This window comes from Chloracidobacterium validum (assembly GCF_018304825.1).
GTDB classification, from domain to species: Bacteria; Acidobacteriota; Blastocatellia; order Chloracidobacteriales; family Chloracidobacteriaceae; genus Chloracidobacterium; species Chloracidobacterium validum.
In genome coordinates, this window is sequence record NZ_CP072648.1 from 1,429,846 (window position 1) to 1,487,516 (window position 57,671).

43 protein-coding genes and 2 pseudogenes (2 of these 45 only partly in view) are annotated in these 57,671 nt (G+C 59.2%); 20 read left to right on the forward strand and 25 right to left on the reverse strand.

Going from position 1 to position 57,671, the window contains the following annotated elements; all coding sequences use genetic code 11:
* Together J8C06_RS05965 and galU are read right to left on the reverse strand one after the other, a co-directional pair.
* Window positions 1–1,506, reverse strand: partial view of a S9 family peptidase gene (locus J8C06_RS05965; protein ID WP_211427817.1) — the 5' portion only. Its footprint begins 645 nt before the window's first position; the window shows 1,506 of its 2,151 coding nt (coding positions 1–1,506); the start codon lies at window positions 1,504–1,506; its stop codon lies off the left edge, out of view.
* Between the two features lie 90 nt (window positions 1,507–1,596).
* A complete protein-coding gene (gene galU, locus J8C06_RS05970; protein ID WP_211427818.1) occupies window positions 1,597–2,460 on the reverse strand; it encodes a UTP--glucose-1-phosphate uridylyltransferase GalU in 864 nt (287 codons plus the stop codon).
* A gap of 337 nt (window positions 2,461–2,797) precedes the next feature.
* On the opposite strand from galU, the gene J8C06_RS05975 reads away from it, so the two are divergent.
* The 5 genes and pseudogenes from J8C06_RS05975 (at window position 2,798) to J8C06_RS05990 (ending at window position 5,055) form a co-directional block, all read left to right on the forward strand.
* The gene (locus J8C06_RS05975; RefSeq protein ID WP_211427819.1) at window positions 2,798–2,995 is read left to right on the forward strand and encodes a twin-arginine translocase TatA/TatE family subunit; all 198 of its coding nucleotides are present in this window, start codon (window positions 2,798–2,800) and stop codon (window positions 2,993–2,995) included.
* A gap of 132 nt (window positions 2,996–3,127) precedes the next feature.
* Window positions 3,128–3,775 carry a Crp/Fnr family transcriptional regulator gene (locus tag J8C06_RS05980; RefSeq protein ID WP_211427820.1) on the forward strand — a complete coding sequence of 216 codons (648 nt, stop codon included), beginning with the start codon at window positions 3,128–3,130 and terminating at the stop codon, window positions 3,773–3,775.
* A gap of 52 nt (window positions 3,776–3,827) precedes the next feature.
* Window positions 3,828–3,980 carry a hypothetical protein gene (locus J8C06_RS05985; RefSeq protein WP_211427821.1) on the forward strand — a complete coding sequence of 51 codons (153 nt, stop codon included), beginning with the start codon at window positions 3,828–3,830 and terminating at the stop codon, window positions 3,978–3,980.
* A gap of 20 nt (window positions 3,981–4,000) precedes the next feature.
* Window positions 4,001–4,279 (forward strand): annotated as a pseudogene (locus J8C06_RS15410) (DUF6978 family protein); the annotation flags it as partial.
* The gene (locus J8C06_RS05990; RefSeq protein WP_211427822.1) at window positions 4,276–5,055 is read left to right on the forward strand and encodes a DUF1828 domain-containing protein; all 780 of its coding nucleotides are present in this window, start codon (window positions 4,276–4,278) and stop codon (window positions 5,053–5,055) included. The pseudogene J8C06_RS15410 and the gene J8C06_RS05990, both read left to right, overlap by 4 nt.
* A gap of 166 nt (window positions 5,056–5,221) precedes the next feature.
* Here J8C06_RS05990 and J8C06_RS05995 read toward each other — a convergent pair whose 3' ends face one another.
* Together J8C06_RS05995 and J8C06_RS06000 are read right to left on the reverse strand one after the other, a co-directional pair.
* Window positions 5,222–6,598 (reverse strand): serine/threonine protein kinase, encoded by a 1,377-nt coding sequence (locus J8C06_RS05995; RefSeq protein WP_211427823.1) that lies wholly within the window; start codon window positions 6,596–6,598, stop codon window positions 5,222–5,224.
* A 150-nt stretch (window positions 6,599–6,748) separates the two neighbouring features.
* Window positions 6,749–7,660 (reverse strand): beta-1,6-N-acetylglucosaminyltransferase, encoded by a 912-nt coding sequence (locus J8C06_RS06000; RefSeq protein ID WP_211427824.1) that lies wholly within the window; start codon window positions 7,658–7,660, stop codon window positions 6,749–6,751.
* A gap of 368 nt (window positions 7,661–8,028) precedes the next feature.
* Between J8C06_RS06000 and J8C06_RS06005 the strand changes: the two genes are divergently transcribed.
* From J8C06_RS06005 to lysS, 3 genes are all read left to right on the forward strand, one after another.
* A complete protein-coding gene (locus tag J8C06_RS06005; protein ID WP_211427825.1) occupies window positions 8,029–11,823 on the forward strand; it encodes a TonB-dependent receptor in 3,795 nt (1,264 codons plus the stop codon).
* A 145-nt stretch (window positions 11,824–11,968) separates the two neighbouring features.
* Complete coding sequence (locus J8C06_RS06010) at window positions 11,969–12,694, forward strand: RNA polymerase sigma factor (RefSeq protein ID WP_211427826.1); 726 nt, start codon at window positions 11,969–11,971, stop codon at window positions 12,692–12,694.
* A gap of 63 nt (window positions 12,695–12,757) precedes the next feature.
* Entirely contained in the window at window positions 12,758–14,302 is a 1,545-nt protein-coding gene (lysS, locus tag J8C06_RS06015) for a lysine--tRNA ligase (protein WP_211427827.1), read from the forward strand.
* Between the two features lie 13 nt (window positions 14,303–14,315).
* Here lysS and J8C06_RS15290 read toward each other — a convergent pair.
* The 3 genes and pseudogenes from J8C06_RS15290 to J8C06_RS06030 form a co-directional block, all read right to left on the reverse strand.
* A pseudogene (locus tag J8C06_RS15290) lies at window positions 14,316–14,975 on the reverse strand (CerR family C-terminal domain-containing protein); the annotation flags it as partial.
* Between the two features lie 69 nt (window positions 14,976–15,044).
* Entirely contained in the window at window positions 15,045–16,346 is a 1,302-nt protein-coding gene (locus tag J8C06_RS06025) for an MFS transporter (protein ID WP_211427828.1), read from the reverse strand.
* Between the two features lie 10 nt (window positions 16,347–16,356).
* The gene (locus tag J8C06_RS06030; protein ID WP_211427829.1) at window positions 16,357–18,237 is read right to left on the reverse strand and encodes a TolC family protein; all 1,881 of its coding nucleotides are present in this window, start codon (window positions 18,235–18,237) and stop codon (window positions 16,357–16,359) included.
* A 341-nt stretch (window positions 18,238–18,578) separates the two neighbouring features.
* Between J8C06_RS06030 and J8C06_RS06035 the strand changes: the two genes are divergently transcribed.
* The 3 genes from J8C06_RS06035 to J8C06_RS06045 all read left to right on the forward strand — a co-directional run bounded on the left by J8C06_RS06035 (window position 18,579) and on the right by J8C06_RS06045 (window position 21,790).
* Entirely contained in the window at window positions 18,579–19,085 is a 507-nt protein-coding gene (locus J8C06_RS06035) for an NfeD family protein (RefSeq protein ID WP_211427830.1), read from the forward strand.
* A 67-nt stretch (window positions 19,086–19,152) separates the two neighbouring features.
* Entirely contained in the window at window positions 19,153–20,202 is a 1,050-nt protein-coding gene (locus tag J8C06_RS06040) for an SPFH domain-containing protein (protein ID WP_211427831.1), read from the forward strand.
* A gap of 28 nt (window positions 20,203–20,230) precedes the next feature.
* Window positions 20,231–21,790 (forward strand): amidase, encoded by a 1,560-nt coding sequence (locus J8C06_RS06045; RefSeq protein WP_211427832.1) that lies wholly within the window; start codon window positions 20,231–20,233, stop codon window positions 21,788–21,790.
* Window positions 21,791–21,920: 130 nt separating this feature from the next.
* Here the strand turns inward: J8C06_RS06045 and J8C06_RS06050 are convergent, their stop codons facing one another.
* A complete protein-coding gene (locus J8C06_RS06050) occupies window positions 21,921–24,896 on the reverse strand; it encodes a TonB-dependent receptor (protein WP_211427833.1) in 2,976 nt (991 codons plus the stop codon).
* Window positions 24,897–24,950: 54 nt separating this feature from the next.
* Here J8C06_RS06050 and J8C06_RS06055 point away from each other — a divergent pair, with 54 nt between their 5' ends.
* The 4 genes from J8C06_RS06055 to J8C06_RS06070 all read left to right on the forward strand — a co-directional run bounded on the left by J8C06_RS06055 (window position 24,951) and on the right by J8C06_RS06070 (window position 29,985).
* A complete protein-coding gene (locus J8C06_RS06055; protein WP_211427834.1) occupies window positions 24,951–25,997 on the forward strand; it encodes a hypothetical protein in 1,047 nt (348 codons plus the stop codon).
* A 37-nt stretch (window positions 25,998–26,034) separates the two neighbouring features.
* A complete protein-coding gene (locus tag J8C06_RS06060) occupies window positions 26,035–26,556 on the forward strand; it encodes a hypothetical protein (RefSeq protein ID WP_211427835.1) in 522 nt (173 codons plus the stop codon).
* 269 nt (window positions 26,557–26,825) lie between these two features.
* Window positions 26,826–27,740 (forward strand): Uma2 family endonuclease, encoded by a 915-nt coding sequence (locus tag J8C06_RS06065; protein ID WP_211427836.1) that lies wholly within the window; start codon window positions 26,826–26,828, stop codon window positions 27,738–27,740.
* Window positions 27,741–28,074: 334 nt separating this feature from the next.
* Window positions 28,075–29,985, forward strand: coding sequence for a WD40 repeat domain-containing serine/threonine protein kinase (locus J8C06_RS06070; RefSeq protein ID WP_211427837.1), 1,911 nt, complete (start codon window positions 28,075–28,077; stop codon window positions 29,983–29,985).
* Between the two features lie 82 nt (window positions 29,986–30,067).
* Here J8C06_RS06070 and J8C06_RS06075 read toward each other — a convergent pair whose 3' ends face one another.
* Window positions 30,068–32,176 (reverse strand): molybdopterin-containing oxidoreductase family protein, encoded by a 2,109-nt coding sequence (locus J8C06_RS06075; RefSeq protein WP_211427838.1) that lies wholly within the window; start codon window positions 32,174–32,176, stop codon window positions 30,068–30,070.
* 126 nt (window positions 32,177–32,302) lie between these two features.
* On the opposite strand from J8C06_RS06075, the gene J8C06_RS06080 reads away from it, so the two are divergent.
* Window positions 32,303–32,986: a tetratricopeptide repeat protein gene (locus J8C06_RS06080; RefSeq protein ID WP_211427839.1), complete on the forward strand. Its 684-nt coding sequence runs from the start codon at window positions 32,303–32,305 to the stop codon at window positions 32,984–32,986.
* 2 nt (window positions 32,987–32,988) lie between these two features.
* Here J8C06_RS06080 and J8C06_RS06085 read toward each other — a convergent pair whose 3' ends face one another.
* From J8C06_RS06085 to J8C06_RS06105, 5 genes are all read right to left on the reverse strand, one after another.
* Window positions 32,989–34,512: a response regulator gene (locus tag J8C06_RS06085; protein WP_211427840.1), complete on the reverse strand. Its 1,524-nt coding sequence runs from the start codon at window positions 34,510–34,512 to the stop codon at window positions 32,989–32,991.
* A gap of 157 nt (window positions 34,513–34,669) precedes the next feature.
* Window positions 34,670–36,184, reverse strand: coding sequence for a DUF4388 domain-containing protein (locus J8C06_RS06090; RefSeq protein ID WP_211427841.1), 1,515 nt, complete (start codon window positions 36,182–36,184; stop codon window positions 34,670–34,672).
* A gap of 76 nt (window positions 36,185–36,260) precedes the next feature.
* Window positions 36,261–37,976 carry an SUMF1/EgtB/PvdO family nonheme iron enzyme gene (locus tag J8C06_RS06095; RefSeq protein WP_211427842.1) on the reverse strand — a complete coding sequence of 572 codons (1,716 nt, stop codon included), beginning with the start codon at window positions 37,974–37,976 and terminating at the stop codon, window positions 36,261–36,263.
* Window positions 37,977–38,167: 191 nt separating this feature from the next.
* Window positions 38,168–39,271 (reverse strand): peptidyl-prolyl cis-trans isomerase, encoded by a 1,104-nt coding sequence (locus tag J8C06_RS06100; protein ID WP_211427843.1) that lies wholly within the window; start codon window positions 39,269–39,271, stop codon window positions 38,168–38,170.
* A gap of 73 nt (window positions 39,272–39,344) precedes the next feature.
* On the reverse strand, window positions 39,345–40,925 hold the full coding sequence (locus J8C06_RS06105) for an O-antigen ligase family protein (protein WP_211427844.1): 1,581 nt from the start codon (window positions 40,923–40,925) through the stop codon (window positions 39,345–39,347).
* 118 nt (window positions 40,926–41,043) lie between these two features.
* Between J8C06_RS06105 and J8C06_RS06110 the strand changes: the two genes are divergently transcribed.
* Window positions 41,044–42,354 carry a DUF58 domain-containing protein gene (locus J8C06_RS06110; RefSeq protein ID WP_211427845.1) on the forward strand — a complete coding sequence of 437 codons (1,311 nt, stop codon included), beginning with the start codon at window positions 41,044–41,046 and terminating at the stop codon, window positions 42,352–42,354.
* Between the two features lie 36 nt (window positions 42,355–42,390).
* Here the strand turns inward: J8C06_RS06110 and J8C06_RS06115 are convergent, their stop codons facing one another.
* The 10 genes from J8C06_RS06115 to rseP all read right to left on the reverse strand — a co-directional run bounded on the left by J8C06_RS06115 (window position 42,391) and on the right by rseP (window position 50,263).
* Window positions 42,391–43,089, reverse strand: coding sequence for a LolA family protein (locus J8C06_RS06115; protein WP_211427846.1), 699 nt, complete (start codon window positions 43,087–43,089; stop codon window positions 42,391–42,393).
* Between the two features lie 43 nt (window positions 43,090–43,132).
* Window positions 43,133–43,492 carry a hypothetical protein gene (locus J8C06_RS06120; RefSeq protein ID WP_211427847.1) on the reverse strand — a complete coding sequence of 120 codons (360 nt, stop codon included), beginning with the start codon at window positions 43,490–43,492 and terminating at the stop codon, window positions 43,133–43,135.
* Window positions 43,489–44,235 carry an ABC transporter ATP-binding protein gene (locus tag J8C06_RS06125; protein WP_455423681.1) on the reverse strand — a complete coding sequence of 249 codons (747 nt, stop codon included), beginning with the start codon at window positions 44,233–44,235 and terminating at the stop codon, window positions 43,489–43,491. Before J8C06_RS06125 ends, J8C06_RS06120 begins: the two co-directional genes overlap by 4 nt.
* Window positions 44,222–45,184 (reverse strand): hypothetical protein, encoded by a 963-nt coding sequence (locus tag J8C06_RS06130; RefSeq protein ID WP_211427848.1) that lies wholly within the window; start codon window positions 45,182–45,184, stop codon window positions 44,222–44,224. The genes J8C06_RS06125 and J8C06_RS06130 overlap by 14 nt, the downstream gene beginning before the upstream one ends.
* Window positions 45,185–45,220: 36 nt before the next feature.
* The gene (locus J8C06_RS06135; protein ID WP_211427849.1) at window positions 45,221–45,712 is read right to left on the reverse strand and encodes a Jag family protein; all 492 of its coding nucleotides are present in this window, start codon (window positions 45,710–45,712) and stop codon (window positions 45,221–45,223) included.
* Window positions 45,713–45,789: 77 nt separating this feature from the next.
* Window positions 45,790–47,670 (reverse strand): membrane protein insertase YidC, encoded by a 1,881-nt coding sequence (yidC, locus tag J8C06_RS06140; RefSeq protein WP_211427850.1) that lies wholly within the window; start codon window positions 47,668–47,670, stop codon window positions 45,790–45,792.
* On the reverse strand, window positions 47,667–47,960 hold the full coding sequence (gene yidD / locus J8C06_RS06145; protein WP_455423682.1) for a membrane protein insertion efficiency factor YidD: 294 nt from the start codon (window positions 47,958–47,960) through the stop codon (window positions 47,667–47,669). The genes yidC and yidD overlap by 4 nt, the downstream gene beginning before the upstream one ends.
* Window positions 47,960–48,418: a ribonuclease P protein component gene (gene rnpA / locus J8C06_RS06150; protein WP_211427851.1), complete on the reverse strand. Its 459-nt coding sequence runs from the start codon at window positions 48,416–48,418 to the stop codon at window positions 47,960–47,962. The genes yidD and rnpA overlap by 1 nt, the downstream gene beginning before the upstream one ends.
* A gap of 9 nt (window positions 48,419–48,427) precedes the next feature.
* A complete protein-coding gene (gene rpmH, locus J8C06_RS06155; protein ID WP_014099211.1) occupies window positions 48,428–48,577 on the reverse strand; it encodes a 50S ribosomal protein L34 in 150 nt (49 codons plus the stop codon).
* A gap of 201 nt (window positions 48,578–48,778) precedes the next feature.
* Entirely contained in the window at window positions 48,779–50,263 is a 1,485-nt protein-coding gene (rseP, locus tag J8C06_RS06160) for an RIP metalloprotease RseP (RefSeq protein ID WP_211427852.1), read from the reverse strand.
* 247 nt (window positions 50,264–50,510) lie between these two features.
* On the opposite strand from rseP, the gene J8C06_RS06165 reads away from it, so the two are divergent.
* Together J8C06_RS06165 and J8C06_RS06170 are read left to right on the forward strand one after the other, a co-directional pair.
* Window positions 50,511–51,128, forward strand: coding sequence for a TlpA family protein disulfide reductase (locus J8C06_RS06165; RefSeq protein ID WP_211427853.1), 618 nt, complete (start codon window positions 50,511–50,513; stop codon window positions 51,126–51,128).
* A 76-nt stretch (window positions 51,129–51,204) separates the two neighbouring features.
* On the forward strand, window positions 51,205–52,818 hold the full coding sequence (locus J8C06_RS06170; protein WP_211427854.1) for an ABC1 kinase family protein: 1,614 nt from the start codon (window positions 51,205–51,207) through the stop codon (window positions 52,816–52,818).
* Window positions 52,819–52,920: 102 nt separating this feature from the next.
* On the opposite strand, the gene hrpB is transcribed toward J8C06_RS06170, so the two are convergent.
* Window positions 52,921–55,419, reverse strand: a complete 2,499-nt coding sequence (hrpB, locus tag J8C06_RS06175; protein ID WP_211427855.1) for an ATP-dependent helicase HrpB — start codon at window positions 55,417–55,419, stop codon at window positions 52,921–52,923.
* A gap of 117 nt (window positions 55,420–55,536) precedes the next feature.
* Between hrpB and J8C06_RS06180 the strand changes: the two genes are divergently transcribed.
* A protein-coding gene (locus tag J8C06_RS06180) for a S46 family peptidase (RefSeq protein ID WP_211427856.1) crosses the window boundary here: on the forward strand, window positions 55,537–57,671 show its 5' portion. It continues 70 nt past the right edge of the window; 2,135 of the gene's 2,205 nt are visible here — the first part of the coding sequence; it begins with the start codon at window positions 55,537–55,539; its stop codon lies off the right edge, out of view.

Below are 57,671 nucleotides of genomic sequence, written 5' to 3' on the forward strand. Positions count from 1 at the left end.
GGTGTGCGGACCACCGTGGATGAACGTAAACACCGGGTACCGGCGCGTCGGATCAAAGTTTGGCGGCAGCACCAGCATGTTGTGAATGCGTTTGCCGGCCCGACTGGTAAACCAAACATGCTGGAGCGGCTGCCAGTCAATCTGCTCGGCCGCCGTAGTGTTGAACGTGGTGAGTAGCGTATGGCGGCCGGCCGGCAGGTCAATGCGCACGATTTCGGCCGGGTTGACCGCGCTTTCCCAGTTGGCAAAGAGCAGTGGCGCAGACGCACGCGGCGGTATGGCCAAGTTGACGTAACAACCCAGCTTGACCTCAAAAGCCAACTTAGCTTCACCACCCCGGGCCGGCATGGAGAAAAGCTTTTCGTGACCGGCTTCCTCGGCTGTGACGTAGATGGTTTGGCTATCCGGGGTTATGCCAAAGGACTCAACTGACCGATCAAAGGTTGGAGCGACCAGGGCCTCGGCGGACAGCGTACCGTCTTTCCAGTCAAAACGCGCGAGGCGGTCGAGATGATAGACCTTCCCATCCGTCGTTGGGGTACGGAGCGCATACAGTGTTTGTCCACTGGGCGCAAACGTTGGGCGCGCGTAGCTGTGCCCGGTGTTCGTCAATCGCTGAGGCTCTCCCCCTGACACCCGAACAAGGTACAAATGCGTTTCTACCGGAGCGTAAGCCGCCGCATTGCGCTCGGTGGTGGCAGTGAAGAGCACGCCGGTTCCATCGGGCGTCCAAACGGCATCAAGTGTGTCGGCGGCGTTGGTTCCTCGCCCGCCAAACCCAGGTTCAGTAACGAGCTTCGTACCGGCCAGGAGATCGCGCGCCGGTTCAGCGCCTGCCAAGGGCTGCACAAACAAGTGCGTTTGCGTATCATCGAGCCAGTGATCCCAGCGCCGGATGGGGTAGCCGTCATACGTCCGCGCCTTGTACTTTCGGGCTTTGCGTTCGGCGGCAATCCGCTGGTTGTCGGCGTCATTCCTGGCGCCCGGAAAGACGACACTCGAAAACAGCAATGTGTTGCCATCGGGACTGAAGCGTGGGGCCATCGCTCCCGTGGACAGCGACGTTACCCGCTGGGCTTCGCCGCCCTCTACCACGTCAAGCACGTACACCTGACTGATTTCGTCGCCTTCGCGCTTCGTGACAAAGGCAATGCGACGACTATCAGGACTCCAAGTCACATCGCTCTCAGCCGCTTTCGTGGAGGTCAACCGCCGCGGTGGGGCGCTGCCGTCCCCGCGAACCAGCCACAAATCACTTGCCTGGTCCTTGGGGTCATAGGCCGGCTCAACGAGGGAAAACACAACGAATTTGCCGTCCGGACTGGGCGCCGGAGCGCCGACCCGCTTCATCAGCCACACATCTTCATGCGTGATAGGGCGCTTGGCTTTGGTAGAAGTTTGAGCCGATGTCCCGACCGAGGCAATGGTCGTCACCAACAGCAGGGATAAACAGCGCCCAAGCACTGTCAGCGCAAGCTTCTTTTTCAGGATGGTTTGTTTTGGCATGGTTTCACGAAGAGGGAGCACATCCGCACGCTACCAGAGCGCGGCAGGTGGATGAACGCTGTGTTTTTGGGTGTCGAGTCCTTGGCAGTCTCATAAAACCAGTGACTTGAGATAAGCCCGGAATTCAGGCCCGAGGTCCGGGCGCTGAAGCGCGAACTCCACGGTCGCCATGAGGAAGCCAAGCTTGTCACCGGCGTCGTGGCGGATGCCAGAAAACTCATGGGCGTACATGGCTTGCTCCCGCAAGAGCGCGCGCATGGCATCGGTAAGCTGAATTTCGCCGCCAGCGCCCTTCGGTGTCTTTTCAAGCAGGTCGAAAATTTCGGGCATCAGAATGTAACGACCGATGATGGCCAAATTGGAAGGGGCTTCGGCAAAAGGCGGTTTCTCTACCATGTCGCGGATTTTATAGACGCGGTCCTCAATCGGGTCCACCGCCAGCACGCCGAAGCGGGAAATCGCCTCGCCCTCGACGCGGGCCGTGCCGATGACGGAGCGCCCATAACGTTCATAAATATCAATCATCTGGCGTAGGCAGGGAACCTTTGAATCCACGATGTCGTCGCCCAAAATGACGGCAAACGGCTCATCGCCGACGAGTTCGCGCGCAACCAGCACCGCATGCCCCAGTCCGAGCGCCTGTTTTTGCCGCACATAGGAAACGTTGATCTTTGAGATTTCTTGAACCTGCTCAAGTAAATCAAGCTTCCCTTTTTCACGCAGTAACTGTTCTAGCTCAAACGAGATGTCGAAATGATCCTCGATGGCGTTCTTGCCGCGCCCGGTCACGATAATGACCTGCTCGATGCCGCTCAGGATGGCTTCCTCAACGCCGTACTGAATGAGTGGCTTATCCACCAGGGGTAGCATTTCCTTGGGCTGGGCCTTGGTAGCGGGCAAAAAACGGGTACCCAGTCCGGCAGCAGGAAAGATGGCTTTACGGATTTTTCTCATAACGATGTGGTTCCCATCGAGATAGCGAGCCAAGCGCGCGGCACTCCGGCCCTTAGCGATACAACATAAGCGCTAACCGACGATACGCCAACCCCCCTAGGTGGGGCGAGTGAAATAGTACGAGTGAAATGGTAAGGGCCGCTAACCGCGAAGGCATCTTCCAGTAACGCCGAACGTTGGCATCGCCTGCCACCCGGCGACAACCGGAAAACATCTGAACATGCCACAGACTTGGGTTGGTTGAATTGACAGTGCGGCAACGCACTCTTAGTATGCAACTACTTTAGCTGGCGCTTCCAATGGGGTGAGCGCCGGCCGCATAGGAGTTGGCCACGTTATGAATCTTGGTATGTGGGAAATCCTCCTTATTGGGCTTGTCGTGGTACTGCTCTTTGGGACAAAAAAGATTCCAGAACTCTTCAGTGGACTTGGCACTGGCATTCGCAACTTCAAGAAAGCTATCAACGAAGACCCCGAAGAAGCCAAGCGCAAAGAATTGGCAGCGCTACCCACCAAGGAAAAAGAGTCCGTTTGACTTTCCCCCTCCCTTGGTGGTTGTCTAGTCGTCCCCATATTTTGTTCCTTGCTGTTCAGCACGTTCACTGGCTAGCGCTGACTATCCAGTGGGGCGGCGTCCATGCTTTACAAACACCTAGGTGGTTTAGCCATGAGCACCATTGACCCGATTGCCGAGTTCATCCAAGGCCAGCTCAACGAAGTTCGTGTCGTCAGTGGCGAGCGAGAATACAACCGTAACGAAACGATCTACCATCTCGACGACCCGGCTGACCACATCTTCTATATTCTCTCCGGGAGCGTCAAAATCACGCGCGTCTCAGACGACGGCAAAGAAAAGATCATCAGCATTCACCGCGCCGGGGAGATTTTCGGTGAGCTGTGTTTCTGTGAAGTGGATGATCGCCGCAGCGATCAGGCGGTGGCGATGGAGGCGACCCGCGTGCTGGCCATTCGCGTGCATGACTTTCTGGCGATGCTGCGCGAAAACCCGAAAGCGCTCCTGGACATGCTTTCGTTATTTTGCAAGCGACTGTCTGAAGCGCAGCAGCAAATCGAAACCCTGGCTTTTGACAATACGACGCGCCGCCTGGCGCGTGTGCTTCTCAAATCCAGCAGTGACTCAGGACTTGACCGCCTGCGCCTAACCCACGAAGAACTGGCGCAAATGGTCGGAACTTCCCGCGAAATCATCACCACCATCATGAACCAGTTCCGCGAGGATGGGTTGATTGATTACCGGCGCAGCGAAGTCAGCCCACACGTTGATAAGCTGCGGCAGTTTCTGGTCACCGTCTAGGGGCAATGGTGTCCAGAAAGATTCAGGATGCGTTGTTTGGGAGCCGGCCTCAATGCTGACTCAACAGGAGTTTGAGAGCATCTTAGCTGATGCGAGCAAGCGCATTGACGGCAATATCACTTGGCGTGAAGACCCGGAGCATTCGCCGGCGCGTGAGTTTCGCGTAGAGCTACGCTCGATGCCGGATGGCCGGTCTTCGTCGTAGGGCGCTTCAACCGCAATGCGGGCACTTTGACATACGCCCTCATCCACCGCGGTGCTGGACGCATCTATGGACTAGACCTCGGCGCCGATCACCATAACCCGACCTGTCAGAGGGTGGGAGAGAAGCACAAACATCGCTGGACAGAAGCGTTCCGTGACAAGGAAGCGTACGTGCCAGCGGACATCAGCGAACCCTGGCACAAGCTAGTTCAAGTCTGGCGGCAGTTCTGCGCAGAAGCCAAAATCACACATGCGGATGCACTGTTTGAGCCGAACATTCAAGATGAGCTGCCGCTATGAATGCCCAAGAGCTGTGTGCTGCCCTGCAGGCCGATTGGTCGTCGCTATTTGAATGTAGCCCAGCCCCGAAAGAGGGTGTGCTGCGGGTGCGTACGCCATTCATGTACCCGGACGGTGGAGTAATCGACGTCTTTGTGCTGCCGCGTGACGGCGGCTTCGAGGTGACCGACTTCGGCGAGGCGCTGGGGTGGCTGCGTATGCAATCGGTCAGAGGCCATCTCTCTGCGAAGCAATACCGCCTGGTGCAGGACATTTGCCTGACGCTGGGCGTGGAGTTTTTCCATGGTCAGATTATGCTGCGCTGCGAAAAAAACACGGTGTCGCAGGCGGTGGTGCGCGTCGGGCAGTCCGCGCTGCGGCTCGCTGACCTCTGGTTCACACTTCGGAGGCGCGCCGTGGAAACCGTCTCGGATGAGGTGGGTGACTGGCTGCAGGAGAAGGTTATTCCGTTTGAGCGCGAAGTTCGCCACGTGGGTCGATCTGGTCGTTCGTGGACCGTTGACTATCAGACGCGCACGGCACAGAGAACCTGCCTAGTGTTTGTGCTCAGTACCGGCTCGCGCGCGGCGGCGCGACGAGTGACCGAACACGTTGTCACCGGGCTGTACGACTTGAGCCACCTGCGCGTCGTACAGCCCGCGCTTTCGTTCGCTTCACTCTTCGACGATACCGAGGACGTTTGGCAGGAAGAGGACTTCCGGCTGGTCGAAGGACTGTCAACGATCGTGCACTGGTCACGGCCGGACGAGTTCGAGAACGTTCTCAAAGCCGCGTGACGTTCAGATACTCCCGCCTGAGAGCGTGCCTGAAAACTCCTAAACGGTGCGCCTTGCTTGTCCCCACCACTGAACACGCCAAGTCACGACCTGGAATGGGTACGGCAAGCGACCAAGTGAAGAAGGCAGGCGTTCACATCTGTTCTAGCGCCCTAGTTTCGGGCCGTTAGAGTCCACCATCCACGGTTTCCCGTGGAACCCATCCTTCACTGATTGAAGCTGATTTGCGCTGCACCCACTTCTGGGGGCGCACCCGGTAAAACTGCCCACGGATTTCAAGAACATCGGCTTCCGTACCGGCTGAAAGTTCTCCAATCCAATCGCGGGCGGTGGGATTTTCAAGCGGGGCCGCTTGGACCTTGGTTGGCGTGACGATCTTGACGTGGAAAAGCGGGCGCGCCGGTGATGCCGCCGCTGGGCGTGGACGCTGCTGCCCGCGGACGGACTCCCGCGCAAACCGATAGAGCGCGACCAAGCTGCCAATAAACAACACAAGGCAGCCCAGAACGACGCCGACCCCAATCAGTCGCGTTGTCACGGGCGACGGCAGATCAGACCTGAGCAATCCTTCGGAACTAACGGATTTCAGCGCTGCGTCAGCGTGTCCGTGGTCCGTCGTGGGTAGGGAGACCGTCGCGTTAGGTTCGCCGGTTTTTGAATCCCCAGATACCAACAGCGCCACGGGCGAGACCACTGCGGCCGCGCGCTCCACATCAGCCCAAAACGCGGCAACACTTGGATAGCGGTCGGTCACGAAACTTGCTGTTGCCTGGTTCAACACCTTGAGAAGTGCGCCGGCGCTTGGATGCTCCGCCATCCGCGGTGGTAAGGCCGTAATCGGTTGGCCAACCAGCTCCAGTGGTGGCCGACCGGCTAACACGGCATAAAGCGTCTTGGCTAGAGCGTACCCATCCGTTGCGGCTGAAGGCGGCGCGCACTGCCCAGGCTGACATTCAGGCGGTTGGTAAAGATGTGGCTGGCTGTAACCATTCCACTGGCCGGCGGCAGGGTCCTCATCACTTGTCGCCGAACCAAAATCGGCCAGCTTGAGGGTTTGGCGATCGGCTGTCAGCAACAAGTTGGCCGGTTCGACATCCCGATGAATGACGCCAAGGCTGTGGCAATGGGTCAAGGCGACCACAGCTTGCCGAAACAGATGCAGGGCGTCGGTCAAGGACAGCCCCCCTAGTGATGTGCTGAATGAAGCCAGATCCCCACCGGCCAGGTATTCAAGCACGTGATAGTCAAACTGGACGCCGGCCACGTCGCGGGCCGCACCGCCCGCCAAGTACGGCACAATGTGCGGGTGGCGCAGATAGTCGAGCCAAATTCCCTCTTGGCGGAAGCGTACGGTGCGCCCATGTTGCCCCTCGGCGGACAACGGCGCGCGCAGCCCAGGGAAACTGGCGGCCTTGATCACGACGGGCTGCTCGCTGGCTTGATCCAGCGCCAGGAAAATTTCCGCCTGCCTCCCAACGCCGAGGCGCTGCCGAATCAGGTAGCGCCCGGCCAGCACCGTATTTTCAAGTTGAAGGGATGTCACGCGCTGCCACTGCTCCACAACCCACCGGTTTCGCTCGCGGCAACATTACCGTATCTGGCGCTCGTGCCAGAAGGAAGGGACGCCCGGAAAGCAATCACCATCAACACCAGTTGCGCTCTTGGTCAAGAGTCCCATGCGCTAAACGCTTACTCATCCACGGTTGAGGACTTCGGCACCTAAGCGACGGCGGAGCGGCTCACTCCGCTCAGGGTGAAACTTGCGCGCCCACAATGCATCCGATGTCGTCAGTTGCTCCCAATGTTCCTCGGTCAGAATGCGCGGATGCCAGTCAGTCACGCCATTCCAGTCAATATAGTGCCAGTTGCGATGCTGTCCGACGAGATGGTTCGCGTTGCCAAGTATGCTCTGAAAGAGAGTCTCGACTGGGCAGGGCGACTGGGTGCCAGCTTGCGAGTAAGCTTCCAGGTAAAACCGTGTCACCGGATGCTGTGGAATATCCGCATCGAGGATGTGGGCAACGGCCTGCGGTCCAAGCAAAAACCAGTCTGAACCGTGAAAAAGCCGGAAGTGTTTCCCAAAGGGAATGACTGACCGTGGGCGACGAACCCTAATGGGACGCCAGTAAAAGCGCCCACGTCGCGACACGAAAGGGACATGACCAATCGTGCGCTTGGCAACGGCTTCCTCAACGTATCGGTCAAGTTCCAACCCCGTGGACTGAAAGTCCACCTCACGCATGTCAACGTAGAAATCCGCCGTGAGCTTAGAAAGTTGGGCGACAATTTCACCGGCCGACTTAATGGGATAGCAACTCGGCGACAGGGTGGCATACCACCGGGGAGGACGCGGCAAGCGGAACAAACATTCTAGCCCACGTACGATGGCAAACACTTTGCTGATATGTGACCAGTAAGTACGTCCGACGGGTGGTATCAGTCGCACGCCATAGCGCTTGACCAAGGCAGTATCCACGGCTGACTGGTAGGTGTCGTGGTGGAGCGCAATGTCAACCTCGCCCAGCTCACGCAGACGGGGAAGGAGTTTTGCCAGTAGCCGCCAGTCTTGGGACCTATGCGAAAGAATGACAAAGCCAATAGACATGACACAAAGAACTTTATCTGAAGCTATATAGCCTGGCTCATCCACAACCGTTCTAGTCGGCGTCAATACCGCAAGCCCATCATCCTGAGCAAGCGACTTTCGTGATCGAGCCAGACAAGAGACGGCAATGCAGCTCAACGGAGCACTGAACTGCGGTAAGTCGCCCGTCCCCAACGACTCACCCAATCCGTGCCTGCCAGAAGTCGGCATAGTCTTTTTAGTTTCCACAGCGTGAAACGTGTGTTACAACACGGAGCATCACCAAAGCTTGGATAACGCACCAGCCCGTCCAGACTGGCTTCGCCCCGGTCTTTCGTGGTTGGTGTCTCAAAACAACGTCACACCCCAGAGAGAGGAGTGATCTAGGCATGTCGAAACAACCTGACTACGCTTGTGCCTGGACGCGATGGGCAGTCCTGCTCTTGGTCTTGCTGGTGGGCAGCTTCACCCCGACGATGGCGCAATCGGGAGCAACGGGCATTGCCGGCACCATTCGGGACGAGCAAGGGCGCGTCATTGCCGGCGCGACCGTCACCTTGACGGACGCCGACCGGGGCACATCCCGCACACAGTCCACCGACAACAACGGCACGTACAGTTTCAGCAACCTGACCACCGGCCGCTATAACCTGACCATCGAGGCCAACGGCTTCAAAAAGAAAGTGATCGAAAACATCCAGGGTCTCGTTGACAAGACCACGGATGTTTCGGTCGCGCTCGAAGTCGGTGGTACGGACGAAATCGTGACGGTTTCGGCCAGCTCGCTCGACGCGGTCATCAACACCCAAAACGCCAGCTTGGGCAACAACTTCGTCGAGCAACAGATCAAACAGTTGCCGCTCGAGGGACGTAACGTCGCCGCGCTGTTGAGCCTGCAACCCGGCGTCACGGCCGATGGCTATGTTGCCGGCGGACGCAGCGACCAAGCCAACATCACCCTTGATGGGGTAGATGTCAATGATCAGGTCAACGGCTTCGCCTTCACACCGGTCTTGCGCGTCACCCCTGATTCGGTGAGCGAATTCCGGGTCACGACGGTCAATGCCGACGCCAACCAGGGGCGCTCTTCTGGGGCGCAAATCTCACTGGTCACGAAAAGCGGCACGAATGAGTTTCACGGCACGCTGTTTCACTTCCACCGCAATAGCATCACGGCGGCCAACGATTTCTTCAATAACCTGGCCGGTACGCGACGGCCACAACTGATTCGGAATCAGTTCGGTGGCGCCATTGGCGGGCCCATCGTCAAAGATCGGCTGTTTTTCTTTTTCACCTACGAAGGACTCCGGGAAGCCAAGGGTACGCCGGTGACCCGCCTCGTGCCACGGCCCACGATGGGACAGGGGACGCTTCGGTTTATCAACCCCGGTGGGGGGATCACAACCCTGACCCGTCCACAGTTGGAGGCAATTTTCCCGGCCGTTGGTCTCAACCCGGTCACGCTCCAGCTCATGGCGCAGGCCGCACAGCGCTACCCGGTCAACAATGACCAGGTTGGCGATGGTCTCAACACGGGTGGCTTTACCTTCAACGCGCCGCTGCCGGTCCGCCAAAACACCAGCATTGCGCGCTTTGACTGGAATGTGGATCGCCAAAGCCGGCATGTCCTTTCAGCGCGTCTCAACTATCAGTTTGACAACAGCGCGCGCGCTGCCCAGCAGTTTCCAGACACGCCCACCCCAACCGCCTGGGAGCACCCAACCGGGATGGCGGTCAGCCACACCTGGACCATCTCCAACAATAAAATCAATGTGTTCCGATTTGGCATCACGCGCAATGCGTTTACCCTGGGTGGCGACTCTAACCAAAACTCGCTCAACCTACGCGACGTGTTCCAGCCATTTGCATTTTCACGGTCACTCTCGCGGGTGTCGCCCGTGTATAACTTCGTCAATGACTTCACACTCATCAAAGGCAGCCACTCGTTCCAATTTGGCGGCAACGTGCGCCTGATTCGGAACAAGGTGGACAACTCAGCCCGCTCCTTCGATGCGGTCATTGCCAACTTCTCGTTTTACCAGCAAAGCGGGGCCGTTCTCTCCAACCCCATTATTGCCGCCGGCTTTCCCATCAGCACCGGCTTTCGCAGCCCGGTTCAGGTGGCGATGTCGGCACTTATCGGACGGGCATCGCAGTACTCAGCCAACTTCAACTTCACCCGCGATGGCTCGCTGCTCAACAGTGGCGTTCCCATTCGGCGCGACGTCGCCACCGAAGAATACGAAGGCTACATTCAGGATACGTGGCGGATTCGTCCCAATCTGACCTTCACTTATGGTATCCGCTACAGCGTCAGTCGTCCGGTCTATGAGCAAAACGGACTGCAAGCGCGGACGACCGTTCCCCTGGGCGAGTACTTTCAGGGACGGTTGCGCGGCATGGAAACCGGTGTGCCGTTCAATGACCGCATCGTGGTGGACCTGGCCGGGCCGGCAAACGGTAAGCCGGGTAACTACGAAATTGACTGGAACAACTGGCAACCCCGCTTTGCCATTGCTTGGTCGCCCAGCGCCGAAGGTGGCTTCTGGAAGCGGTTGCTTGGGAATGAGGGTGACACCATCCTGCGTGGTGGCTACGGGCTGATCAACGATTACTACGGAACGCAAATTGCTTTCCAGTTCGACAACAACAACACGCTTGGCTTTTCGTCACAGTCGTTGACGCCAGCCAACTCTTTCAACGTCACCACTCGCCCCGGCCCGTTAATCACCGGTGTCGGTCAACAGGTGCGCGGGCTTCCGCTCATCACGATTCCGGGGCAACTGACCTTCCCCCGCCAGCAGCCGTCGTCATTTGGGCGCATTCAAGCGATTGAGCAATCCCTCGATGCAACGGTCCGCGCGCCTTACAACCATGTCTTCAACGCGACGATTGGGCGCAAGCTGCCGGCCGGACTGTACGTTGAAGCCTCCTACGTCGGACGGATTGGACGCAACCTGCTGGCTACCCGCGATGTGGCGGCACTCAACAACCTGCGCGATCCGCAGTCAGGACAAGACTGGTACACCGTCGCCGGCATCCTCGCCGACCTGCGCGACCGGAATGCGCCGTTGTCGGCAGTGCCCAACCTAGCTTACTTCACCAATCTTTTCCCTGGGGTTGACCTGATCGGCGCGCTCGGCGATTTCTTCGTGGGCGATGAGGATGCTTTCCGGGGGCTGACCCCAACCCAGGCGGTCTATGCTTCAATTGCGCGGATTCCGGTTCCGGGCATTGGCGTCATTGACGGCATTGCTGGGAGCGACTGGACCACGCTCCAGTTGGCCTTTGACTACGCCAACTTCTTCTTCCGCACGGACGGGCGTCCCGGCACGCCAATTTTCTTCCAGCCCCAATACGGAACGCTCGCCGCTTGGGGCAGCATTGCCACATCGGACTACCACGGCTTTACGCTTTCGGTGCGGCAACGCTACAAAGACCAACTGACTTGGGACTTCAACTACACGCTGTCGAAATCGCTCGACACGGCATCGGGACTCCAGCGCTTCGGGCAGTTTGGCAGCGCGCTGATCCTCAACCCGATCCGGCCCCAGGATAACCGTTCCTTCTCGGATTTCGACACGCGGCATATCATCAACGTCAACTCGATTTGGGACATTCCGGTTGGGCGTGGGCGTGCCTTTGCCTCCGACATCCCCCGCTGGGCGGATGCGTTTATCGGCGGCTGGCAGTTGACGACCATTTTCCGGTGGAACTCCGGTCTGCCGGTGGATGCCCCGTTTGACGGGCGGCGCTGGGCGACCAACTGGAACGTGCAAAGCAACGGCGTCCCGGTGCGTCCGATTTCATCATCACCAACGCGCAACGGAGCCGGTGGACGCCCCAACTTGTTCCGTGACCCAGCCGCAGCCTCGCAGACCTTCCGTAATCCACGCGCTGGCGAAACCGGTGGGCGGAATATCCTGCGCGATCCAGGCTTCGTGTCGCTCGACTTTGGGTTGGGCAAGTACTTCCGCATGCCGTGGAGTGAAAAGCAAACCTTGCTTTTCCGGTGGGAGGTTTTCAACGCCACCAACACGGCTAGGCTGACCGGAGCGCAGACTGTCAACTACCAGCTTCCGCAGGACTCGACCACCAGCACACCAGGGCCGAACTTCGGACGCTTTACGCTCACCCAAGGACCGCCCCGGATTATGCAGTTTGCCCTGCGTTACACGTTCTAAACCAAAGCAAACAAAGCTTGAAGCCAGGCGATGGGCCCTCTGCCCATCGCCTTTTTTTGGCAACCCGGATTTTGACTTGCTCACCTAAAAAGCGTAACTTCGCAGGGACAATACCCCCTGACCAGGTGCTTCGCATAGTTTTCCGATGGCTTCGTCAGATACCACCCCAGCCCTACCATCGAGCGCCTTGCCGAGCGCGGCGGTGGATACGCCTGATGCTCTGAAAGACTTGCCGGCTGAGCAGCACGCCGCCATCGCCGAGCTAGAGGAAATTTCCCAGTCACCGGGCGATACCTCACGGGACCGCGCGGCGGACATCGAGCTGGTGGACCGCTGCCGCGCCGGTGAAGCGGCGGCTTGGGAGCACCTCGTCCGCCAATACTCCCGACGGGTGTATCACCTGGCCTACAAGTTTGTCGGACGCCACGAGCAGGCCGAAGACCTGACGCAGGAAGTTTTTCTCAAGATTTACCGTTCACTCGACCAGTACAACCCGGACGTCGGCGACCTCCCCAACTGGCTGCTCCGGCTGGCGCGCAATTTGATTATTGATGACTATCGTCGCCGGCAACGCCAGCCGGTGGACGGCAGCGAAGATATCGAAGTCCATGTCCACCACTTGCGTAGCAGCACGGACCATCCCCACCGCCATATCGAGCGCAAGGAGCAATCCCTGCAAATCATGCAGGCCATCGAGAAACTTTCCCCTGACCTGCGCCAGTGCGTCATCATGCGCGACATCGAAGAAATGACCTACCAGGAAATCGTCGAAAAGCTTCAGATTCCCGAAGGCACGGTCAAGTCCCGGATCAATCGCGGACGCATCGAGTTGGCACGTATCCTGCGCCGAATGAAAGTCATCGGAACGTGATGTGTTACGGGAAGCCCGACGCTTATTGAGTTCAGTCACGTTGAGTTCAGTCACGCAACCGCCATGGAAGACAACGAATATACCCAACAACGCCGCCGGCACTTGGCTGAAATCCAAAAGCTCGGATTGCCGCTCTACCCGGCCGGCTATGCGCGAACCCACACGATTGACGCCATCGTGTCCGCCTATGGCGACCTTTCGACCGAGGCGCTGGAAGCTGCGAGTCAGGCAGTGCGCGTCGCCGGACGCATCCAGGCCATCAATCTCATGGGCAAAGCCGCCTTTCTTCGCTTCACGGACGGCACGGCAACCCTCCAGGCCTACCTGCGGAAAAATGAACTCCCCGAAGACCAGTGGACGCTCTTCAAGCTGCTCGACCTGGGGGACTTCATTGGCGTCGAAGGCAAGCTCTTTCGGACGCGCACTGGCGAACTCTCCGTCCACACCACCACGCTCACCTTTCTGACCAAAGCCATCCTACCGCCCCCGGATAAGCATTCCGGGCTTCAGGACATCGAGTTACGTTACCGGCGGCGCTATGCCGACTTGATCGCCAACCGCGATGTGCGCCTGGTCTTCGTCAAGCGGGCCAAGATCATCCAGGCGATTCGGCGTTTCTTTGACGCGCGGGGCTACCTCGAAGTCGAAACGCCTATGTTGCACCCGATTGCCTCCGGCGCGACGGCGCGACCATTTGTGACGCACCATAACGCGCTCGACATGCCCCTTTATGCGCGAATCGCGCCGGAGCTGTACCTGAAACGGCTGATTGTGGGCGGTTTTGAAAAGGTTTACGAAATCAACCGCAACTTTCGCAATGAGGGGCTTTCGACGCGCCATAACCCGGAATTCACCATGCTGGAATTCTATGAAGCCTATGCCACATACGAAGACCTCATGACGCTCACCGAAGACCTCATCACGAACGTCGTGGCCCAAACCTGCGAGACCGAGACGATTCCATACGGAGAAGCCACGATTTCGTTTGCGCGTCCGTGGCGGCGGCTGACGATGCAGGAGGCCATCGCCACTTACTGGCCGACCGATGACAAACCGCAGCCGACCGACCTTGCCGACCTTGACGGCGTAACGCGCGCACTCCAGCGTCTCAGCCTACCGATCCCACCAAACGCCGGTTACGGCAAGTGCCTTGGTGAGCTGTTTGAGCAGGTTGCCGAGCCGCACTTGATTCAACCAACGTTCATCACCCGCTTCCCAACCGAACTCAGCCCGCTCGCGCGCCATGCCGACGATGACCCAAACTTCGTGGACCGCTTTGAACTCTTCATTGGTGGGATGGAGTGCGCCAATGCCTTTTCAGAACTCAACGACCCAGACGAACAGCGGCGGCGCTTCGAGCAACAACTGGCGGAACGGGCCAAAGGTGACGTCGAAGCCATGCCACTCGACGAAGACTTCATCCGGGCGCTGTCCTACGGGATGCCACCAACAGCCGGCGAAGGAATCGGCATTGACCGGCTCGTCATGCTGCTGACGAATCAGCGTTCGATTCGGGATGTGATTCTATTTCCGCATCTGCGGCCGGAGGGTTCGGCGGCGCCAGCGCCCGCAGCGAAAACGCCGCAATGTGACGCGCAACCCGCTTGACGAACCGGGGTGTCAAGCTGTTCTCCCGCGCCAGTTGCAAGGTAATCGGACGGCAAAAGTGCATGTGCAGGCACTGCCCAACGATGCTGAAGGCGTGGAGTGCGACATCGGTTTCCTGTTTCAAGTCGGGCCGCGCGAGCCGGATAAGCGCCTTGAGAATCTCAAACCGGGGTTCAATGAACTCCCGCACGACGATGTCGAGCGCCCCGGTCGGATGCAGCATTTCATGCGACATCAGCGCCGGAGAGTAGTCCGTTTCCCCTTGCCGCCCATAGAGATGCGTGACAAATGCCGTAATGAACTGGGCAATCCCCTGCCGGGCGGCTTCGGGTGTGCCGCTGCGCTGTGCTGCGCGCAGAATCCGCGCGAAGTGTGGCGTGATGTCTTTTGCGCGCCGCATCGCATGGCGCAGCGTTTCGAGGTAAAGCTCTTCCTTACTGCGGAAGTGATAGTTGACGGCAGCGATGTTGACGCCGGCTTCTGCCGCCAGGTCGCGGATGCTTGTGCACGTAAAGCCACGTTCGGCAAAAAGCCGTTCAGCCACGATGAGCAGGCGCGTCTTGGCGTCCGCGTCACCATCTACTGCCCGCCGCCGGCGCGGCGATCCGTTCGATTCGTTTGGCGATACCACCGCTGGGGACGGTCCGGTTTCAAGCGAGGTCGGAGAAGTCATGGGCTACTTGGCTGAGGCCTCCACGTGTTAGAGCGATCCGCTCATTCAAGCTGGTTCAAACAAGCTGGTTCAAACTTGCGCCGGCAACGGTTCATCCTGGTGGGCAACGCTGGGCGTACCATTGCCGACTTGCCAAGTCAACAAACCATGGCGGACGGCCATGGCCGCGCCGCCCAGCACCAAGCAGCAACCGTTGAAAAACAGCGCCTGTGACGCGCCAAACCGGTCGCCAATCCAGCCGACGCCGATTGCAGCGATAGGCTGCAAGCCAAAACCTACCATGAGCAGGATGCTCAACAGCCGGCCGCGCATCTGTGGAGGTGCAAGCATCTGCGTCAGCCCGTTGGCGGTGGTGAAAATAAATGGGACGGTCAAGCCCGTTGCCACGATGCAGGCCATCGCCGTCGGAAGCGTACGACTGAACGAGTTGCAAAGAATCATGGCGCCGGCCCATATCGAGCACCCAACCAGCGCCCACCCCACACGCGGCAGCGCCCGACTAAGGTGGGTTACCAGCACCGAACCAATGAGGGCGCCGATTCCAGAAGCGCCAAGGAGCCAGCCCAAGGTCCGGGAGTCGCCACCCAAAACAACCGTCGCCAGTGCCGGATAGATGGTCAAATTCGACAGCACAAAAAACGATGCCAAGGTTGTGAACGCCAGCAAATCGAGGAGGCGCGGCTGTGCCAACAGGTAGCGAACAGCCTCATCAAAGCCACCTGGTCGGTCATCCGCGCTGACCACGCGCTCGCTCGTGACAACGCGAATGGCCAAAAGGCTGGCTATTACGGCAAGAAAGCTAACGCCGTTGACCCAAAAGGCCTCTGCAATGCCGATGTGGGCAATGGCCCAGCCGGCCAGCGCCGGCCCGACGGTGCGCCCAAGCTGTACGATGATGCCGTTGAGGGCCAGGGCCTTGCGTATCTCGGCCATCCCAACCAAGTCACCGATGAAAGCCTGCTGCGCGGGCATCTCGACCGCCGCCACCACGCCAAGCAGCAATGACAGTCCATAAACGTGCCAAAGTTGAATCAATCCAGTTTGCACCAGTAAGGCCAGCGCAAAGGCCAGCCCCATAGCCGCAACCTGCGCGACGATGAGGAGTTTCCGGCGGTCGAAACGGTCAGCCGCAGCCCCGGCCCAAGGCGCGAGTAAAACGAGCGGGACAGCCCCCAGAAGCGCCACAATCCCCTGCGCCCGCATCGAGTGGCTCAACTCCCATACAACCCAGGACTGGGCAGTAATCTGCATCCAGGTACCAAGGAGCGACACCGCCTGACCACTGAAATAAAGCCGAAACGCACGCCCCCGGAGTGGCGACCAATCCGCCGCCCACTGACGCATGAAAGAATGGCGAAGCAACGCTTTCATACACCAAGTCTCATGGATTTGGCTCAACACTTGGCTGAACATCAGCCGGATGCGCGCCATCCGACGCCTTGACCGTCAAGCTGTTGGCGTCGAGCGTCGTGGACATGGCCCGCTGGAGCGCCACGACGGCTTTGTTGTAGTCGGTCAGCGCGCGAATTTCACGGCCGCGCGCGCCCGACAGCGCATTTTGGCGATCGAGAACCAAAAAGTTGGTGGACTCGCCCACCTGATAGCGGCGCATCTCGCTGGCGTATTGCGCTTCGGCCGCGACCCGTGAGGCGCGCGCCGACTGCACCCGCCGCAGCGCTGTTTGTACGGACTGAAGCGCATTCCGCACTTCGCTCTCGATTTGCGTCTCAAACCGCTGGCGCTGAGCATCAATCAACCGATTCTGAGCCAGGGACCGACCGAGCGCGCCCTGGACCGCTCGGTTGTTGAGCGTAAAGCTCATATTGACGCCAACGCGCACGCCGTAGAAGTTTTTCGTAAAAAGGTTGCTGAGGTTTGTCCCAAATCCGCCGATAAACACCCCTGGCGTCTGGTTGACAGGCGGTGGGATGACGAGCGGGCCGAGGCCAGCATTGGCCGAAAGCAGGTTGAGGCGGTCGAGGACGGCCGTGTTGAAGCCTCCAGCAAATGGATTGGTGGTGATGGGCAGCGGCGTCCCGGCCAAGCCTTGCAAGCTGTATGAGCCGACGAAATCCAACTGCGGACGAAGCTGGTCACGGAAAAATTGGACGTCAATTTCGTTGGAAGCCTTTTGAATGTCGAACTGCTCCATTTCCGGGCGTTTGGTCAAAGCGGCGCGCACGGCTTCTTCGAGTGAGATGTTGACCGGTTCAAGATTGACTTGCTCGGTTGGGATAATTGCTTCCTGCCACAGTGCTGACTGGCGCTGATCAACCATTAGTGACTTGAGTGCGTTTTCCACCCGCGTCAAGTTCTCCAGTGACAAGAGAAACTCTTCCTGGCGCTGTTCAAGCTGGGCTTCGACTGAGACGATGTCCACGGGCGCGGCCGTGCCGGCTTCGACGAAACGGCGGTTTTGTTCGAGCTGGATGCGCGCCAGCGCCACCGCTTCGGCCCGGATTTCGACCTCACGCCGGGCAAAGACCAAATCCCAGTAAGCCGACTGAACCTGCGCCACAATGTCAATGACGCGCTGCCGAAACTGCGAATCCGACAGCGTCAGGCGCTTTTTCGCCAGCTCGATCTGGCGCCGCGACTCATCCGTCCGAAGGTTGCGAAATAGTGGCTGCGTGAACGTAAACGTCACTTGGGAGGTAAAGAGCGGGTTCACGCCGGCAAAGATATTGGTGGTGTCCTGGCGCGCCAGGGTGACTTCCGCACCAACGCGACCGCCAGTCATCAACGGCTTCGTGAAGGCAAAGGCATTCTGCGCGGTGCGCAGCTCGACCGCGCCATTTTCATCCGCGCCGGCAAAGGGATTGACCGCTGGATTGCGGAGCGCCGCGTACGAAAACTGATTGGTCAACGTGATGTCGTAAAAACCCTTGGTGCGTGTCACATCAAAGGCCGCCTGCTGGACGGCAATCCGCTGAATTTCAACTTCTGGATTGGCGCGCAAGGCCATCAAGATGGCATCGCGCAAGGCCAGCGGACGGCTCAATCCGGGTGTCACGCCGACTCGTGGTTCGAGCGCTGCCTGGCGGCGGGCTTGCTCGGTGAGGTCTTGCTCCGGCGGCGCGGGCGATTGGTTCACGTCCGTCTCCACCGGACGAACGATTCCGGCGACCAGACGCTGGGTCACTGGGGTGGTCTCTGGCGGGCCAGCTTCCGGGGAACGTTCCTGTGCCGATACGGCTGTTTGCGCCAGTCCGACGGCAACCAGCGCGATCCAGGCCCATGTGCTGTGACGATGCATGTTCATAAACTCACCATTTCAATCGTTTGATTGAAACACTTGTTTGAGACATTTTCTATGCTTCCTGGTTGCTCCCGTCAAGTGTGATTCCCCACTCGACCGGCAACGGTCGTTGGCGGCGAGCACAGCCTCTCAACCAAGCGCAGCCTCTCAACCAAGCACAGCCTCTCAACCGAGCGCCCACTGGCGTGTTACGTCCGAAACAGTCGCTCTCTCAACGCAGGCGTGTTCTATGTTACCCTTTGGTTTACTTGCCTAAACGTTTACTGATTGAGACTGCATTCCAGCCACGTCTCAAAACTTTCCACGCGACCCAGACGTACTTGTGAGCAAAGGAGAGCAGCATCATGCAGGATATCGCCGAGTATCTATGGATGGCCTGGCTCATCCTGGCGGCCGTGTTTGCCGTGGCCGAAATCTCGACGGTGAGCTTCATTGCGCTGTGGTTTGGGATTGGCGCCGGGGCAGCCGCTTTGGTTGCGGCCCTTGGTTTCAGCCTTCCCATCCAACTGCTTACATTTGTTGGGGCTTCAACCGCCCTGACGCTGAGCACGCGACGCATTTTCCTGCGCTGGCTCAACCAATCCACCGCGCCCGTCTCCCCACCTGACGAAGTAGGTCTGATTGGGAAACGAGGCTTGGTGGTGACGGGAAGTAGGGGTTCGCGGAGCGCAGCCGAGGTTGAACTCGACGGCACAGTATGGACGGCGCTTCCGGTAACCGGAGATCAGCTCACGCTGGGCGAAGAGTGTGAGGTCGTCCGCATCGAGGGCAACCAGCTTCACGTGCGACCGGTTCAGCAAACACCAGATTGGAAAGCCCTCAAGCAAACCAATGAGAGACAAGTCAGTTAGCGGAAACCAGTTGGAAGTAGCGTACCCGTTGTTAGCCAAACTTGGCGGGATAACTTAGGAGGTTGTCATGGAAGGCTTTCTGTTGCTTTTTGGTATCTTCATCACCATTGTGGTTTTGATTTTTCTGGCAAGTGCCGTTCGGATCGTACCGCAGATGCAGGTTTTGGTCCTGGAGCGACTTGGTAAGTATGCGGGGATTCTCGGCAGCGGCCCACACCTTATCGTGCCATTCATTGACGCGCCGCGAAGTGTCACCTGGACAGGCTTTCCATTTGGCATGAAGTACATTGACCTCCGCGAGCAATACACCGACCTTCCAATGCAACCAGTCATTACCAAGGACAACGTCACGGTTGGGGTAGATTCCGTCATCTACTGGCAGATTACCGATCCCTATAAAGCGGTGTACGAAGTCTCTGATCTGTCGGGTGGCATCATCCAGTTGACCATCACGGCCATGCGGAGCGTGATGGGTGAAATGGACCTAGATGAAACACTCTCGTCGCGTGATGTCATCAACAGCAAGCTGCGGATGGTTATGGATGGCGCGACCAACAAATGGGGTGTCAAGGTCACGCGCGTCGAAGTTCGTAACATCAACCCGCCGGAAGATGTACGGGTCACGATGGAAAAGCAGATGACGGCCGAACGCAACCGCCGCGCCCTCGTGCTTCAGGCCGAAGGCGAAAAGCAGGCCGCGATCACCCGCGCCGAAGGTGAGCGCGAAGCGGCCATTGCCCGCGCCGAAGGCGAACGCCAGATGCAAATTCTGCGCGCCGATGGCGCGGCCCAGGCTCGGCTTCGGGCGGCTGATGCCGAAGCTAAATCCATTCAAATGATTGCCCAGTCGCTCGCCGGCGCCGGCAACCCAGCCCATTACTTGATTATGGGGCGCTACATCGAGTCCCTGCGTGACATGGCCCAGAGCCAAAACAGCAAAGTCGTGTTCATGCCGGTCGAAGCGTCCAACGTGCTGTCATCGGTTGGCATGTTCAAGGAAATGTTCACGGACAACACAGCGAATGCCACCCCTCCGAACCAGCTTCCGCCGCAGGCGCCTGCCCCGGCGCGGACAGCGATCCCAACGTCGCCACCCCCGCAGTACGTACAACGCTAACCAAAACCTATCGGGAGGTTACGCGCCGATGGCTGACCGGCTCCCCGCTCCTGAGAATCCATTGGTGCAGATGAGCGCTGGCGACCTCGTCCGACGACTCGCGTTGGGCGAGGTCACGGCCCAGGCGGTTGTCGAGGCACACATCGAACGGATTGAGGCCGTCAACCCACAGCTCAACGCGGTTGTGGTGACTTGCTTCGAGGAAGCCCGGCAAGCCGCTGCCGAAGCTGACGCCCGGCGGGCACGGGGAGACGCCATTGGGCGACTGCACGGCTTGCCGATCACCATCAAGGAATCCTTTGATGTCGCCAACACACCCACGACCCTGGGACTCGTGCAACGCGCATGCAGCCGGGCAGCTCAGGACGCGCCGCTGGTTACCCGCCTGCGCCAGGCCGGGGCAATCATTCTGGGCAAAACCAACCTGCCACAAATCGCCATGGCGAACGAGTGTGAAAACCCCCTCTATGGACGGACAACCCATCCTCTGGATGCTCGGCGCACGCCTGGCGGAAGCAGTGGTGGCGAAGCTGCCATCATTGCCGCTTTTGGTTCACCGCTTGGTTTGGGCAGTGACATCGGCGGGAGCCTGCGGCTCCCGGCACACGCCTGCGGCATTGCTTCGCTCAAGCCAACGGCTAACCGCTTGACCATGCAGGGTCATGCGGAGGTGTTTCCAGGCATGGAAGCCATTGTGTGCCAACCGGGCCCAATGGCGCGCCGGGTTGCCGATTTGGGGCTGGCAATGCAGGTTTTGACCGCAGCCGAGACGCCGATACCGCCCGATCCAAGCGTACCGCCGGTGCCGTGGGTCGAACCGGAGCACGCGCCGATCGGTCAGGGATTGCGCGTCGCTTACTACCTCGACAACGGGTTGTTTTCGCCGTCGCCGGCCATCCGGCGGGCCGTGCGGGAAGCGGCCGATGCGCTCGAACGGCGTGGCGCGGACGTCATCCCCTGGACGCCACCCGATGTAACGGAAGCCTTCGGATTGTTCATCGGCATCCTCTTTGCCGACAATCTGCGCTATGCGCGTGACCTGCTTTATGCGGAGCCAATCTGGACTCCGCTCTGGCCGTTCCTTGTTTTGAGCGGACTGCCCAATGTCGTCCGTGACTGGCTGGCGCGATTGGCCGATGTGACCGGACAGCGCGCCACAGCCCGGCTTTTACGCGCGGCCCGGTCGCGCACGGCCGGCGGTTACTGGCAGCTTGTCGAGGCCCAGAAGCGCTACCGGGAGCGTTTTCTCGCCCGGCTCGATGAGCAGCGGTGCGATGTCATTCTCTGCCCCGCGGACGGACTACCGGCGCTTACCCACGGCGCGAGCACCTATACGGCCGAGGCGGCCAGCTACACGGCGCTGTACAACGTGCTGGGGATGCCGGCTGGGGTGGTGCCGTGGACGGTGGTTAGACCCGGCGAGGAAAGTGACCGCCCGGATGTGCTCGACCTTGCGCGACGAACGGCCAGAGAGGTCGAACGCGAGAGTGCCGGCCTACCGGTTGGTGTCCAGGTTGTGGCGCGTCCCTGGCGTGAAGACCTAGTGCTGCGCGTCATGCAGGCGCTTGAAGACGGTCGTGCCGGCTAAGGCGCGCGTCTGACCGGGCTTGCGCGGCCGGGGCCAATTCACTCACCATGCCCAGTGCCTTGAAGCCAGTGCGGTGGAGGTGAGGGACTCCACCGCGCGGCATCCATCTTCCTTGAGTAAACAATGACGTTTAGAACGTAAAACGCACGCCGAGTTGCACCTGCCGCGGGCCGCCAAATCGCGCGGTTGAAGGCGCGCTGAATGGCAAGAACCCGGCCGGGTTGAGTGCCGCCGTCGAAAGCGTGCCATTGGCAAGTGGACGGGGGCCTTCGACGACGGCAATGGCGTCAACGTCGTAGTTTTTGTTGGTATTGCGCGTCACGTTGAAAAACTCGGCCAGGAAGTCGAGACGTTTGGTTTCACCAAAACGAAAACCTTTCACCACGCGCAGGTCGAGATTGAAGAAGTTTGGCTGGCGAAAACTATTCCGCCCCACAACCACCCCGTTGATGATAGCCCGGTCGTTGTCGTTGCCGTCATTGTTGACATCGTCGCCAATAATGGCCGTGTAGGGTAAACCAGACCGCGCCACGATAATCGCGCTTACGATGAAACCGTAGGGTAAGTCCACCAACCCACTGAGGTTGAAGTTGTGGCGGATGTCCTGCTTGGACAGCCCGCGTTCCAACTTGAGGTTGAAAGGATTGATGGCGAACTCTTGATTGAAATTGCGCTCGTTTGAGTCATCGTCCATGGTCCGGGAAAAGGTGTAGTTGGCTGTGAGCTGAAAGCGGTTGGCGTAGCGCCGGGTGACGGTCAGCGTTCCACCGTTGTAGCTCGAATGCGCGGATGACTCGTTGATGAGAATGGGTCCGTAGTTGCGTCCGTTCAACACCTGAATCGGACGGAAGGCGGTATTGAAAAAGACATAGCCGGAGTTGCCCACGACGATGTGGCCGGGGCTGCCCGGAGCTGGTAAGTTCCGGTTGACGCGGCGCTGCAAATCCCAGGTCGAGTTGCGGATGAAGCCGACTGTCACGGCCCAGTTCTTCGACAGTTGGCGCTCAATCGTCAGCGAAGCCTGGAAGGAACGCGGATTTTGGAAGTCCCGCGCAAAGCCGTAGATGCGCTGCGGAAAGTCAATCGGCGCAAAGCCGGCCGGGAGCGTGGGCAAGGCGCGTGGAAACGATGGGAAGATAGCTGCCAACAAGGCGTTGCGCCGCGCTCCAGATGGAATGTTGTTGGTATCAATGGCCAGGTTCACAATGCCGTTTTCCGTATTGACGCGCTGAAAAAGCGTTGCCGGGGTACGCGCAGTGAAGAGTCCGGCCGAAGCGCGCACCACAGTCTTCTTGTCGCCGTTCACATTCCACGCTAGCCCCAGGCGTGGCTGCCACTGCTCCAAGTCATTGGGAATCTCTTGCGTTTCGGGTATATCTGGGTTGGGCGAAATCGGTTGCGGATTGAACTGCCCTTCCCAGCGGAGACCCAAGGTGATGGTCAGCGTCGGTAGCACTCGAATCTTGTCAGTGATAAAGGCCGAAATCTCTTGCTGGACGCCACGAAAGGTGGCCGGTTCCTGCGGTGTTCCCGGCAGAAAGCCGCGATAACGATTGATGGTGTTCACCCCCGTCAGCGCGCGGGTGTAGTTGAGCAAGGCGCTCCCGCCTGTGAAGCCATACCGACCCTGGATCGCGGCGGCTCGTTGCTGCTGGACACGGTTGAAGTTCAAATCAAAACCGAAGCGCAACTGGTGACGCCCACCCGTAAAGCTGACGTTGTCGGAGAGCTGGAAACGGCGCGTACGGAAGGTGCGTGGACGACCGTTGTCGCCGCCCACTGTGCCAACGCCAGAAATGTCAATCTGTGAGTCAAGTGAGTTCGGCACCTCATCGCGGTCGTCCCCGGCAATCTGCCCGCGCAGCTCATTCACGAAGCGATCCGTCACGACCGTCACTAAGCTGGTCTTGAAGCCATGGCTGCGGTTTTGGCGGGAATAGTTGACTGATTCTGCCGCCGTTTGACGCGCATTTTCAAAGTTGAAGTTATCGCCGCGCAGCCGGGTGTAATTGTACTGCGTGTTGAGGGTATTGCGACCGTTGAGAATATAATCGCCGCGCACAAACAACGCCGTCGGATTATTCGTGCCGCGCTTTTCGCCTTCGAGGTCGCGCAAGACCTGGGGCAGGGTTTGTCCGGTCGGAACGTTGAAGCTCACGACAAACGGGACGCGCAGAAAGTTTTGTTCGATAGCGGCAAAGAAAAAGACCCGGTCACGCTTGATGGGGCCGCCGATGCTTCCGCCAAACTGGTTTTGAAGATTGTCCAGATCGCGCCCAAAGGCATCCGGTGACGTGAGAAAGCGATTGCGATTGAAGTAAAAGGCCTCCCCGTGAAACTCATTGGTGCCACTCTTGGTGACGACATTGAGAAAGCCGGCATTGGTGCGTCCGATCTCAGCACTGGCGCCGGCGCGGACAACTTGAAACTCACGGACGGCCGATTGTGGAAAGAAGAAAACGGCTTCATTGCCGCCGCGCTGATTGCCCTGGAGTGGGTCGTTGAAGTCAGCGCCATCGACCGCCACGTTGGAGTTGATCGAGCGTTGACCGGCCACGACCAGCCCACTTCGATCCTGCTCTTGCATCACACCGGGCTGGAGTTGGAAAAATTCAGCAAAGTTACGTCCACGCACCGGCAGTTCCCGAATCGCCCGTTCGCTGATATTGAGACCGGACGCCGACTCTTGAACGTCCACAATGCCTTGGTCGGCCGTAACTTCAATCACTTCGTTGATCCCTTCGGTTTCAAGGGTCAAATCCACCCGTTCGGTGTTGCCAACCGTCAACTTGACCAGTTGCCGTCCTGGCTGACTACCTGATAAAACAGCTTCGATTTCGTATAGGCCAACGGGAAGCACTCCGGCGGCATAGCGCCCGTTGGCGTCTGTGGTCACAGTTCGGATGTAACCAGTTTCTTTACTCTTGATGGTAATGGTGGCCCCGGCGACGGCCGCACCGGACTGCGCCGTGACAACCCCCTCGATGCCAGCATTGCCAGACTCAGACTGGGCGCTGACAACCAAAAATCCATTCAGGAGCATCCCAATCAGCCAGAGGCATTTGGGCACGCACAAACCCCGGGATGAACGCTTGAGAAACCACATAGGCGTTCCTTTCATATTTTAGTTTACCAATAAGCCAAGGAACAAAGCACCTATATGAGACCAAAGCCTTACACCCATGTAACATCCATCTTAAGAACACTGCTCGACGCCCTAACGATGGACAAGCTTGCGCTGGGCATCCTGATCTTTGGGCTACTTTCGGGGCTTCCAGTCTGGGCGCAAGGTACCCTGCCTGAACCTGCTGCGCCAAACGACATCAAGCCACTTCACATCCGATGGTCTCCCAGCGACACATCTTCATCTCCATCCGAGGACACGCCACCGGATTCCTTGCTCAACCGCTCATTCATCCAACCGGCACGCCTTGTCATCCGCCCAGCCGATGCCTCGGCTTGGGGTGAGCGGGCATGGTTACCGCCCTCGAATCGTGTCAACCCAGCGCCGGTTGCCGGTTCAGACGCCAAGGCAACAGACGACCAGGAAGCTTCGTCACAGGGCGATAGCTCGCCATCACAGCGTTTTCAGTGGGGTGAGGCCTTGCGCCAATCAGCACTTTTCAACAGCTTGCAACACGCACTCCGGTTCGCCACCGAGGATGGCACGCGCAAGGAAATCAAGGGTCCGTTTTTCCGCGATTGGTTCCAGTCCGTTCGCAACTTGCGCGGCTGGCGGGATGGCGACCCTTTCCTCGTCAACTATATCGGGCACCCAATCATGGGTGCGGCGTCCGGCTACATTCAGATTCAAAATGATCCACGTGGTCGCTACCTAGAGTTTGAACCAACCAAGAAAGCTTATTGGAAGAGCCGGATGAAAGCGATGGCTTGGTCGGCGGCCTACAGTACGCAGTTTGAATTGGGTCCTATCAGCGAAGCCTCGCTCGGCAACGTAGGGCGCACGCCCCGCCCCGATGGCAAAAGTCCAATGTCTTACGTGGATTTGGTCATCACACCCACAGTTGGGACGCTGTGGCTGATTGGGGAAGATGCACTGGACAAGCACCTTATCCAACGCTTTGAAAACCGCGTTCGGAACCGGTTCTGGCGCGGGATGGTACGTAGCTTTCTCAACCCTGGACGCAGCATTGCCAACGCGATGCGGTTCAAAGGTCCGTGGTACCGCGACCGCCGCCCGCTTTAGCGAAAAACACTTAGGCGGAAGAATCAACGATAAGACCATGCCCAAAACTCGACGATACGCCAGGATACTCGTTAGTTTGGCCGCGCTGGGCTGGCTATGGGGACTCGTTCCAACCCCAATAGTTGCCCAAGACCTGCCCCAAGCTCGCTTCCAGACCTACACTAACACGCGCTTCGGCTACCACATCCTTTACCCGGCAGATTTCACGGCGCAGGGTGAATCTGACAATGGGGATGGCCAAGCGTTCACAAACTCAGATGGCGCGGTCCTAAGCGTCTGGGGCGGGTACAACGTGCTGGGAGAGAAACCCGCTGAAGCCTTACGCAGGGAACTCCAACGCTGTGCCCAAAGTCGGCGGCAGATTACTTACCGGCGTACCGGCAAAACGTTCTTGGTCATATCGGGGTATGAAGCCGATGGACAGCAGATTTTTTACCTCAAAAAACTGATGCGCTCGGATGTCCAAATCGGCTTTGAGTTGGTTTATCCGATTGCACACCGCGCCCGTTATGACCGGGAAGTGGTCACGATAGCTAATTCACTCCGATTACATTCCTGAAACTGAAGCTAACGACCTATTCGCGCACATTTGAAGAGCCCCGAAGTTGACATGGGCACAGTTGACATAGGCACTTAGCATGCTTTCACGGCTTAGTGCTCAGCCTTGAGTTTTCAACATTGGCTTACCGAGTACCAAAAACTCGGTGCTTTGCGCTCCACCTGTTTTTTTATTTCTTCCGCCTTGCGGCCAGTTGGTTGTCTCCGGCACACTGGTTTGCGCTGGCGTTCGCGCCCAAGTCGTTGCTCGTTTTGGGAGGACTCCGCCCGATGTCCGCACCCGTTGCCCTTGCCCCACCCCACCGATTGACCGTCGAGGCATTCCTTGACTACGGTGAGCCAGACCGCCGCTACGAGCTGGTCCGAGGGATTCCGGTCGAGATGCCCCCGCCCGCCGAACGTCATCAAGTCATCATTGCTGCCTTGTTCCACCTGTTTTGTCGCGCCATTGCCGAGCGCGGGCTGCCCTACGAAGTTCTCCAGCTTGGGTTGCAGACCGAAGTGGATACGGTGCGGATACCGGACGGGCTGGTGTATCGGAAGGCAGACGGACGGGGTGGGAGCGATGAGCGGCGGAGTGGGGTGGTGTGGCTGGAGGAAGAGACGGTGGTGGTGGCGGTGGAAGTGGTGAGCGCGAATCGGCGGGACGACTACGTGGTGAAGTTGGAGGAGTATGCGCGGCGTGGGATTGGGGAGTATGTGATTGTGGACGTGAAGCAGGGGCAGGTTGTGGTGCATCGGCATCCGGTGGTGGCGGATGGGGTGTATGGGGAGGTCAGGGTCTACCGGCGCGGGGAGGCGTTTGTGTTGGAGGGGTTGGGTGGGGCGGCGTTTGAGGTTGGGCCGCTTCTGGATGGGAAGACGGCGGGCGAGTTGGCGCGGGAGGACGTGGAGCGGTTGCGGGCGGAGGCGGCGGCCCGGCGCAACGCCGAAGTCCGCGCCGAAGCTGAGCGCCAGGCGAAACTCGATGCCGAAGCCCGCGCCGAAGCTGAACGCCGGGCGAAACTCGATGCTGAAGCCCGCGCTGAAGCCGAACGCCAAGCTAAAGAAGCCGAGCGTCAGGCGCGGCTTGAAGCTGAGGCTCGTGCCGAAGCCGAACGCCAAGCCCGCGCCCAACTCGAAGCCGAACTCGCCCGGCTGCGCGCCCAAGTCCAGGCATCGCCAGACGATACATCTACATCTTGAGAGCGTGTTTGAAAGGTCTCCAATGTGACCTAGGCAGGCCTGCCTGTGGTTCACTGGTTTCAACCAGTGTCGGTGCTTCGCGCTTGGAACAAAAGTAGCCCACAGCGGTGGCAGGTGGTTTGACCAGTAGCTCGGGATGGCTTTTTCACTTAGAGCCATCCCATCAGCCGCATCACGACTGGTCAGACCTGGCTTTTCAGACTCACTCCCCACCAGAATAAGGTTGAACTGAAAGCATCCATGCAACAATATCCCTGCAATAAACAACGCTAGACATGCGGCAAGTAGCTACCTATGCTGCCTGTACTGCTTTATTTCTCCTTCGGATGGCGCCATGCGATATTGCCCGATCTGTAAGCAGTGCTATGACGACACGGAACTGCGCTGTACGAAGGACGGACTCTATCTCGTTGAAGCTTTTCCAGGGACGCGCATCATTAGCGGCAAGTATCGTCTCGATGCGCTCATCGGCCAGGGTGGCATGGGGTCAGTCTATCGGGCAACCCACCTTGAACTCGACCGGACGATTGCGCTGAAGATTGTCCTACCAGACTTCGTTTCCAACAATGAAACCCTGGAACGCTTTCGCCAGGAAGCCCGCGCGGCGGCCCGGCTCAATCACCCAAGCGTCATCAGCGTGTATGACTTCGGCGTGTTGCCGACGGGGCAGGCCTACTTGGCCATGGAGTTACTCACCGGACACTCTCTGCGCGAGGAGCTTGAACGGCACACGACCTTGTCACCGCAGCGCGTGCTTACGATTCTGCGTCCGGTTTGTCAGGCCATTCACGCTGCCCATGAGGCTGGCGTCGTCCACCGTGACCTCAAGCCCGACAACATCATCCTGCTTGGCCCAAATGAGTCTGGGGAGGAAATCATCAAGGTCGTGGACTTCGGTATTGCCAAGCTCAAGGAACGAACCGGCACGGTCTCGAACCTGACCGAGCCAGGGCTGGTCATGGGGACGCCACATTACATGTCGCCGGAGCAGTGCCGCGGCGAGGAGCTAGACCGAACTTCGGATATTTACTCGCTTGGCGTCACGCTTTATGAGCTACTGGTCGGACACGTCCCCTTCGACGCGCCAACGCCTTCGGCCGTTATCATCCAGCACGCTGTTGACCCACCGCCCCTCCTGCGCCGGCTGCGACCAGACATACCGGAGGAGGTTGAGCGGGTCGTACTCAAGTCCCTCTCAAAAGCTCGTGAACGCCGACAGGCGACGGCGCTATCCCTCTACGCCGAATTCGAGCACGCTCTTCAGGAGGCCGAAGCCACCGCTGCGGCGCTCAATCTCACCAAGATCTCAGCCAGCTTTCCAACGCTTGATCTCTCGCAGCTCAAGGCGGCTGAACTGACGCTGGGAGCGACATTGACCGGACACGAGCATGTCGTCAAAAGCTTGGCCTACCACGGAACTGGCAACTGGCTGGCATCTGCCAGTGGGGACGGCACCATCCGCCTCTGGGATGTGACTACCAATCGTGAAATTGCCATTTTCAGCGGCCATGAGTACTCGGTAAACGCCGTGGCGATTACGCCAGACGGACTCCGCTTGGCAAGCGGTGGAGCAGATGGCACGGCGCGGCTCTGGACACTTCGGGATGCCGTCGAGATTGGCTCTCTGGGGCATCGCACCGCCGTGCGCGCCGTTTTGTTTGCCTCCAGTGGGCGCTGGCTCATCACAGCCTGTGATACGGAGGTCAAGATTTGGGATGCCCTACGACAGCGCCAGATTGCTTCCTTTCTCGGCCATGTCAAAACAATTGACGCGCTGGCACTTTCACCCGATGGACATACCCTCGCGTCCGGCGGAGTGGACGACACCATCTACTTGTGGGACCTCATTTCAAAGACGGAACAGGCCCTGCTGCGCCTGCCCGGACATGCTCCAACGTCATTGGTTTACCTGCCGACCCAAACCCTGATCTCCGGTGGGCGAGATGGGCGGCTATGCCTCTGGCAGCCGGATAAAGCCAATCCGGTTCGGATGATTGAAGCCCATACGGAGGCAATCCGCGCCCTGGCGGTATCGCCAAGCGGCGGCTGGCTAGCTTCAGCCGATTGGGATGGACGGATCAAACTCTGGACTACCGACGACCTTACCAATGTTGCTACGGTCGAGGCGCACGATGGAGCAGCCCAGTCACTTGCCTTTGCGCCAGACGGTCTGCGCTTGGCGTCAGGCGGCGCGGATGCCCTGGTTAAGCTTTGGCAACTCACCACCGGAACAATACCAAGTTAAACGCCCTAACGGTTGGCGAGCGGACAAAGCATAGCGCGCAGTGCAGTGTGTTAACCTCGTGCAGTCAATGTTTTTCAGGCACTCATGGGCAGCGTTCAAGCGGCTCGATGTCCACCAGAGCATCGTAAAACGTTGCGCCGGCGCCCAAGTCGGTAAGCGCCTGCCCAGTCACGGCATTGACGTTGCGCCCATCCGGGCTGAACTTTGCCCACCAAATGCCTGGGGCGTAAGCAACACCCGGACGGATTCGCTCAGACAGCCTGGCGCGCACTTGAAACTCCCCCCGGTCATTGAACACCCGCACCATCTGACCATCCAGAATGCCGCGTGGCAGGGCATCGGTCGGGTGCAGCTCAACGATGGGTTCTTTTTCAACTCGGCGGAGTGAGTCCTGATTGACAAATGTTGAGTTGAGAAAGTTGTGCGCTGGTGGCGAGATCAACGCCAGTGGGTAGATAGCGGCTCGCTCTGGATTGCTCAGTCGGTTCTCACGTGGCGGAAGATAGGTCGGCAGCGGGTCCAGCCCCTGCCGGGACAAGCTTTCCGAGTAGAACTCACACTTGCCTGAAGGTGTGAAAAACCCACCTTCCGCAAATGGCGCAAATGGTGTCGGGACATTCAGCCGCACGTGGCCTTCAGCGCGCAGCCGCTCGAAGGTTATGCCTTCCATCCACGGGTGACGCACATCCAGCACGGCCCGGATGAGTTGCTCATCGCTTTCATAAAGCGCCGGCTCTTCATACCCCATGGCTTGGGCAAGCAGCCGAAACACATCGGAATTCGACTTTGCCTCACCCAACGGAGCAATCGCCGGCTCGTTGAACATCAGCGACAGATGCCCATATGGCTTGACAATATCCATGTGCTCGAGCTGCGTGGTCGCCGGCAGCACGATGTCGGCGTAATCCGTCGTATCCGTAAAAAACTGTTCATGCACGACCGTGAACAGGTCTTCGCGCCGCAACCCGGCCAGTACTTGATTTTGATCGGGCGCAATGGCCGCTGGGTTTGAATTATAGACGTAAAGCCCCATCACTGGTGGATCGAATCCGGCTGGGCGACCCGCCTCATCCCGATTCGTCAACGCTTCGCCCAAGCGCGTCATGTTGATGGTGCGCGTCCCCGGCGGAATCCAGTCAGGTCGCTCCAGAGCGGCGTAGTTGAGCGGAAAAGTTCCCGAGGTTGAGAGCAAAATCCCACCGGCCGGATGTCGCCAGGCACCGACCAACGCCGGCAAGCAAGCAATAGCACGCACGGCCATGCCACCTCCGGCATGACGCTGTAATCCATAGTTGACACGGATGGCACTCGGCTGTGTCTGGGCATATTCACGCGCCAACCGAACGATTGCCGCCTCATCCAATCCGACAATGGGCGCCACGGTGGACGGAGCATAGGACTCCAGGCGCTCGCGCAGTGCATCGAAGCCAAGCGTGTAGCGGTCAACATAATCCGTGTCGTGCCATCCCGCGTCCACGATGACGCGCATCATTGCCAGCGCCAACGCGGCATCCGTGCCCGGTATGATGGCCAAGTGTTCATCCGAGGCAGCGGCCGTTCGGGTGCGGTACGGGTCAATCGTCACTACGCGCGCACCGCGCTTTTTGGCCTCCAGCACGTAGCGCCATAAGTGAACGTTTGAAGTTACTGGATTGCTTCCCCAAATGAGGATGAGCTTGGCTTCAGCAAAATGACGCGCCTCGATCCCAATGCTTGCGCCAATGGTCGCCTTGTAGCCGGCGGCCCCGGCCGTAGCGCAAATGGTTCGTGCCAACTGCGACGCTCCCAAGTAGTGAAAAAACCGCCGGTCCATCCCCTGCCCCTGAACCAGTCCCATGGTGCCGGCGTAGCTATACGGCAAAATACAGGTTGGACCGTAGCGCTCAATGAGCGTTTTCCAGCGGGAAGTGATGTCGGCAATCGCTTCATCCCAGGTGATCCGGGCAAATTTCGCCTCACCTTTCTGCCCGATGCGCCGCAGCGGATAGAGCACTCGGCGGGGGTCATACACCCGCTCAAGGTACTTTGACACTTTCGCGCACAAAAACCCGGCAGTGTCGGCATGTTCGGCACTGCCTTCTACCTTAATGGCGCGCCGCTCTGGCCCGTTGCCATCCACCGTCACGGCTATGGCACACGTATCCGGGCAATCGTGCGGACAAGCCGCGTGAATCACGTTCAAAGCTTTCATCTGGCTGCCTCTGCTCCACTTGCCACGCTCATCTCAGGAGAAAGTCCATACTCGGAGTGACGCAACTTCGCTATAGTTGGCTTATACTTTCGGAAACCAGTCATTTCGTCCAGCGTCGGAGTTGCCATGAAGCATAAAGCCGTCTTTTCAAAAGTGCGCAAACTTATCAATGAACGGGAACTGGCCGATGACAATCTCGACCAAGCCGAAGATACCTTGGCTGCCTTGTTGGAAAAAGATCGGCAGTGTGACTGGGCTTATGGACTTCTCGCCGAAATCTACTACTGGCGAGGAGAAACAGCCCCGGCCAGAGATAAGCTCGCCCTCTTCAAGCAGGGTGTCGAGTATGGGGAAGAGGCGACTGCCATCAACCCGAATGCCCTCGAAGGCAACTTCTGGCTGGCTGTCAACTACGGGATGTATGGCAACGAAAAAGGTATCTTGAAAAGCCTGTCACTCATCAAGCCAATTCAACGCTGTGCCGAGCGCGTCATTGAAATTGACGAGTCATACTTCTATGGCGGCCCCTGGCGGGTGCTGGGTCGCATCTATGACAAAGTGCCGGGCTGGCCGGTCTCAATTGGCGACAAACGCAAGGCCATCGAGTGCTTTGAAGCTGCCCTCGAATTCGGCCCGAAGTTTTATCTCAACCATATGTATATTGCCGAGTGTTATCTCTCACTGGGCGACAAGAAAAAAGCAAAACACCATATTCAGTGGATTCTGGACGCTCCACTTTCCAAGCACCATGAACGGGAGGACGAGGGTTACAAACGCGAAGCCAGTGCCCTGCTCAAGAAGCTTGGATAGTGCTACAGCTCGATGACCTGGCCGGGCACGAGCAGTTTCTGGGCAATGAGTTCTTGGACAAGTAGGAGGGTTTCCAGATCGTCACGCAGCTCATCACAGCACTGGTCAAGGGTCCGGGAGCCGTCGAAAAGCTGGCGGACGCGCTCGATGTTGGCGGCAAACTCCCCTTCCTGGGCGATTTGGTCAGCTACCTCCGGGGCCCGGTCAAAGGCATCGCCACAGATGAAGGTCTGGTCACGGGCGGGCAACTCAGCAATGATATGCTCGACTTCGTCAAACCGCCGAAAGGCTTCCATCAGCAACTGCTGCGGATTCAGGCTCATGACCGGCTCGCGGTTCACGGCAACCGAGCGGAAGGTGAAGTTGCCCGTTGTCCAACCCACCAAGCGAAAGAACGCCCGTTCAGCGCGTGCCGCCCCGTATTCCACATCCAGAATCGAACCGTCCCGAAAATACAGCTTGGCTTCTTCCGATTGGTGAGTCAGTAGTAGAAGCCCAGTCCGGCGGCCGGTTTCAAGCATCTGCACAACTTCCGGCAAACTGACCTGTGACAGCTTGCCCTGCAAATCCACCGGTGGACGCACTCGCTTCAACAAACGCTTGACACGGTGCCGCACCTCCATCGGTCGGAAGGGCTTTGACCAGTAATCCTCAACCCCCATGTCAAAGGCCGCCATGCGCTCGGCTTCGCTGTCGGCGGAGGAAAGGCACACAAAGGGAACGTGCATGTGGTCAGGCTGTGAGCGAAGCCACTCAAAAAGCTGGCTGCCATCCATTTCCGGCATGTTGAGGTCGCTGATGATGATTGCCGGTTGATGCGCCTTGATCAGGTCACAGGCAATCCGCCCATTAGCCGCCGTGAGAATCTGACATCCCAGCGCCCGTAAACTCGTCTCCAAAACATTCAGAATGCCCGGCTCGTCATCCACAATCAGTATGGTCAGCTCTGGGAAATACTCATCTGGATCACGAACCGTGGCCTGTTTGCGCTGCCAAGTTCCAGAGACTGACCCAACCGTGGCAATGTTGTCAGCTTCGAGTCCCACCAGAAGCTTTATTTCGCGCCGATAGAGAATGTCTTTTTGTCCAAGCTCGGGCATCGCATTGACAAAATCAACGGCCCGCGCTGAATCGCCCAGTTCCATCAGGTGTTCAACAATCTGCCTTGCGCGTCCAAACGCTTCCTCATACCGGCGTAGGCGGTAGTTGATGTCAAAGAGCTTGCGCCAAACGTCGAGGCGCATTTCGCCCGAAGCAATCCGCTCGGCTTTGCGATAACACAGCAGGGCCTGCTCGAAGTCCTGCCGGTCGAGATACACCGCGGCGGAGCGACACATGGCTTCGCAAGCCTTGTGTGGCTCACCGCGCTCTTGATAGAGCAAGCTCAGTTCCTGGAGCGCCGCCAAGTTGCGTGGTTCATTCATCAACTCGCGCTCATGACGCTCGATGACGCTATTGAGCTTGGCGCTGTCAAGCAAGTTGGCAACCTGGGTTCGAGCATTGAGAATACGATCAAATAATCCCATGGCCGGTCGTCACTGCGTGCCAGTCCAGAACGCGCCGCCGGAGCGGACTGGACTGGAAGGCGAAGCTCCCTTCATCAAGCATTTGGAGGGTGTCCCCAACATAGCATGCCCTGGCTCCCCTCAAAATAGCCTCACCTCAGGGCAAGGCTCGCCAGCACTACGGACGGACCGGCACGAGCAATCCACGGTCAATCAGTCCACGCACCAGAAGTAGTGTTTCAAGGTCGTCGCGCAAGCTGCGGCAGCAGGCTTCCAGCGTTTGGGTGCCGTCAAAGAGTCGGCGGATGGCTTCTAGGCTGGCAACGAACTCCCCGCCCTGCGCCAACTGTTCGGCGACCTCTGGAGCTTGTGTAAAATTAGACCCGCAGATAAACCGCTCGTCCTTGTGCGGCATCTCGGCCAACAGGCGTTCCACCTCGTCGAACCGCCGAAAGGCTTCCATCAATAGCGCCTGTGGCGAAAGCTGAATGACTTTCTCACGAAACATGGGCATGGCACAAAAGGCAAAATCACCACTGGTCCAACCCACGATATGAAACACGGCCCGCTCCCCGGAACGTGGCCCGACTTCCGCGTTGAGAATCAAGCCATCCCGAAAATACAGGTACGCTTGTTCCGTGTCGGACTCGATGGTGAGCAAGCCGGTCCGGCGTCCAGATTCCAGAATCTGCACAATCTCAGCCAAGTTGACTTGTGACAGCTTGCCCTGGAAATCCACCGGCCGCCGAATCCGCCGCAGCAAATGCTTGACGCGATAGCGAATCTCAGTGGGATGAAAAGGTTTCGTCCAGTAGTCCTCCACGCCCATTTCAAAGGCCGCCACCCGTTCAACCTCAGAACCAACCGCCGACAGGCACACAAAGGGCACGCGGGCAAACTCAGGCTGCGACCTGACCCACTCAAAAAACTGACTGCCATCCATACCCGGCATGGCGAGGTCGCTGATGATGAGCGATGGTGTGTATTTCTTGACCTTTTCGCAAGCAACGTGGCCGTTGGAAGCCGTGATGATGCGCGCCCCCAACGTCCGCAGGGACGCTTCAAGAATGCTGAGTAACTCTGGCTCATCATCTACAATCAAAATGGTTTGTCCAGGAAAGTATTCATCTGCGCTGCGTACCGTCGCTGTCGCCCGACGCCAGGTTCCAGCGGCCGGTTCACTGCTCCCGGACTGCCGGGGAACAACCCCTGCCAATCCCTCCAAATACTGCCGATACTCGGTGTCTTTCGCGCCCAAGTCGGGCAAGGTGGTGAGGAAGTTGGTTGCCCGCTTGACAGCCCCGCGTTCAACCAGGGTTTCGACGATTTGCTTGGCACGCTCGAAAGCCTCGTCGTAGCGACGCAGCTTGTAGCTCAACGTGAAAAGCTTATGCCAGAGGTCAAGCCGCAAGTCGCCTGCGGCAAAACGCTCGGCCTTGCGATAGTTCATCAGTGCCTGCTCAGTTTGCCCCTGTGCCGTGGCAATCTCTCCAGCCTGACAAAAAATGCTGCACGCCTTTTGGTTTTGCCCCTGTTCTTGGTAAAGCCGCCCTAGCTCTTGCAAGGTCGGGAGATGGTTGGGATCGCTTTGCAGGATTCGCTCACACTGTTCAACGGCGGCCCCCAGAATCGTGGCATCCTGAACATTGGATACCTGCTCACGAGTGCTTCGGATTTGGTCAAACAAGCCCATACTTGCTCAAGTGACTTGAAACATGCGGAGATAAATCGTCCAACGGGGGCGTGATGGCCAATCTTGAGCGCCATCGTCAGTGGCGCGCCCGAACGACTCGAAACCCACCGTTGAACCAGTAGTTCAAGGTCGGATCAAAACGAAACCGCGAGGTTGTCCGACACGGAACGGTACTAAAATACCATGAACAACCGCGCAGCACCTTGTGCGTTCCGCGGGGCAGTCCCTTCGGGTTGGTTTGCGGCTCGGTCGGGTAAGGTCCATACCAATCGGCGCACCACTCCCACACATTGCCCATGAGGTCATAGATGCCCAGCGCATTCGGGACGCTGGTGCCGACTTCATGCGGAGCACCCCCACTATTGTAGCTATCCCAGCCAATCGGGCTATCGCGGGCCACATATTCCCATTCGGCTTCGGTGGGAAGGCGGTACAAATCACCAGTCTGCTCGCTCAACCACACACAATAGGCATTGGCGTCGTCCCAACTGACCCGAACGACCGGATGGGTTGGGTAATCCAGAAAGTAGTTGCGCAACTTGGCAAAGTTTGGCTCTTCTGGGTAGGGGCGGCGAGTGGCATCGCAAAAGGCCTTGTACTGGGCGTTGGTCACCTCGTACTTACCAATCTCAAAGTCGGACAAGGTGACCCGCCGCACCGGCTGCTCATCCGGCTGCCCATCCAGGCTGCCCATCTCAAATGTGCCGCCCTTAACGGCCACGAGCGGCGGACGGGCAGCGCTGATGTCGTCTGGCGCCACCGTCGGGACAAGCTTGGGACGATTCGCCATTTCGGCCTCCCGCCGGATGGCCTCGATATTGGGACGGGTCGCCGCGCCCTGCCCCCCGCCCAGGAAAAACTTCTCAACGATGCGGTAGGTCACGAGGCTCACGACCAGCAGCAGCAAACCGCTTACGCCAGCTAAAAAAAACCGAAATCCCTTGCCAGTCGGGCGCTCGCCGGTGCCACTCAAGTCAGCAAATGCCTGGGCCAAGCCCTCCACCAAGGTGGATGGTGCAGATGGGGTGGGGGCGTCAGCTTTCAGCGTGGCTTCATTCATGACAAAACCGGTCCGCTCAGAGACCACAGGCAAGGCCCGCCTTGCCAGCGTCACCTTGGCTTCACGCCGCGCCGGCGGCTCGTTCCCAGACGGAGCAGCAGGTTCGGCTGACGACGCCGGTAGTGACAACGACGGCCTTGCCGCAGGGGCTTCGATGTCAGGTTTTGTTTCAGCTTGGGCATCGAGCAGTTCTAGCAGCTCACCAATCCGTTTTGCTTGGCTTTGCGCATCACGGGCTGTTGCCTTGGCCACGAGACGCGCAATCTCAAGCGAGACGGCAGGATGCGCAGTACGTGGGTCAGGCACCGGTGGCAAGTCTGAAGCTTCATCGAAATCAGTGCGAAAGTTATAGGTCGAACGACGCTCCGGCGCAGGTTGTCCAGTCGCCAAGTGATACAAAATCGCGCCAAGTTGGTGAATATCGCGGCGGATGCCTCGTTCGACTTCATCCGGTGTCGGCGATGTTGCCGCCAAGCGCGACTGCGGGATGCCACAATCCAGAACCCGGAGTGGTTGCTCGTTGCTCAAAATGATGTTTTCGACACGCAACTCGCTTCCATAAAAAGCAAACTGCTCATGCATGCCATTGACGACCTTGGCAATACCAAGAAATAGGGCAAGCGTATCCTGGGTTGGTAATGGCCCGCCGTATTCCCTGAGGTAATCACCAAGTTTTTTGTTCATAGCTGAGGTATCGAGCGTGGCCGGAGGTGGGTCAAGCGCAGTAGGCATAAGTAGCTCAACAGAGGGGAAGCTTTGGGGAGGACGTACTTCCAATCTACGCCCCAAGCCGAACGTACTCAAGCATACATATCTCCTCGGGGTGTTGGGTCGCGCCCGGCCAAATTCTCGCTCAAATGCCCAGCCATCCGATGCCGGGGCGAAACGTATCGGGCGCGCGACACTTACACTTGACGGACGCTTCAACTGTCCTTCCGTGGTTGGGCTGACGGCTCACTTTCGTCAGCCTTTTCAGCTTCAACGAGCACGTTGCGGTAGGGATCGGCAAGACGGATGAGCGCCTTGGCGCGCAGATCGCGCAAATACGCCTTGATTTTGGCATCGGCGCGCTGCTGCGCGATCATTCGCTTGACCAGTTCACGGACTTCTGAAAAAGGCTTGACCTGTGGCGGCCGGCGCGCGTCGAGCCGCAGGATTTGATAGGCCTTCTCCAGCTTCAAGATGGGTGTCATCTCACCAGGCTTGAGCTTGTCGAGTTCCGCCTTGAACTCCTCGGCTAACTGATCATCTTTATAGGGTGGAAGCTTACCGCCGGTTGCCCGCGAAGCGCGCTTTTCATCCGAGAAGGCTTGCGCCACATCTGCAAAGGGCTTACCGGCCTTGAGTTCGCTGTAGGCCTGTCGCGCCCGCGCTTCAGCCGCCGCCTGTAGCTCTGGCGTGAAAGCAATGTAGATTTCACTGATTTCAATCTCTCCCGCTTCGGTGAAATCCGTAGCGTGCGCGCGGTAATACTCCTCGGCCTCACGATTGGTGATTTGCTCAACCAACACGCTGTACACATCTTGCCCATACACCGCCTGCCGCATGAACTGGCCACGGTAGCTCGAGCGAATATCCTCCATGGTCAATCCCTGACGCTCCATAGCGGCGCGGCAAGCGTCGAGGTTTTCGAGGTTGTTTTGCTTGCAGAGTTCGAGAATCGTGGCGTTGATCTGGGCCTCGATCTCCGGCATCACGCCCATTTCTTCGGCGCGCTGTGCAATGAGGCGCTCGTCAATCAAGCTGACGAGCAGACGCGGCTGCAACCGCGCAAAGACTTCTTCTTGCTTGGCAGGGTCATTTGGGAATTGTTCCTGAAGATCACGCCGCAGGGCATTTTCAGCGCGGCGCAGCATCGAACGGGTGATCAGTTCCTTGTTGACGCTGGCGAGCGTTTCATCTATGACGACGGCTTCCTGGGCAAACACCAACACCGCCTGGTTGATGGCCGGCCCAGGAAAAAAACTCACACCGACCAACAACGTGACACTTGCGGTCAAACCCCGCAGGAGCGATAGGACCTTCACACGCAAAGCTCCAATATCAAAAAATGTTTTGGCGCAACTGCACCCAGCAGATAGGCGTTCGCCATCGGGCATCCTATGTGAAACGTTTGCCGGATGGAACTGTTCCATCCACTTCTGTTGGCAGTGGGACAGCCGTCGTGGCCACCGCATCGCGTGGCCCGAGCGCCAAACCAAGGACGAACCATAGCATCATGGCGACTTCGCCATCGCCGAGATTGAAATGGGCGATGCCGCTGGCGGCAAAGCCAGCCAGTGCGCCAAGCGCGCCGAGCGCAATGCCATCACGGACGCGCTGAATGAGCTGACTGAAATAGGTCAGCAGCAACCAGATGTAGGCGGCCAGCGCCGGAAGTCCGTACCACACGGCCACCTGCAAATACGTGTTGTGAAAATGACCTGGCGGCAAATCGCCTGCGGCATACAGTCCCCACTCGGCGGCGTGAAGCTTGTCGCTGTGGCGTCCAATGCCAAACCAAGGATGCCGGGCCACAAGCTCGACACCTTCCTGCCAAACCACGAGTCGCCAGAACAGGCTTCCCTCACGGGCGTCCACCACCGCCATCCGGCGGATGGCGTAAGCATAGGCTAGGGCGCTCGACACCAGGATGCCGGCAATGACCACCCCCACCACGACCCGCTGCGTACCGAGCGTTCCTTCGCGCCAGAGCAAGTACAGCACAACGCCCACGCTGACAATCAAGCCACCGGTCGGCCCACGGGAGAGCGTCAGCCACAGCGCCAGCGCCAGCAGCCCGGCCATGCCAACCAACCACCAGCGCCAGCGGCCGGCCGTACGCCAGGCCATACCAACCGCCAGCGAAATGAGAATCTGGAGTACTTCGGCATAGGTGACATAGTGCGAGAAAAAGCCACTAGCCCGGAAATCACGCGCCGGGGCGCTGGCTTGAATACCCAATCCCGCCACGCCAGATGATTCAAGCCGTCTTTGGAGGGCAAGCCGGTCAAGCCGCGCGGTCAGCGGCAACTCCACCCGCCGCCCAGTGACGAGGACTGGAACATCTGGTCGAAGTTGGTCACGACGCACCTGACGGGCGATGTCCTCCGGCGTGCGCACCAGTTGTCCGTCCACCCGTAAGACCACGTCTCCGGGTTGAAAATACGGGTGAAGCGGTGAGTCTGGGGTGAGTTCGACCAGGCGCACCCCAACGCCTCTGGCGAATTGATACGCGGTGTACAGCAACCCAACTTGCGCCGACAGCAGCAAAAGGCAGGCCAGTCGCCACGCTTGCCCACGGGATGTCACCCAGTGGGCCACGACGCCACAGGTTGCCAGAAACGCGAGACTGCGCAGCCCGTCCAGGCTGGCCCAAACTTCATAGGAGGTAAGCGCTGACGCGCAGCAGAGTGTGAAAAAGACGCCAAGTGGGAGCCACCACTCAGCGCCATGCGATCCACTGCCATATTGCAAGGCGCGGGGGTCGGTCTTGGGCAGGCAATACGTTGCCAGCCAAAGGAGCGCCAAGCCCAAAGCGCTCCCCTGCGCACCGGCAATCGAGTGCGGCGCCGCTACCGCGAAGAGCAGGAGCAAACCATCGGAGGTCAGATGCAGCGTTCGCCGAATGGATTCGTACGCCATGGTTGCCGGGGCGGTGACAGTCCAGTGTTCCACTCGCTTGAAACAGTTGCCGGTCATCCCGCTGCGCACCTATCGGAGCAGCGGTTGTGTCCGTGGCAACGAGATACTATGTTGCCGCGCAACAGAAAAACACTCTCTTCGGCACACGCTCTTCAGCGGCTGGTAGTGGGAAGCCATGAATTTCGTTTTTACAGCACGGTTCATCCTGGCTTTCACCGGTGGCTTGGTCGTGTTTTCGCTGGGCTGGGTCAACCCAGCCTTGCTCTGGGCCGGACTCTGCTTCGATCTTGCCCTCATTGGGGCAGCGCTGGTTGACGCAGCACGCACGCCGCTGCGGGGGAGCTTCACGGTTCGGCGGACCTGCGCTGAACGCTTCGCGCTTGGCAGCGGCAACACCGTGACCATTGAAGTCAAAAGTCACTCTCCATTGCCGCTGACGCTATGGCTCAAGGACGAACACCCGCCGGAAATGGAAGTTCAGGGCCGTGAAGGGCAGTTTGTCCTCCCAGCGCGTGGAACGGCTGCCCTGGCGTATGAACTGACGACGCCGGCGCGTGGGCGGTTTCAATTCGGGGACATCGCCGTTCGGCTGCTCAGCCCCTGGGGACTGGTCTGGCGGCAGACTTCAGTGCCGGCGGCCGAGTCGGTCAAGGTGTACCCTGACTTCCGCGCAGCCCAGCGCCAAGTCATCGAAGCCTATCGGGTGGGTCGCCAAGGTGAACGACGGCAACGCTTGCGCGGGCAGGGGCGCGAGTTTGAATCACTCCGGGAGTTTGTGACGGGTGACGAACTGCGCCATGTGGCCTGGGCCGCTTCGGCGCGGCGCGGCAAGCTTGTCACCCGGCAGTATCAAATCGAGCGTAGCCAAAGCATCATCCTCATGGTTGATTGTGGGCGACTGATGACCGCTCGCATCGGCAACTTCACCAAGCTCGATTATGCGGTCAATGCCGCACTGGCCGTGGCTTATGTCGCCGTCGCCGGCGGCGACCAGGCCGGGCTACTGACCTTCACCAGACGGGTGGACGATTTTTTACCTCCCAAACCGGGCGCCGGACAGCTCGGTACGATTCTGGAGTTGCTCCACGATGTGCAACCGCAGATGCTCGAACCGAGCTATGCGCGGGCATTTGCCCACATCAACCGCTATTGCCGAAGGCGCTCGCTGGTCATCCTGCTGACCGATGTGGTTGACGCCGACGCCTCGTCCGACTTGCTCGCGCACACGGCGTCGCTCATCCCACGCCACTTGCCGTTGATTGTCACCATCGGCGACCGTGACTTGCGGGCGTTCGTCAAGCCAAGACCAGCCTCGCTCGATGACGTTTACGCCCAGTCGGTGGCGGAAGAACTCCTTGCCCAGCGTGAACAGGCATTGAACCGAATCACTGAACTCGGTGGGCTGGCGCTCGATGTTCCGACCGGGCAGCTTTCACCGGCGCTGGTCAACCGTTACCTTGAGGTCAAAACCCGCGGCCTCATTTGAAGCCCGTGGCCTCGTTGCCGGACGCGGGAAACCGTTTCACCCGCGCACCACCCGGTACTTACTGTAATCCACCTTGAAGCTGCCTTCTGGAATCGCTTGCAGACGAATATTCGTCAGCAGGATCAGCGTGTAGTCACTGCGCGTGTGAAGGATTTGCTTGATCGGGAGCCAAGTCTGGTGAGAGATCCAAACCTCAAGTCGAGTGTACTGGCTTTTTCCCTTTGGACGGAGCAGGAGTTTCGTCGTAAGGTGTCCGTCAAGCGTCTCTTCACCTTCCAGGGATGCATCGAAGTTTTCAGAGAGTTGACGCGCATCGGTCAGGACGGTGAGCAAACTCGTCGAAGCCGTTTTCTTGGCGATCTCACTTGTCGAACTCACAAATGCCTGATTGAGTGCCGGCTCAATCAAGATGGCTTCATTCCCATTGACCACGACCGTCTTGGATTGCGGCTCCGTGTAGTCAATACGTAAGCGACGAACCTTGCCCCGGGTGCTGAAACGGAGCGTTCCAACCTGGCGTGGCTCGCGCACCCCTAACTGTGAGTTGGTGCGCTGGTGCGTCACCGTCGCCTGTAGTCCGCTCAACCGCTGGCTGGCGCCCTGTAGGTTCTTGATCACCGTCTGTAAGTCAACACCTCCGGCGTGAGCACCACCAGGAAGGCCCACCAGGGCAGCCGCTGCCAAGCCCAGAAACCCGCCAACCATCCACTGCCGCCGTCCATACTTCATCATCATTCCTGCTCCGTCTCACTGAGTCGTTACTAAACACTTGACGCTTTTATTCAAACCAAACGTGATAGCCAGCAATTTGCTGCCCCGATACGTCGTTTACATACTCGAAATGGCGCACGCGAACCGGACGTCGCAACCGGGCTTCACCCACTTTTTCAAGTGCTGCCTGCAACGTCCTGGTCGGGGCGGCTTGCCCTAGTTCAGCCATGCTGATGAACTCTGGGGAACCAATGTTGCCTAACTGTGATGCCGCCTTCCGCCGTGCAGCCGGACGCTCATCAAACCAGCTTGATGGAATCAAAAAAATGAAGGCCAGGATCAACACGCATAAAACATCATATTGCCACGAGTTGCGCTCGTAGTTCCACAAAACAGCAGCTTTGATGGCACGAAAGAGTTGGTTCATGACGTACGACTTGGGTGGTCCGCGATGATTTTGCCGTCGCGCATCGAAATAATCCGCGAGCCAACCGCGGCGGCTTCCGGGTTATGCGTAATCATGATCACCGTTTGCCGTAGTTCTTTATTCAGGCGCTGGAGCATGCCCAGGACAATCTGCGAGTTTTCGCTGTCGAGGTTCCCGGTTGGCTCATCCGCCAACAACAACTTGGGACGATTGATCAGCGCCCGCGCCACGGCAACACGCTGCTGCTCACCACCCGACAACTCCAGCGGCTTGTGGTGGAGACGCTCTTCGAGATTCAGCAACCGGAGGAGTTCACGGCGATGCGACGGGTCACTGCCATTGATGCTGCGAATCCGCTCGGCAAGCCGCAAGTTGCCCTCAGCCGAAAGCGTCGGAAACAGGTTGAAACGCTGAAATACGATGCCAATGCTCTGGCGGCGGATGGCAGTGCGCTGCTGGTCGCTCACCGCCGCGAGGTCCTGCCCATCAATCATGACTGAACCACTGGTCGGCCTCAGTAGCCCACCCAGAATATGGAGCAACGTGGACTTGCCCGACCCGGACTGTCCAATGATGGAGACGAACTCCCCCTGGCGCACGGTGAAGTTCAACCCGTCCAACGCCCGTACGGCGACCCGCCCCACTTTGTACACCATCGTGAGGGATTGCACCGCAACGATGAGCGGAGCAGTGGTATCAGGCTGCGTGGCAGCAGTATCAGACAAGGCTTCAGGGCTGGGCATCGAGGTCAACAACTTTCAAATTACGATCATTCATCAGCACAAAGACATCATCCGGCAGCAGCTCAGGGTTGACTTCTGGCGACTGGAACGCTACCCGCAGCGCATAGCCCTCAGCCGGGCGCAAAATCCTCACCCACTCCGGCAGCAGCCGCATCGCCCCGTCTGGCCCGGCGTACCCACCAAACTCCGATACGGTGCTCAACGTGCCATTGTCTTCAAACACTTCAAGCCGCGTCAGCGGCGTCCCGGTTCGGGTTCGGTCAAACCAGTAGGCAAACCGTGGACGCCATACCCCAGCTTCGTTTCGCTGCGCAACATAAAGCAGGTAGTACGTGCGTGTCACCCATCCGGGACGCGATCCGTTACTATCCATTTCATCGCGGCGTGTCTCAAACACTGACCAGCTTACTTCAGGCGTTTCCGGTGGAACCGGTGGGGGTAACAGGGGCGTGGACAAATGCTGTGGGCGGAGGCTCGCAAAAACGCTGATGTCCTGCTGGCTCGTCTCTGACTGACGCTCCGGGTTTGACATCGCTAGGCGGTAGGTTTTGTGGTTTGAACCACGGATGAACGACTGCCGATCTGTCGGGTAGAACACGGCAACCGTGAACCGTTCACCATCTGACGTCATGTCGGCAAGGGGTCCGAGGAGCGAGGCCTGAACCTGCAAACGAATTGACTCCGGGCGGCGCAGCACCAACGCGCCGCTCGCCGAAGGGTACGCCTTGCCGATTCCCCGACCGGAGTCACGGTAATCCGTGAACTGCAACTGCACGGCGGCACGAATGACCCGCGCTTGCTGAAGGTAGGCGATGCGTCCGGCTAAATCAGCCGCGGCGACCGATGGTTCGAGCGGCAACAGGCGTGGGAGTGTCACGCGCGACGTAATGCATCCAGTTGTGAGCGTCAGCCCAGCGCACAACCAAATGATTCGCTGCCACCATGCCATACTCGTCTCCACAGAAGCCTCTCCCGCCCCGCGCGCTCACACGGGATGGACAACGACTTTCCGCTCGTCCCCATAGCCGATGCTTTCCGTCCGCACGCTCGGATCGGCAGCGAGCGTCAGGTGAATGATCCGACGCTCAGCCGCACTCAGGGCACTGAACGTGAATGGCTGACGATATTTTCTGACTTGCTCCGCCGCCGTGCGCGCCATCATCACTAGTTCTCGCTCCCGATTGGCGCGGTAGCCATTTGCATCGAGACGAACTGACCAGCGGCCCGGCGCATGGTGAGCAAGAATGCGCTCAACGAGGTGCTCGATGGCATTGAGCACTTCAGCCCCTCGTGCCAACAACAAACCGGCGTCTTCACCCATGAAGTTGATCTGCCAGACACCGGCTTGCTCGCTCAGGGTGAAGGTCAGCCGCCATCCACTGTGCTGAATGAGGCCAATCAAAAAATCATTCAGCACGCCGGTCAAATCATCATCGTCACGAACTGGCGTAAGCTCTGAAAAAAGTGTGTCAGACATCGGCGTTAGATTTGCAGTCGCCGCGTCTCAGCTTGGGCTAGCCAAGCTTCGCGCCAGCCAAGCGCGGCTCGCTTTGATTATGCCGGGCGGGGATCGAACTTTTTCTTGTTCTTGCCTTTCTCACCCGCAACAGGGCCATCGGCGGCTGATTTGGCAGCGTCCGAAGCTTGCGCAGTAGGCACTGGCGGCAACATGCGGTTGATGATGAGTTGCTGAGTGATGCCAATCATGTTGCCTGCCATCCAATAGACCACCAAACCGCTGGGCGCACTCCAGAAAAACAGTGCTGCAAAGACAATCGGCATCACCCACACGATGATCTTGCGCTGCATAGCCAGGGCCGGGTCTTCAGGTCCCGGTGGCTGGGGCATCAAGTAGCTTTGTCCAATTTGCGTAACGCACAGCACGACCGGCAAGACATGCCACGGGTCAGGCATGGACAAATCAGTTAGCCACCCGATAAAGGGGGCTTGCCGCAGGTCAACCGAGAGCTGAAGATAGACATAAATCGCCACAAAGATTGGCAACTGCAACAGCATCGGCAGACAGCCCATGATCGGCAGGCTTTCCTTCATGAGCTGGATCTGCTCGCGCTGGAGCTCCAGCATGCGTGGGTCGTCCATCTTGACTTTTTGTTCTTGCAATCGCTTCAACCGTTCGGCCAGTTCCTTGTGGCGTGGCGCATGGACGGCTGCCTTGCGGAAGGAAACCGCCGTTTTCCAGCGCAGAGGAAACAGCAACATGTTGACCACGAAGGTCAGCAAGACGATGGCCCAGCCATAATTCTGCGTCTGGGCATAAAAAAATCGGAGCAGCCAATCCAGTCCGGGAATCAACGGACGGACAAAGAACGCCAACCAGCCGTAGTCGTTCAACTCGCGGAGGTCCACATCCAGGCCACGCTCCGTCTTGAGCAGTTTACTCACCGAGGCCAAATACGTGCGGTCTTTCGGGCCAATGTAGATGACATTGGCGGCGCCGTTGGTGGTTGGCACGTCCAGAAAGGCGTATTCACGCTTGACCTCCCGCCCCTGAAAGCGGGTCACGGCATCCCGACGACTCAGTTGCACAACACCTGGTGACGGAGGGATAGCCGTAAACGCAAAGTAGTGGTCGGTCAGCGCGCACCAGGCCGTGTTTGGCTTTGCCAGATACGTTGGCTTGCTCGCGCCGGGCGGCGTGGCATCAATCGAGGTAAACGACAGAAAACTGGCATTGCCGCCGACTACCGTCACCGCCTGCGGCGGTGTGTGCGTATAGCCGTCGTAATCGGCAAACATCTGATCCCCAAAGTTTGGGCCAACCCGGAATGAAACCGGCAGCGCCGCTTCGTCTTTCGTCACATCGGCCGCAAAGTCAAAGTCATACCGCCCACCACGAATCACATAGCGTTTGACGACTCGGTAACCCGGCTCGCCCACCAGCGTAAACGTCAGCGTAGCCGTCTCGCCATCCGCTACCGTCAGCACGTCGTCCGTAGGTCCGGCAACTTGGTAGCGGCTTTTGTTGAGATACTGCGTCAACGCGAGATTCTCAGCCAGAATGAGTTCAAACGCCGCCCCGAGCTCCGTCGTCGGCGTCCCGGCATCGCCGCGCCGGGAGGTGGTGGTCAGCAGTTCCAGCTCGGACTTACCATCACTTGCCCGCAGCGCGCGCCCATTGGGTAGCGACTTGATCACAAAGCGCGTGAGCACGCCGCCTTGGCTTGAAAACGTGGCGCGCCACAAGCGGGTTTCCACCGTAATGTCACGGGCCGGCTCATCAGATGGCGGCATCGCCGAAAACGCCGACGGCAACTCGCCGGGCGGAGTGTTTTCGGCAGGCGGGGGCGGACTTGCGACGGACGCCACGGATTGGTCGCCCGGTGGTGGGAGGGGCGGCGCGAAAAAGTACTGCCAGACCAACATCACGGTCAGCGACAGTGCAAAAGCAAGGGCGATGCGAGACTTCTCCATCATCGAGACACAGAGCTACCTTTTGCGCGCGATGACTCACGCGCAACGGTCCGAGGGGTCAGGTCGGGAACCGGGTCGTAACCCCCTTGACAGAGGGGGTGGCAGCGCGCCAGTCGCCGAAGTCCAAGCCATCCGCCACGCGCCACGCCATACCGAGCAATCGCCTCAGCGGTGTAGCGCGAGCAGGTGGGCTGGAACCGACAAATCGGCGGCATGAGCGGTGAGATTAAAAATTGATAGGCGCGAATCGCCGCCAAGACAGCTTGTTTCAACATGGTTTTCGACCCGCCCATCAATCAACCGGTAGCGACGTACGGCTTTCAGTCAACGTGGCAAGCTTTCCCATCAAACGAGCAAACTCTTTCTCAATCAGCCCATACGTCGCCGTCGTCAGCGGAAACTTGGCGTTCACCACCATATCCCAACTTGCCGGCAGCGTTGCGCGCTGACGCCGAAAAACTTCCCGAATCAGCCGCCGACAGCGATTGCGCACCACGGCCGACTTGGACAGCTTGCGGCTGGTTGTGATGCCAATTCGCGTCCGGCCGAGTTGATTGGGCACAACGAAAATCGTGAAGAACGAAGAGTGCAACTGTTTTCCGTGGCGATAGACGCGCTGAAATTCACGGGGAACCAACAGCCGATCCTGTTTCGTGAACCGGCAGGAGACCTGAGTCGCGCCACGGCGTTCGACATTGGGCGCAACGTCAACGGCCACGGCGTCGGCCACATCGGGGGTCACACTGGGCACAGATGCGGCTCAGAACCCGTAGTGTTTCACGGTCAAGCGCTTACGCCCCTTTGCGCGCCGGCGCTTGAGAACATTGCGCCCACCCTTGGTTTTCATGCGCTCACGGAAGCCATGCGTTTTGGCCCGTTTACGATTGTTGGGCTGATATGTGCGCTTCATCCCGATTCCTTCCTTCCTAAAAAGATAGCCCTTCTCAGCGATTAGACCACAGTCACTGGCGAGGCCAAGTGGCTGGGCAAAGTCGGCAAGGGTAGCCGGATTCGCTACCGAGCGTCAAGCCACAGCCCTGACAGGAGTTTCCATCCACCCCAGGCGTTTCTTTCCGCTTCCCCGTTGTTGGCCGGAAGCGATGCACCGAAGTCACACCCTGTGCGCGCCAGGCGTCAGCGGGGCGGGGGCCGGCTTTTCAGCGGCTGGCGGCGGCGGTGGCTCAACCGCACCCGGTTTCCACCAGAAACGAGTTACGTCGTTGAACATGACAAACACCATCAGCAGCATCAGCACAGCAAATCCAGCCTGATTGAACCGCTGCTTGATGTCATCGGTCAAGCGCCAGCCAACCCACCCAGCCATGGCATCGAGCGTGAGCAGAAAAATGTGTCCGCCATCCAAGACCGGGATCGGCAGGAGATTGAAAATGCCCAGGTTGAGGCTCAATAGCCCCATGATGAAGAAAAGCCCCTCGATGCCACCAAACTTCACGGCATCTCCCGAAGCCTTGGCGATGCCAATCGGACCGGCGAGTGTGTCGGATACCTTTCGCTCGCCGCGAAAAATTTGACGGAAAGCCTCACCCGTCAACACGATGAAGCGAATGTTTTCATTGATGGCGTGCTGGGCCGCGCCAAGCAGCGACTTGCGCTCCTTGGTCAATGCCAGCGGGGGCGGCGGCACAGGGACAAACCCGATGCGGATTTCGCCATCAATCCGTTTTGGCGTCAGGGATAGCTCAACTTCCTGGCCCTGACGCTCGACTGTCAGCGTTGCCTGGCGGTTTTCATAGGCTTGCAGCGATTGTTTGAACCAGTCGAAGTTTGGAATTGGCCGCCCATCGAAGGTCAGTAGTTTGTCCTGGGGCTGAAGCCCGGCCTGGGCGGCCGGCGAGTCAGGCTGCACGTTCGCCACCACCGGCAGGGCGGTTGGAATGTCGCGTGGGAGCAGTCCGGCCTCGCCGACCGTATTGCCAGCGTGTTGGCGCGGCTTGGGCACCAGGGTCAGATCAAGCCGTTGCCCATTCCGTTCGATGGTGACGGGAACCGGCTTACTATCATTGATGGCCGTGTAGTCCCGAACCTGGCTCCACGTCGGAGACTCAATACCGGCAAACTTGACGATGCGATCGTTGGGCTGGATTCCAGCCTCCTCTGCCGCCGAACCAAGCGGCACGGCCCCGACCACGGCCGGCTGGCTGAGGTAGGCCGGAGCCTTGAAGAAAAACAAGCCGATGGTGAACGGTATGGCGAGCGCCAACGCGATATTCATGGCCGGTCCGGCGACCAGAACCAGAAACTGATGCCACTTCGGGCGCATCAGGTAGGCGTCTGGATGGCGCTGTTGCGCGGCTTCTTCCTCTGGGTCCATGCCGGTGATTTTGACGTAGCCGCCAAGGGGTATCAGTGATAGCCGGTAGTCGGTTTCTTTCCACTTGAAGCCAAACAAGCGGGTTCCAAAACCAACGGAAAAAATCTCGACCTTCATGCCAAGCCACTTGGCCGCGGCAAAGTGGCCAAACTCGTGAATGACAACCGTCGTTCCAAGCACGACAAAAAAGGCGGTCAGCGTGACAAGCGCCTCGCTTGTCAGCCAGCTTGCGCCAAACCAGAGCGCCGCTATCACTGTGATCATAGAAAAATTTGTGAACCTCCGTGTCGCCTACAGGACACCCGTAATGTAACATAGCGCGTCAGTATTTCCCCAAACGCCTGCCCAGTTGGGATCGTTCCGTCAGCTTCGCTTTGCCGTCGCGCTGGACTTGCGACCAACCGAACTCTACGCTAGGGGTTTGGGCGGGTCAGTCGCGCTAGGTCCGGGATGCAACCTTTTGGAACATAAGCCCATCCCTTCCCTGTTTCCTGACTTGCCACGTCTTACCATGATTCGACCGAGGTTTACGCTGTTGCTTCCAAAGCGGCCACTTGCCTGTCTGCTACTGGCTCTGGTTGTCATTCCGGGGCTGGCGGCTTTTCTACCTAGCGGCGCGCAGGAAAAAAGCCCGATGGTTGTCCAAAAGGTTCAGAAACAGGGTGATCCAGTTGAATTTCTGCTACCGACGCCAGACGGCCCGCCGCTCGATGCCGAGCAGCTACGGGGCAAGGTCAGCTTGTTGTGTTTCGCGGCCTACGGGTTTCCGCTCATCCGCCCACTGCTGCGCCAGATGCAGGAGGTCTCCAGCAGCTACCCACAAGTCACCCTGTGCCTGGTGCTGACCAACGGGACGCAACCCCGTGATCGGGATTTCATCAGCGATGCCGACCTGAAGACCTGGCGCGAGCAGCAGCACCTACCCTACCGGTTGGCCCGCGATCCACGGGGAAGCCTGCTTTTTCGGCGGCTCAACCTCTCGGTCATTCCCAGTTTCGTGATCCTGCGCAAAGATGGCACGGTGGCAGGCACACGCGAGGGACTCGATCCCACGACATCGCTGGTTGAACAACTTCGGGCTGACCTCATTCGGGCCGTACAAGCCGATGACAGCCGCCCACCCGACTAACTTTGCGCGAAGCTAACTTCGCGCTGACTAACGTTGCGGCCCACGCCAGCCATTCCCCTGCTCCCCGCGCCAGACCATGACTGAGCCGCCCCAGATGCCGCCGTTGCCGAAAGAACGTTCGTCAGGCAGTCAACTGCATTTCTTCTACACGGCCCTGCGCCAGCTTGGGTGGCGCGCGCGGGGACGGCTCTTGCACATCCTATGGCTTGGGCTGGGCTTTGCCCTCCCCTATGCCATCCGCTCCTTGCGCGTGGGCAGCGCGCAGCCAACGTGGTGGGCGCGCAGCGTGCAGGCGCTCCTGCGCCGCACCGGACGGCCGCCGATTGCCGATGCCGCCTTTCACGCCGGACAGGCTGAACGCTTGTGCGCCATCCTGATCAAGCTGGGTCCGACCTTCATCAAGATCGGGCAAATGCTTTCCACGCGGACTGACTTGCTCCCACTGGCCTACGTGCAGGCGCTCACGGTGCTGCAGGATGCCGTGCCGCCCTTTCCAACCGAGGTGGCTTGGCAGCGCATTGCAGAGGAGCTAGGCCAGCCGCCGCACGCGCTTTTTCGGCGCATCGAGCCGCGCCCGCTGGCCGCCGCGAGCCTGGGACAAGTCCACCGGGCCCAGTTGCCAGACGGCACGGACGTCGTTGTCAAAATTCAGCGTCCTAATTTGGCCGAGATTGTCCAGCTCGATTTTCAGGTGCTCAGGGTCGTGGCGGCCTATCTGGAGCGCCGCCCGACTTGGCTGGCGGGCGTCAAGGGAGCTGATTGGAGCGGCATCGTGGCCGAATTTGAGGCGATGCTGCACGAAGAAATGGACTATGAGCGCGAAATGGAAAACGCGGCGCAGTTTCGGCGGAACTTTGCCGGTTGGCGCCAGGAAGTTTACCTGCCGCGTATCTACCCGGAGCTATCGAGCCGGCATGTCATCACGATGGAATACATTGCCGGCGTCAAGCCAACCGATGCCGAGCGCCTCCGCGCAGCCGGCTTCGACCCGCTCGAGAAAATGACGCTGCTCGTCCGCGCCTACCTCAAACAACTGCTCGAAGACGGCTTTTTTCATGCCGACCCGCACCCTGGCAACCTGCGCATCATGGCGGACGGCAAGCTTGCGTTTTTTGACTTCGGCATGGTTGGACGCATTACCGACGAGATGCGCCTTGGCCTCCTCGATGCTTTTTTTCACATCACTGACCGGGATTTGATGGGACTGGTTGGCGACGCCATTGCGCTGGGCTTTTTGCAACCCGGTTATGACCCGGTGGCATTCCGCGCGGCCGCCGAAGGCATTCTGGCCCAATACAAAGGCAAAAAGCTCTCGCAACTGACCTTCTCCGAACTCAACGCCACTGTGTCTGGCACGCTTTACGAATACCCGTTTCGCATTCCGGCCAGCTTTACGTTCGTGGTTCGGGCGCTGATGACGCTTGAAGGCATGGGGCAAAGTCTCAGCCCGACGTTCCATCTCTTTGAAGTGGCGCGCCCCCATGCCAAGGAGTTTCTGCTCAAACGGGCGACGGCTCATGTGCGCGACCAAGTGATTGGCAAGCTACTGCGTGGCGAAGAGGTCAAGATTGGATGGGAGAAACTATGGAACGTCGCGCGTTTGGCTTACCGGACATACTTCAAGCGCCAACCGGCCGCGCTCCCGCCAGCCTCCAACGCCGCTGCGCCATCCGCGGCAACCAACCAGTGAGCATCCGCCTAAAGCGTCGGTGTCGCCAACCGTCCGCCCACAAAAACCATTTGAAAAAACCATTTGGAAGCTTGGACCCACAGCCAAGACGGTGTTTCCACGTCACCTTGGGCGCGGCTGACCATCATCGCCAATTTCAGGAAAAGCATGCTTGGGATAACGCCGGGCAAGTTGCGGGCGCAGCTCGCGGTACGCCCGCTTCCAAAACCCACCGAGATCGGTCGTTACCTGTATGGGGCGACGATTCGGCGCGAGTAGGTGCAATGTCAACGGCATCCGTCCGCCAGCGATGCGCGGCGTTTCAACCAACCCGAAGAAATCTTGAATCGGGGCGGCAACATACGGCAACTGTCCATCCGTGGGATACACAATGGACGTTCGGCGGCGGCCAAACGGCAGGCTCTCCGGCGCAAGCCGGTCAAGTTGCTGGCGCTGTGCCGGCGTCAGTTGCATCAGCAAGTGCTCGGCTAAACCGCGGGCCAGCAAAACGCGCCTGACCTCTTCCACCGTCCTGCACCCCAGACACAGGGTTGCGGCGGCAGCCCAGACCGCATCATCGGTGAACGGCTTGAGTCCAGCTTCAGGAACTTGTGCAGCAACAAAGGCCAGCCGGGCTTGAAGGCGCTCCAGTGCCCGCCCGATGGCGTCGGCTTGCCGAGCATCGGCGCGCAGATGTTCAACCAAAAGCCGAGCGGCCGTTTCCGGCTCAACGGTTGGCAGGACTTGCTCCTCAAGCAGGACGCCATCATACCGCAGGCGGCGGCGCCGGACGATCCGCCCGTCGGCGCGAAGCTCATGGGTGTCCGTTTCTTCAATCGCGTCAAAAAACAGCTCCAACAACCAATCGGATTCAATGCGGCTGGCGAGGCGAATGAGCGTCGTTCCATCGGCTTGGGTTTCGGCATCCAGCGCCAGCGCGAGTTCGGCAGTCGTGACGACACTTGACGGCGCAAGTCGGGCTTGTCCACCGCTCGGCAAGACCATCTCACGTTCGCCCTCCACGCGGCGACGCAACCGCCCAACGCGATCTGGGAAAGCTACCAGCAGGCAGCGTTCCAGCAATGTGTCCCGGTCGGACTGAGCCGGGCGGTCCGACCTCGGCAGCGGTGGTAGTCGCCGCGCCAGTCCCACGAGCTGCCGTTCGGCGCGGCGCACCCGGGCGACGGTTGCCGGGTCATTGGCCGTTTCAAAGGTGTCCAACAACGCCAAGACATCAGACTCCCCGTACCCGCCCTGCGGTGTTGGCGCGGCGCGGACATCACGCTCCCCAAGCAAGGCGGCAACCCGGCAGGCTTCCGCCTCGATGCCGTAGCGTTTGCCCTCCACAATTAGGCGCGCCAAGCGGGGCGTCGTCGGCAACGCCAGCATGGCGCGGCCGATGGGCGTTAGCGCATTCCCTTCGAGCGCCCCAAGCCGATGCAACACCTGCTCCGCCAGGCCAAGCGCGGCTTCACCCGGCGACTCAAACCATGGAAACGCCGGCCAATCGTGGACGCCGGCCGCCCGTAGCTCCAAAACAGCTTCGGCCAAATCCGTCCGGTGAATTTCCGGTGTCTCGAAAGCCGGCCGCAAGTTGAAATCCGCTTCGGTGTAAAGCCGTAGGCAATGCCCTGGCCGCGTCCGGCCCGCCCGTCCGGCTCGCTGGACGGCCGAAGCTTGCGCGACACGACCAGTCGTCGCCTGGGGAAAGCCGGTCCAGGGCGAATGCTCAACCCGCCGAACCAGACCGGAATCAATGACGACGGCGATGTTTTCAATCGTAATGGCCGACTCGGCCACGTTTGTCGCCAACACCACCTTGCGGCGCGCGCTGGGCTGCGTGGCGGCATCTTGTTCTGCCGCCGGCAACGCGGCATGAAGCGCATGCAGCGCCAAATCATGACGCGCTGCCACCGGCGCGCAGGCGCGCAAGCCGGCCCGAATGTCGGCCATCCCCGGCAGGAAAACCAGCATGTCACCATCTGAGGTCTCCCGCGCAAAGCGTTCGACGGCGGCCGCGACGCGGTGGGACAGTGGTGCGGAGCTTTCCGCTGGGGCGTGCTCGATGACAACCGGAAACGTCCGACCGGGCACGGCAATCACCGGCGCCTGGTCGAGGAAGGCCGCCACGCGCTCGGCGTCCAGCGTCGCCGACATCACGACGAGCTTCAAGTCAGGCCGTGACTGAAGCTGTAACTGGCGAATGCGTGCCAGTGCTAGGTCGGTTGACAAGTGGCGCTCGTGAAACTCGTCAATGACCACCAAGCCCGTTCCACGCAAGGTCGGATCAGCGAGCAGACGCCGTGTCAGCAGCCCATCCGTGACAAAGCGCAACCGCGTCGCCGGGCCGGTTCGGTCGTCGAAGCGCACCGTGTAACCGATGGTCTGGCCGACAGTTTCACCTCGCGCCTGGGCAACGAAGCGGGCCGCCATCCGAGCCGCCAGGCGACGCGGCACGACCACGACGATGTCGCCCGCCCCGGCGAGGCCAGCCTCCAGAAAGGCGGCCGGGGCGCGCGTCGTTTTTCCTGCGCCGGGAGCCGCTTGCAAGACAAGCCGACCGGCCGCGCGCAGGGTTTCCACGATGGTTGGCAGGTAAGCCTCAATCGGAAGCAAGCTCACGGGCAGGGATTGTCACCTCGTTATGGATGCATCTCCCGCTTTCGGCCGGCATCGTTTCCGGCTATTGTCCGCAGATGCATCACACCTGATTCCATCACTGGAGAGCGTTTGTCGTCCATGTACAGAAAACTCATCGCCGGAGGCTTGGCGCTTGCCTTGTCTTCCGGTTGGCTCATTGCCCCCACGCGGGCAGAAGAAGGCATGTGGCTGCCGGATACGGTCAGCACCCTCCCGCTCGCCAAAATGCGCGCCAAAGGGTTTACCCTCAAGCCCGAAGATATTTACAACCCCAACGGGCCAAGCCTCAAGGATGCGATTGTCATCATTGACGGCGGCACTGGCGAGTTTGTCTCACCGGAGGGGCTTGTGCTCACCAACCATCACGTTGCGTTTGACGGCATCGCCAGTCTGAGCACGCCGGAAAAAGACTACGTCGCCAACGGCTTCGTGGCCAAAAATCGGTCGGAAGAACTGCCGACACCAGGCTACACCGTCCAGGTGCTCGACATCATCAAGGATGTCACCTCGGAAATCCTCGCCGGCGTGACGCCCGACATGCCGGCGGCCGAGCGGGAAAAACAAATCGCTGCCAATCGCAAAAAGGTCGTTGACGCCCAGGCACAACCAAATCGCCAGGCCCAGGTCGTCGAGATGAACAGCGGCCTGCAATTTTACCTCTATGTCTATGACGTGTTCCCGGATGTGCGGATGGTCTATGCCCCACCCAAGGACATCGGCTACTACGGCGGCGACCCGGACAACTTCGAGTGGCCGCGCCACTGTGGAGATTTCACCTTTTTCCGAGTCTATGCCAACAAGGACAACCGTCCGGCGGCTTACGCCAAGGACAACGTTCCCTATCGTCCGAAGAAGCATCTGACCATTTCGATGTCTGGCTACAAGGAAGGCGACTTCACGATGGTGATGGGCTACCCCGGACGGACGAACCGTTACCGTGAAGCCTCGTCCGTCGAAACCAATGAGCGCATTCAGATTCCGCTGTTGATTGACTTCTTTTCCGGTCAGATTGCGGCGCTGGAAGAAGCGGCCAAAGCCGACCGCAAGACGGCATTGGCCCTGGCGTCGCAGATTTTTGGTCTGAGCAACTCACTCAAAGCCTACCAGGGCGCGCAGCGGACGCTGCGCCGGGTGCAGTTCCTCGAACGCCGTCGCAAGGAGGAGGCCGCGCTGGCGCAATTCATTGCCAGTACCCCAGATAACCAGGCCAAGTACGGCACTGTCATTTCGCAGTTGACCACGCTCAACGAGGAATATCGTCCATTTGTGGCAACGGACTTTCTGTTGCCACGGATACCCGGCTTCGTCAGTCAAGTCGCCGGCGTCGCCAATCTCGCTGTTGCCCGTGCCGTGGACGCCGAAAAGCCAGCCGGTGAGCGAAATGCCCAGTTGGAAGCTCAGGCCAATCGGGTCAAAGCCTTTGTCCCGACACTCTTCCGGGAGCGCAACCTAGCGCTCGAACGACAACGGCTGGTCGCGCTCTTCGAGTTGGCCGACAAGCAGCCGCAAGGCGCGCGCGTCGCGTTTCTCGACAAACAGTTTGAAGGCAAAACCGGCGACGCACGCGCGGCTGCCCAACGGGAACTCGCCCAGCGCATCATCGAGTCGCCCTACTACGACACGCCAGGGCGGCTTCAAGTGCTGTTTGAGCTGTCGGCAGCGCAGATCAAAAGCCTCGATGACCCAGGCCTCAACTTCTTGCTCGCGCTCGCGCCAGAGGCGGAGGCGTCCCGCAAGCGCGGCGAACGCTACAACACGGAAGTCAGCCCCCTGCGCGCGCGCTACATTGCGGCACTGGCCGCCAGTCGCGGCAATCAACCGTTCTACCCAGACGCCAACCGGACGCTGCGGTTTACCTACGGCGAGGTCAAGGGCTACACGCCCAAGGATGGGGCGACGTATCGCTACTACACGACGCTCTTCGGCGTTGTCGAAAAGGATCGTGGCGTTGATCCATTCGCCGCGCCCAAGGCCGTCATTGACTTGCACCGGCGGAAAGACCACGGGCGCTATGCTGAACCCCGTTTCGGCGACGTGCCCGTGAATTTCCTCTCGACCAATGACATCATTGGCGGTAATTCGGGAAGCCCGATTCTCAACGGGCGGGGTGAGATCATCGGCGTCGTCTTCGATGGGAACTTTGAAGGGCTGGGCAATGACTTTCTCTATGACTACGACGCGCAACGGACGATTAGCGTGGATATCCGCTATGTGCTGTTTTTGACCGAGAAAAT

Coding starts and splice junctions, on each gene's coding strand:
- galU (WP_211427818.1), bottom strand. CDS start 2,460: ATGAGAAAAATCCGTAAAGCCATCTTTCCTGCTGCCGGACTGGGTACC.
- J8C06_RS05975 (WP_211427819.1), top strand. CDS start 2,798: ATGAATCTTGGTATGTGGGAAATCCTCCTTATTGGGCTTGTCGTGGTA.
- J8C06_RS05980 (WP_211427820.1), top strand. CDS start 3,128: ATGAGCACCATTGACCCGATTGCCGAGTTCATCCAAGGCCAGCTCAAC.
- J8C06_RS05985 (WP_211427821.1), top strand. CDS start 3,828: ATGCTGACTCAACAGGAGTTTGAGAGCATCTTAGCTGATGCGAGCAAG.
- J8C06_RS05990 (WP_211427822.1), top strand. CDS start 4,276: ATGAATGCCCAAGAGCTGTGTGCTGCCCTGCAGGCCGATTGGTCGTCG.
- J8C06_RS06000 (WP_211427824.1), bottom strand. CDS start 7,660: ATGTCTATTGGCTTTGTCATTCTTTCGCATAGGTCCCAAGACTGGCGG.
- J8C06_RS06005 (WP_211427825.1), top strand. CDS start 8,029: ATGTCGAAACAACCTGACTACGCTTGTGCCTGGACGCGATGGGCAGTC.
- J8C06_RS06010 (WP_211427826.1), top strand. CDS start 11,969: ATGGCTTCGTCAGATACCACCCCAGCCCTACCATCGAGCGCCTTGCCG.
- lysS (WP_211427827.1), top strand. CDS start 12,758: ATGGAAGACAACGAATATACCCAACAACGCCGCCGGCACTTGGCTGAA.
- J8C06_RS06025 (WP_211427828.1), bottom strand. CDS start 16,346: ATGAAAGCGTTGCTTCGCCATTCTTTCATGCGTCAGTGGGCGGCGGAT.
- J8C06_RS06030 (WP_211427829.1), bottom strand. CDS start 18,237: ATGAACATGCATCGTCACAGCACATGGGCCTGGATCGCGCTGGTTGCC.
- J8C06_RS06035 (WP_211427830.1), top strand. CDS start 18,579: ATGCAGGATATCGCCGAGTATCTATGGATGGCCTGGCTCATCCTGGCG.
- J8C06_RS06040 (WP_211427831.1), top strand. CDS start 19,153: ATGGAAGGCTTTCTGTTGCTTTTTGGTATCTTCATCACCATTGTGGTT.
- J8C06_RS06045 (WP_211427832.1), top strand. CDS start 20,231: ATGGCTGACCGGCTCCCCGCTCCTGAGAATCCATTGGTGCAGATGAGC.
- J8C06_RS06050 (WP_211427833.1), bottom strand. CDS start 24,896: ATGTGGTTTCTCAAGCGTTCATCCCGGGGTTTGTGCGTGCCCAAATGC.
- J8C06_RS06055 (WP_211427834.1), top strand. CDS start 24,951: ATGAGACCAAAGCCTTACACCCATGTAACATCCATCTTAAGAACACTG.
- J8C06_RS06060 (WP_211427835.1), top strand. CDS start 26,035: ATGCCCAAAACTCGACGATACGCCAGGATACTCGTTAGTTTGGCCGCG.
- J8C06_RS06065 (WP_211427836.1), top strand. CDS start 26,826: ATGTCCGCACCCGTTGCCCTTGCCCCACCCCACCGATTGACCGTCGAG.
- J8C06_RS06070 (WP_211427837.1), top strand. CDS start 28,075: ATGCGATATTGCCCGATCTGTAAGCAGTGCTATGACGACACGGAACTG.
- J8C06_RS06075 (WP_211427838.1), bottom strand. CDS start 32,176: ATGAAAGCTTTGAACGTGATTCACGCGGCTTGTCCGCACGATTGCCCG.
- J8C06_RS06080 (WP_211427839.1), top strand. CDS start 32,303: ATGAAGCATAAAGCCGTCTTTTCAAAAGTGCGCAAACTTATCAATGAA.
- J8C06_RS06085 (WP_211427840.1), bottom strand. CDS start 34,512: ATGGGATTATTTGATCGTATTCTCAATGCTCGAACCCAGGTTGCCAAC.
- J8C06_RS06090 (WP_211427841.1), bottom strand. CDS start 36,184: ATGGGCTTGTTTGACCAAATCCGAAGCACTCGTGAGCAGGTATCCAAT.
- J8C06_RS06095 (WP_211427842.1), bottom strand. CDS start 37,976: ATGCCTACTGCGCTTGACCCACCTCCGGCCACGCTCGATACCTCAGCT.
- J8C06_RS06105 (WP_211427844.1), bottom strand. CDS start 40,925: ATGACCGGCAACTGTTTCAAGCGAGTGGAACACTGGACTGTCACCGCC.
- J8C06_RS06110 (WP_211427845.1), top strand. CDS start 41,044: ATGAATTTCGTTTTTACAGCACGGTTCATCCTGGCTTTCACCGGTGGC.
- J8C06_RS06115 (WP_211427846.1), bottom strand. CDS start 43,089: ATGATGATGAAGTATGGACGGCGGCAGTGGATGGTTGGCGGGTTTCTG.
- J8C06_RS06120 (WP_211427847.1), bottom strand. CDS start 43,492: ATGAACCAACTCTTTCGTGCCATCAAAGCTGCTGTTTTGTGGAACTAC.
- J8C06_RS06125 (WP_455423681.1), bottom strand. CDS start 44,235: ATGCCCAGCCCTGAAGCCTTGTCTGATACTGCTGCCACGCAGCCTGAT.
- J8C06_RS06130 (WP_211427848.1), bottom strand. CDS start 45,184: ATGGCATGGTGGCAGCGAATCATTTGGTTGTGCGCTGGGCTGACGCTC.
- J8C06_RS06135 (WP_211427849.1), bottom strand. CDS start 45,712: ATGTCTGACACACTTTTTTCAGAGCTTACGCCAGTTCGTGACGATGAT.
- yidC (WP_211427850.1), bottom strand. CDS start 47,670: ATGATGGAGAAGTCTCGCATCGCCCTTGCTTTTGCACTGTCGCTGACC.
- yidD (WP_455423682.1), bottom strand. CDS start 47,960: ATGGGCGGGTCGAAAACCATGTTGAAACAAGCTGTCTTGGCGGCGATT.
- rpmH (WP_014099211.1), bottom strand. CDS start 48,577: ATGAAGCGCACATATCAGCCCAACAATCGTAAACGGGCCAAAACGCAT.
- rseP (WP_211427852.1), bottom strand. CDS start 50,263: ATGATCACAGTGATAGCGGCGCTCTGGTTTGGCGCAAGCTGGCTGACA.
- J8C06_RS06165 (WP_211427853.1), top strand. CDS start 50,511: ATGATTCGACCGAGGTTTACGCTGTTGCTTCCAAAGCGGCCACTTGCC.
- J8C06_RS06170 (WP_211427854.1), top strand. CDS start 51,205: ATGACTGAGCCGCCCCAGATGCCGCCGTTGCCGAAAGAACGTTCGTCA.